42 protein-coding genes, 4 pseudogenes and 1 riboswitch are annotated in these 46,121 nt (G+C 41.9%); of the genes and pseudogenes, 30 read left to right on the top strand and 16 right to left on the bottom strand.

What is annotated here, in order from left to right; all coding sequences use genetic code 11:
- Positions 1 to 202, top strand: a pseudogene (locus HT678_RS03650) (transposase); the annotation flags it as partial.
- Here the strand turns inward: HT678_RS03650 and HT678_RS11455 are convergent.
- A complete protein-coding gene (locus HT678_RS11455; protein WP_078800210.1) occupies positions 186 to 368 on the bottom strand; it encodes a hypothetical protein in 183 nt (60 codons plus the stop codon). The pseudogene HT678_RS03650 and the gene HT678_RS11455 sit on opposite strands and share 17 nt — an antisense overlap.
- Positions 369 to 494: 126 nt before the next feature.
- Between HT678_RS11455 and HT678_RS03645 the strand changes: the two genes are divergently transcribed.
- From HT678_RS03645 to HT678_RS03625, 5 genes are all read left to right on the top strand, one after another.
- A complete protein-coding gene (locus tag HT678_RS03645; RefSeq protein WP_050269502.1) occupies positions 495 to 2,474 on the top strand; it encodes a peptide ABC transporter substrate-binding protein in 1,980 nt (659 codons plus the stop codon).
- A 66-nt stretch (positions 2,475 to 2,540) separates the two neighbouring features.
- The gene (locus HT678_RS03640; protein WP_050207981.1) at positions 2,541 to 4,037 is read left to right on the top strand and encodes an ABC transporter permease; all 1,497 of its coding nucleotides are present in this window, start codon (positions 2,541 to 2,543) and stop codon (positions 4,035 to 4,037) included.
- Complete coding sequence (gene oppC, locus HT678_RS03635; protein ID WP_000103690.1) at positions 4,037 to 4,963, top strand: oligopeptide ABC transporter permease OppC; 927 nt, start codon at positions 4,037 to 4,039, stop codon at positions 4,961 to 4,963. Before HT678_RS03640 ends, oppC begins: the two co-directional genes overlap by 1 nt.
- An 8-nt stretch (positions 4,964 to 4,971) precedes the next feature.
- Positions 4,972 to 6,039 carry an ABC transporter ATP-binding protein gene (locus tag HT678_RS03630; protein ID WP_172924600.1) on the top strand — a complete coding sequence of 356 codons (1,068 nt, stop codon included), beginning with the start codon at positions 4,972 to 4,974 and terminating at the stop codon, positions 6,037 to 6,039.
- Positions 6,040 to 6,049: 10 nt separating this feature from the next.
- A complete protein-coding gene (locus HT678_RS03625; protein ID WP_101514805.1) occupies positions 6,050 to 6,976 on the top strand; it encodes an ATP-binding cassette domain-containing protein in 927 nt (308 codons plus the stop codon).
- 75 nt (positions 6,977 to 7,051) lie between these two features.
- On the opposite strand, the pseudogene HT678_RS03620 reads toward HT678_RS03625, so the two are convergent.
- A pseudogene (locus tag HT678_RS03620) lies at positions 7,052 to 8,328 on the bottom strand (ISL3 family transposase).
- Between the two features lie 694 nt (positions 8,329 to 9,022).
- Here HT678_RS03620 and treC point away from each other — a divergent pair.
- On the top strand, positions 9,023 to 10,648 hold the full coding sequence (gene treC / locus HT678_RS03615) for an alpha,alpha-phosphotrehalase (protein ID WP_166731043.1): 1,626 nt from the start codon (positions 9,023 to 9,025) through the stop codon (positions 10,646 to 10,648).
- Between the two features lie 436 nt (positions 10,649 to 11,084).
- The gene (tig, locus tag HT678_RS03610; protein WP_101514803.1) at positions 11,085 to 12,368 is read left to right on the top strand and encodes a trigger factor; all 1,284 of its coding nucleotides are present in this window, start codon (positions 11,085 to 11,087) and stop codon (positions 12,366 to 12,368) included.
- A gap of 47 nt (positions 12,369 to 12,415) precedes the next feature.
- Here the strand turns inward: tig and HT678_RS03605 are convergent, their stop codons facing one another.
- From HT678_RS03605 to rnhC, 3 genes are all read right to left on the bottom strand, one after another.
- Complete coding sequence (locus HT678_RS03605; protein WP_101514802.1) at positions 12,416 to 14,782, bottom strand: ATP-dependent RecD-like DNA helicase; 2,367 nt, start codon at positions 14,780 to 14,782, stop codon at positions 12,416 to 12,418.
- 242 nt (positions 14,783 to 15,024) lie between these two features.
- On the bottom strand, positions 15,025 to 15,639 hold the full coding sequence (gene lepB / locus HT678_RS03600; protein ID WP_101514801.1) for a signal peptidase I: 615 nt from the start codon (positions 15,637 to 15,639) through the stop codon (positions 15,025 to 15,027).
- A gap of 3 nt (positions 15,640 to 15,642) precedes the next feature.
- Positions 15,643 to 16,524: a ribonuclease HIII gene (gene rnhC / locus HT678_RS03595; RefSeq protein ID WP_172924599.1), complete on the bottom strand. Its 882-nt coding sequence runs from the start codon at positions 16,522 to 16,524 to the stop codon at positions 15,643 to 15,645.
- A gap of 86 nt (positions 16,525 to 16,610) precedes the next feature.
- On the opposite strand from rnhC, the gene zapA reads away from it, so the two are divergent.
- The 6 genes from zapA to HT678_RS03565 all read left to right on the top strand — a co-directional run bounded on the left by zapA (position 16,611) and on the right by HT678_RS03565 (position 23,444).
- Positions 16,611 to 16,913 (top strand): cell division protein ZapA, encoded by a 303-nt coding sequence (zapA, locus tag HT678_RS03590; RefSeq protein WP_031222907.1) that lies wholly within the window; start codon positions 16,611 to 16,613, stop codon positions 16,911 to 16,913.
- Entirely contained in the window at positions 16,910 to 17,458 is a 549-nt protein-coding gene (locus HT678_RS03585) for a CvpA family protein (RefSeq protein ID WP_101514799.1), read from the top strand. The genes zapA and HT678_RS03585 overlap by 4 nt, the downstream gene beginning before the upstream one ends.
- A 103-nt stretch (positions 17,459 to 17,561) precedes the next feature.
- Positions 17,562 to 19,898: an endonuclease MutS2 gene (locus HT678_RS03580; protein ID WP_138699426.1), complete on the top strand. Its 2,337-nt coding sequence runs from the start codon at positions 17,562 to 17,564 to the stop codon at positions 19,896 to 19,898.
- A 163-nt stretch (positions 19,899 to 20,061) separates the two neighbouring features.
- Positions 20,062 to 20,150, top strand: a riboswitch (glycine riboswitch).
- Positions 20,151 to 20,240: 90 nt separating this feature from the next.
- Positions 20,241 to 21,563 carry a sodium:alanine symporter family protein gene (locus HT678_RS03575; RefSeq protein ID WP_000891475.1) on the top strand — a complete coding sequence of 441 codons (1,323 nt, stop codon included), beginning with the start codon at positions 20,241 to 20,243 and terminating at the stop codon, positions 21,561 to 21,563.
- A gap of 322 nt (positions 21,564 to 21,885) precedes the next feature.
- Positions 21,886 to 22,434, top strand: a complete 549-nt coding sequence (locus tag HT678_RS03570) for a carboxymuconolactone decarboxylase family protein (RefSeq protein WP_000206765.1) — start codon at positions 21,886 to 21,888, stop codon at positions 22,432 to 22,434.
- A 110-nt stretch (positions 22,435 to 22,544) separates the two neighbouring features.
- Positions 22,545 to 23,444 (top strand): TDT family transporter, encoded by a 900-nt coding sequence (locus HT678_RS03565; protein WP_101514663.1) that lies wholly within the window; start codon positions 22,545 to 22,547, stop codon positions 23,442 to 23,444.
- Between the two features lie 24 nt (positions 23,445 to 23,468).
- Here HT678_RS03565 and serS read toward each other — a convergent pair whose 3' ends face one another.
- From serS to HT678_RS03550, 3 genes are all read right to left on the bottom strand, one after another.
- Positions 23,469 to 24,743, bottom strand: a complete 1,275-nt coding sequence (gene serS, locus HT678_RS03560) for a serine--tRNA ligase (RefSeq protein WP_172924598.1) — start codon at positions 24,741 to 24,743, stop codon at positions 23,469 to 23,471.
- A 213-nt stretch (positions 24,744 to 24,956) separates the two neighbouring features.
- Positions 24,957 to 25,328 carry a DUF956 family protein gene (locus HT678_RS03555; RefSeq protein WP_000079357.1) on the bottom strand — a complete coding sequence of 124 codons (372 nt, stop codon included), beginning with the start codon at positions 25,326 to 25,328 and terminating at the stop codon, positions 24,957 to 24,959.
- A 2-nt stretch (positions 25,329 to 25,330) separates the two neighbouring features.
- Positions 25,331 to 26,695: an aspartate kinase gene (locus tag HT678_RS03550; RefSeq protein WP_172924597.1), complete on the bottom strand. Its 1,365-nt coding sequence runs from the start codon at positions 26,693 to 26,695 to the stop codon at positions 25,331 to 25,333.
- Between the two features lie 210 nt (positions 26,696 to 26,905).
- Between HT678_RS03550 and HT678_RS03545 the strand changes: the two genes are divergently transcribed.
- From HT678_RS03545 to HT678_RS03485, 13 genes are all read left to right on the top strand, one after another.
- The gene (locus tag HT678_RS03545) at positions 26,906 to 27,691 is read left to right on the top strand and encodes an enoyl-CoA hydratase (RefSeq protein ID WP_172924596.1); all 786 of its coding nucleotides are present in this window, start codon (positions 26,906 to 26,908) and stop codon (positions 27,689 to 27,691) included.
- A gap of 93 nt (positions 27,692 to 27,784) precedes the next feature.
- Positions 27,785 to 28,219, top strand: coding sequence for a MarR family transcriptional regulator (locus HT678_RS03540; RefSeq protein ID WP_000386353.1), 435 nt, complete (start codon positions 27,785 to 27,787; stop codon positions 28,217 to 28,219).
- Complete coding sequence (locus HT678_RS03535; RefSeq protein ID WP_119946911.1) at positions 28,219 to 29,193, top strand: beta-ketoacyl-ACP synthase III; 975 nt, start codon at positions 28,219 to 28,221, stop codon at positions 29,191 to 29,193. The genes HT678_RS03540 and HT678_RS03535 overlap by 1 nt, the downstream gene beginning before the upstream one ends.
- A 58-nt stretch (positions 29,194 to 29,251) precedes the next feature.
- A complete protein-coding gene (locus tag HT678_RS03530; protein WP_000257838.1) occupies positions 29,252 to 29,476 on the top strand; it encodes an acyl carrier protein in 225 nt (74 codons plus the stop codon).
- Positions 29,477 to 29,698: 222 nt separating this feature from the next.
- Positions 29,699 to 30,673: an enoyl-[acyl-carrier-protein] reductase FabK gene (gene fabK / locus HT678_RS03525; RefSeq protein WP_172924595.1), complete on the top strand. Its 975-nt coding sequence runs from the start codon at positions 29,699 to 29,701 to the stop codon at positions 30,671 to 30,673.
- Positions 30,666 to 31,586: an ACP S-malonyltransferase gene (fabD, locus tag HT678_RS03520; RefSeq protein ID WP_023933124.1), complete on the top strand. Its 921-nt coding sequence runs from the start codon at positions 30,666 to 30,668 to the stop codon at positions 31,584 to 31,586. The genes fabK and fabD overlap by 8 nt, the downstream gene beginning before the upstream one ends.
- Positions 31,587 to 31,619: 33 nt before the next feature.
- Positions 31,620 to 32,351 (top strand): 3-oxoacyl-[acyl-carrier-protein] reductase, encoded by a 732-nt coding sequence (gene fabG, locus HT678_RS03515; RefSeq protein ID WP_000763052.1) that lies wholly within the window; start codon positions 31,620 to 31,622, stop codon positions 32,349 to 32,351.
- 21 nt (positions 32,352 to 32,372) lie between these two features.
- Positions 32,373 to 33,608, top strand: a complete 1,236-nt coding sequence (fabF, locus tag HT678_RS03510; RefSeq protein ID WP_000774063.1) for a beta-ketoacyl-ACP synthase II — start codon at positions 32,373 to 32,375, stop codon at positions 33,606 to 33,608.
- A 2-nt stretch (positions 33,609 to 33,610) separates the two neighbouring features.
- Entirely contained in the window at positions 33,611 to 34,096 is a 486-nt protein-coding gene (gene accB, locus HT678_RS03505; RefSeq protein ID WP_001052244.1) for an acetyl-CoA carboxylase biotin carboxyl carrier protein, read from the top strand.
- Positions 34,093 to 34,515 (top strand): 3-hydroxyacyl-ACP dehydratase FabZ, encoded by a 423-nt coding sequence (fabZ, locus tag HT678_RS03500; protein ID WP_000565515.1) that lies wholly within the window; start codon positions 34,093 to 34,095, stop codon positions 34,513 to 34,515. Before accB ends, fabZ begins: the two co-directional genes overlap by 4 nt.
- 11 nt (positions 34,516 to 34,526) lie before the next feature.
- Complete coding sequence (gene accC, locus HT678_RS03495; RefSeq protein ID WP_000488684.1) at positions 34,527 to 35,894, top strand: acetyl-CoA carboxylase biotin carboxylase subunit; 1,368 nt, start codon at positions 34,527 to 34,529, stop codon at positions 35,892 to 35,894.
- A gap of 36 nt (positions 35,895 to 35,930) precedes the next feature.
- Complete coding sequence (accD, locus tag HT678_RS03490) at positions 35,931 to 36,797, top strand: acetyl-CoA carboxylase, carboxyltransferase subunit beta (RefSeq protein WP_001173359.1); 867 nt, start codon at positions 35,931 to 35,933, stop codon at positions 36,795 to 36,797.
- Positions 36,794 to 37,561, top strand: a complete 768-nt coding sequence (locus HT678_RS03485; protein ID WP_001017387.1) for an acetyl-CoA carboxylase carboxyl transferase subunit alpha — start codon at positions 36,794 to 36,796, stop codon at positions 37,559 to 37,561. Before accD ends, HT678_RS03485 begins: the two co-directional genes overlap by 4 nt.
- Before the next feature lie 266 nt (positions 37,562 to 37,827).
- Here HT678_RS03485 and nusB read toward each other — a convergent pair whose 3' ends face one another.
- The 6 genes from nusB to gatC form a co-directional block, all read right to left on the bottom strand.
- Positions 37,828 to 38,253 (bottom strand): transcription antitermination factor NusB, encoded by a 426-nt coding sequence (nusB, locus tag HT678_RS03480; protein WP_000203641.1) that lies wholly within the window; start codon positions 38,251 to 38,253, stop codon positions 37,828 to 37,830.
- The gene (locus tag HT678_RS03475; protein WP_000510576.1) at positions 38,246 to 38,635 is read right to left on the bottom strand and encodes an Asp23/Gls24 family envelope stress response protein; all 390 of its coding nucleotides are present in this window, start codon (positions 38,633 to 38,635) and stop codon (positions 38,246 to 38,248) included. Before HT678_RS03475 ends, nusB begins: the two co-directional genes overlap by 8 nt.
- 21 nt (positions 38,636 to 38,656) lie before the next feature.
- The gene (efp, locus tag HT678_RS03470) at positions 38,657 to 39,217 is read right to left on the bottom strand and encodes an elongation factor P (RefSeq protein ID WP_000568643.1); all 561 of its coding nucleotides are present in this window, start codon (positions 39,215 to 39,217) and stop codon (positions 38,657 to 38,659) included.
- A 130-nt stretch (positions 39,218 to 39,347) separates the two neighbouring features.
- The gene (gatB, locus tag HT678_RS03465) at positions 39,348 to 40,790 is read right to left on the bottom strand and encodes an Asp-tRNA(Asn)/Glu-tRNA(Gln) amidotransferase subunit GatB (RefSeq protein ID WP_001008685.1); all 1,443 of its coding nucleotides are present in this window, start codon (positions 40,788 to 40,790) and stop codon (positions 39,348 to 39,350) included.
- Positions 40,790 to 42,256 carry an Asp-tRNA(Asn)/Glu-tRNA(Gln) amidotransferase subunit GatA gene (gene gatA / locus HT678_RS03460; RefSeq protein WP_000143715.1) on the bottom strand — a complete coding sequence of 489 codons (1,467 nt, stop codon included), beginning with the start codon at positions 42,254 to 42,256 and terminating at the stop codon, positions 40,790 to 40,792. The genes gatB and gatA overlap by 1 nt, the downstream gene beginning before the upstream one ends.
- Positions 42,256 to 42,558 carry an Asp-tRNA(Asn)/Glu-tRNA(Gln) amidotransferase subunit GatC gene (gatC, locus tag HT678_RS03455; RefSeq protein ID WP_000705410.1) on the bottom strand — a complete coding sequence of 101 codons (303 nt, stop codon included), beginning with the start codon at positions 42,556 to 42,558 and terminating at the stop codon, positions 42,256 to 42,258. The genes gatA and gatC overlap by 1 nt, the downstream gene beginning before the upstream one ends.
- 212 nt (positions 42,559 to 42,770) lie before the next feature.
- Here gatC and HT678_RS03450 point away from each other — a divergent pair, with 212 nt between their 5' ends.
- From HT678_RS03450 to HT678_RS11890, 3 genes are all read left to right on the top strand, one after another.
- Positions 42,771 to 44,315 carry a peptide chain release factor 3 gene (locus HT678_RS03450; RefSeq protein WP_001025442.1) on the top strand — a complete coding sequence of 515 codons (1,545 nt, stop codon included), beginning with the start codon at positions 42,771 to 42,773 and terminating at the stop codon, positions 44,313 to 44,315.
- Positions 44,316 to 45,058: 743 nt separating this feature from the next.
- A complete protein-coding gene (locus tag HT678_RS11895) occupies positions 45,059 to 45,157 on the top strand; it encodes a hypothetical protein (protein WP_001810144.1) in 99 nt (32 codons plus the stop codon).
- Between the two features lie 150 nt (positions 45,158 to 45,307).
- Entirely contained in the window at positions 45,308 to 45,544 is a 237-nt protein-coding gene (locus tag HT678_RS11890; RefSeq protein ID WP_255209663.1) for a glycosyltransferase, read from the top strand.
- Positions 45,545 to 45,570: 26 nt separating this feature from the next.
- Here HT678_RS11890 and HT678_RS03435 read toward each other — a convergent pair.
- Positions 45,571 to 45,711 (bottom strand): annotated as a pseudogene (locus tag HT678_RS03435) (helix-turn-helix domain-containing protein); the annotation flags it as partial.
- A 16-nt stretch (positions 45,712 to 45,727) separates the two neighbouring features.
- Positions 45,728 to 46,121, bottom strand: a pseudogene (locus HT678_RS03430) (transposase); the annotation flags it as partial.

Here is a 46,121-nt window from a genome sequence, read left to right as displayed (position 1 = left end):
AAAACTAAATGACTATAAAAAGAAATGCCACGCTATGAAGGCTCAAGCGATTGTCACAAGTCAAGGGAGAATTGTTTCTTTGGATATCGCTGTGAACTATTGTCATGATATGAAGTTGTTCAAAACGAGTCGCAGAAATATCGGACAAGCTGGTAAAATCTTGGCTGACAATGGTTATCAAGGACTCATGAAGCTATATCCTCTTTTGCAGGAAGTCTAATATTGTTATAATTTAATTTGAATTCCAAAATCACATTGTTCCGTCCGTATTTTATTTTACTGTATGTCTTCCTAAGCTCCAAAGTTTCTGCGTCAAATTTCCTATTTTCACTGTAGTCTTTGACACTTCGAACGACAATTTGAATCATATATTCAAAAAAAATGAAAAATTTGTGCCAACAAGCCTAAATATTCTGAAAATTTGTTTGATTTTTAATGGATAATATGATATAATGGTCGTCAATCTATAATTCACATAAACAGAGGAGTAGAAAATGAAAAAAAATCGTGTATTTGCTACAGCAGGTCTTGTTTTATTAGCAGCAGGTGTACTTGCAGCATGCAGTTCTTCAAAATCATCTGATTCATCAGCCCCTAAAGCTTATGGCTATGTTTATACAGCAGACCCAGAAACCTTGGACTACCTGATTTCAAGTAAAAATAGTACAACAGTAGTGACTTCAAATGGGATTGATGGTTTATTCACTAACGATAATTACGGTAATCTTGCTCCTGCAGTTGCAGAGGATTGGGAAGTCTCTAAGGATGGTTTGACCTACACTTATAAGATTCGTAAAGGGGTTAAATGGTTTACCTCTGATGGAGAAGAATATGCAGAGGTGACGGCTAAAGATTTCGTGAACGGCTTAAAACACGCAGCAGATAAAAAATCAGAAGCTATGTATCTAGCTGAAAACTCGGTTAAAGGCTTGGCAGATTATCTATCAGGAACTTCAACAGATTTTTCAACAGTTGGTGTCAAGGCGGTTGATGATTATACGTTACAATACACTTTGAACCAGCCTGAACCGTTCTGGAACTCTAAGTTGACCTATTCTATTTTCTGGCCTCTGAATGAAGAATTCGAAACATCAAAAGGAAGCGATTTTGCTAAACCAACAGATCCGACATCCTTGCTTTATAATGGGCCATTCTTGTTGAAAGGGTTGACTGCAAAATCTTCTGTAGAGTTTGTAAAAAATGAACAATATTGGGACAAAGAAAACGTCCACCTAGATACTATAAATCTGGCTTACTATGATGGCTCAGATCAGGAGTCGCTAGAGCGTAACTTCACTAGTGGAGCTTATAGTTATGCCCGTCTTTTCCCTACCAGCTCCAACTATTCTAAGGTTGCAGAAAAATACAAGGACAATATCTATTATACACAACCAGGCTCTGGGATTGCTGGTCTGGGTGTGAATATTGATCGCCAAAGTTACAACTATACTTCTAAAACTACAGATTCAGAGAAAGCAGCTACTAAGAAGGCATTGCTTAACAAAGATTTCCGTCAAGCCTTGAATTTTGCTCTTGATCGCTCAGCTTACTCAGCTCAAATCAATGGTAAAGATGGAGCAGCTTTAGCAGTTCGTAATCTATTTGTAAAACCAGACTTTGTTTCAGTTGGTGAGAAGACCTTTGGTGATTTAGTCGCTGCTCAACTTCCTGCTTATGGAGATGAGTGGAAAGGTGTGAATTTAGCTGATGGGCAGGATGGTTTATTCAATGCTGACAAGGCCAAGGCAGAGTTTGCGAAAGCTAAGAAAGCTTTAGAAGCAGATGGCGTTCAGTTTCCTATTCATCTGGATGTTCCAGTAGACCAAGCATCAAAAGGCTACATCGCCCGTATTCAGTCCTTTAAACAATCTGTAGAAACAGTTCTTGGTGTTGAAAATGTCGTTGTCGATATTCAACAAATGACAAGTGATGAATTCCTTAATATTACTTACTATGCTGCCAATGCTTCATCTGAGGATTGGGATGTATCGGGAGGAGTTACATGGGGACCAGACTATCAAGACCCATCTACTTACTTGGATATTTTAAAAACAACTAGCAGTGAAACTACAAAAACATATTTAGGATTTGATAATCCAAATAGCCCTTCAGTAGTTCAAGTTGGTTTGAAAGAATACGATAAATTGGTTGATGAAGCTGCCAAAGAGACAAGCGACTTGAATGTCCGTTATGAAAAATATGCAGCGGCTCAAGCATGGTTGACTGATAGTTCTCTCTTTATTCCTGCTATGGCTTCTTCTGGTGCAGCACCGGTGCTTTCACGAGTTGTTCCATTTACTAGAGCTTCTGCGCAAACAGGCTCTAAGGGGTCAGATGTTTACTTCAAATATTTGAAATTGCAAGATAAAGCGGTGACTAAGAAAGAGTATGAAAAAGCTCGTGAAAAATGGTTGAAAGAAAAAGCTGAATCAAATGAGAAAGCTCAAAAAGAATTGGCAAGTCATGTGAAGTAAATAATTTCTAATAGAACTTTCTCTCCATGAGGAGAAGGTTCTTTTGGGATTTTTAAAGGAAATAATATGAAAAAATATATTTTTATGCGTGTTTTGCGGTCATTGGTTTCGATTTTCTTAGTGACGACTTTGACCTACACGATTATCTATACCTTGGTTCCTCGAAAATTGATTTTCAAGCAGGATCCTAACTATAATAAAATTGCGACAACGGCTGATAAACGTGATAACTATGAAAATACTGTGTTTGAGCGTATGGGCTACATTGAGTATTACGATACTAAAGAGTTGCAAGAAAAGGCAAGTAGCATGGATTCTTCTGTAACAGTAGAAGCAAATGCGACCAATAAAGCTATTTATGAAAAGTACATCAATCAATTAGGTCATGGTTGGACCTTGGGAGAATTTACTGAAAGTGGTCAATTCTATGCTAGTCGTGAAATCCCCATTTTTGAACGTGTTTTTCACTTCTATGCTAACTTGATTGACATTGACCATACAAATAAAATCCAAGACCCTGAAAATCCAGACTTGAAACGCTACCTTCGTTTTGAAAATGATCCAGCTATCGGATGGTCATTGGTCGGTTCAGGAACTAAACATAAATATCTCTTATACTTTAACAGTCAGTTCCCATTTGTTCATCAAAACTTTGTGAACTTGAATTTAGGTGACTCTTACCCAACCTATGCTAATACACCAGTTCTTCAGGTTATTACTCAAGGTCAAGGACAAACCAAAACTGCCCAAGTTCAGTTCCCAACAGGTAAGAAAACGTCTTCTGTAAATATTTACTCAAGAACCTACAAGTCACCTAGTCAGGCTGACTCTCGTGAAGTAGCTAGCTATGGGAAAGATGATCCTTATACAGCGACTGAAAGTAATTACCAATATCCATCTATGATTGTCAGCTCTGCTATTACTGGTTTGATTGGTTTGGTGATTTCTTATGCGATTGCAGTGCCACTTGGTTCAGCCATGGCTCGTTTCAAGAACACTTGGATTGATAGCTTCTCAACAGGGGCTTTGACCTTCTTGCTTGCTCTTCCAACCATTGCCTTGGTTTACATCGTTCGATTGATTGGATCATCTATTGGTCTTCCAGATTCGTTCCCTATCTTGGGAGCTGGAGATTGGCGTTCTTACGTTTTACCAGCAGTCATCCTTGGTTTGTTGGGTGCTCCTGGTACAGCTATTTGGATTCGTCGTTACATGATTGACTTGCAATCTCAAGACTTTGTTCGTTTCGCTCGTGCAAAAGGTTTGTCTGAAAAAGAAATTTCAAACAAACACATCTTTAAAAATGCCATGGTTCCGCTGGTTTCAGGAATTCCTGGTGCTATTATTGGGGTTATCGGTGGTGCAACCCTTACTGAAACAGTCTTCGCCTTCCCAGGTATGGGTAAAATGTTGATTGACTCTGTAAAAGCATCTAATAACTCTATGGTCGTTGGTCTTGTCTTCATCTTTACATGTATTTCTATCTTCTCACGTCTTTTGGGAGATATTTGGATGACTATTATTGACCCACGTATTAAATTGACTGAGAAAGGAGGCAAATAATGTCTACAATCGATAAAGAAAAATTTCAGTTTATAAAACGTGACGATTTTGCCTCTGAAACTATTGATGCGCCAGCATATTCTTACTGGAAATCAGTGTTTAGACAATTTATGAAGAAAAAATCAACTGTAGTCATGTTGGGAATCTTGGTAGCCATCATTTTGATGAGTTTCATCTACCCAATGTTTTCTAAGTTTGATTTCAATGATGTCAGCAAGGTAAACGACTTTAGTGCTCGTTATATCAAGCCAAATGCTGAGCATTGGTTCGGTACAGACAGTAACGGTAAATCACTCTTTGACGGTGTCTGGTTTGGAGCTCGTAACTCTATCCTTATTTCTGTGATTGCGACAGTGATTAACTTGGTTATCGGTGTTTTTGTCGGTGGTATTTGGGGAATTTCAAAATCAGTTGACCGTGTCATGATGGAAGTTTATAACGTCATCTCAAACATCCCATCTCTTTTGATTGTCATTGTCTTGACTTACTCAATCGGAGCTGGATTCTGGAATCTGATTTTTGCTATGAGTGTGACGACATGGATTGGGATTGCCTTCATGATCCGTGTGCAAATCTTGCGTTACCGTGATTTGGAATACAACTTGGCGTCACGTACTTTGGGAACACCAACCTTGAAGATTGTTGCCAAAAACATTATGCCACAATTGGTATCTGTTATTGTGACAACGATGACTCAAATGCTTCCAAGCTTTATCTCATACGAAGCCTTCTTGTCTTTCTTCGGTCTAGGATTACCGATTACCGTGCCAAGTTTGGGTCGTTTGATTTCGGATTATTCACAAAACGTAACAACCAATGCTTACTTGTTCTGGATTCCATTGACAACCCTTGTTTTGGTATCCTTGTCCCTTTTCGTAGTTGGTCAAAACTTAGCGGATGCTAGTGATCCACGTACACATAGATAGGAGTAGAAATGACAAAAGAAAAAAATGTAATTTTGACTGCTCGCGATATTGTCGTGGAATTTGACGTTCGTGACAAAGTATTGACAGCCATTCGCGGCGTTTCCCTTGAACTAGTTGAAGGAGAAGTATTAGCCTTGGTAGGTGAGTCAGGATCAGGAAAATCTGTTTTGACAAAGACCTTCACAGGTATGCTCGAAGAAAATGGTCGCATTGCCCAAGGTAGTATTGACTACCATGGTCAGGATTTGACAAATCTATCTTCTCACAAGGATTGGGAACAAATTCGTGGTGCTAAGATTGCGACTATCTTCCAGGATCCAATGACTAGTTTGGACCCCATTAAAACAATTGGTAGCCAGATTACAGAAGTTATTGTAAAACACCAAGGAAAAACAGCCAAGGAAGCAAAAGAATTGGCCATTGACTACATGAATAAAGTTGGAATCCCAGACGCAGATAGACGTTTTGATGAATACCCATTCCAATATTCTGGAGGAATGCGTCAACGTATCGTTATTGCGATTGCCCTTGCCTGCCGACCTGATGTCTTGATCTGTGATGAGCCAACAACTGCCTTGGATGTAACCATTCAAGCTCAGATTATTGATTTGCTAAAATCTTTACAAAACGAGTATCATTTCACAACAATCTTTATCACTCACGACCTTGGTGTGGTAGCAAGTATTGCGGATAAGGTAGCGGTTATGTATGCAGGAGAAATCGTTGAGTATGGAACTGTTGAGGAAGTCTTCTATGACGCTTGCCATCCATATACATGGAGTCTCTTGTCTAGCTTGCCTCAGCTTGCTGATGATAAAGGGGATCTTTACTCAATCCCAGGAACACCTCCGTCACTTTATACTGACTTGAAAGGGGATGCCTTTGCCTTGCGTTCTGACTATGCAATGCAGATTGACTTCGAACAAAAAGCTCCTCAATTCTCAGTATCAGAGACACATTGGGCTAAAACTTGGCTACTTCATGAGGATGCTCCAAAAGTAGAAAAACCAGCTGTGATTGCAAATCTCCATGATAAGATCCGTGAAAAAATGGGATTTGCCCATCTGGCTGACTAGGAGGAAGGAAATGTCTGAAAAATTAGTAGAAATTAAAGATTTAGAAATTTCCTTCGGTGAAGGAAGTAAGAAGTTTGTCGCGGTTAAAAATGCTAACTTCTTTATCAACAAGGGAGAAACGTTCTCGCTTGTTGGTGAGTCAGGTAGTGGGAAAACAACTATTGGTCGTGCTATCATCGGTCTAAATGATACAAGTAATGGAGATATCATTTTTGAGGGTCAAAAGATTAATGGTAAGAAATCGCGTGAACAAGCTGCGGAATTGATTCGTCGAATCCAGATGATTTTCCAAGACCCTGCCGCAAGTTTGAATGAACGTGCGACTGTTGATTATATTATTTCTGAAGGTCTTTACAATCACCGTTTATTTAAGGATGAAGAAGAACGTAAAGAGAAAGTTCAAAATATTATCCGTGAAGTAGGTCTTCTTGCTGAGCATTTGACTCGTTACCCTCATGAGTTTTCAGGTGGTCAACGTCAACGTATCGGTATTGCCCGTGCCTTGGTCATGCAACCAGACTTTGTTATTGCGGATGAACCAATTTCAGCCTTGGACGTTTCTGTGCGTGCCCAAGTCTTGAACTTGCTCAAAAAATTCCAAAAAGAACTTGGCTTGACCTATCTCTTTATCGCCCATGACTTGTCGGTTGTTCGTTTTATTTCAGATCGTATCGCAGTTATTTACAAGGGTGTTATTGTAGAGGTTGCAGAGACAGAAGAATTGTTTAACAATCCAATTCACCCATATACTCAAGCCTTGCTTTCAGCGGTACCAATTCCAGACCCAATCTTGGAACGTAAGAAGGTCTTGAAGGTTTACGACCCAAGTCAACACGACTATGAGACTGATAAACCATCCATGGTTGAAATCCGTCCAGGTCACTATGTTTGGGCCAACCAAGCCGAATTGGCACGTTATCAAAAAGGACTAAACTAGTAATGGTTTTATAATTTCCATGTCAACTTTTATGGAAATTATGGCTCTTTGTCAACTGTAGTGGGTTGAAGTCAGCTAAGCTCGAGAAAGGACAAATTTCGTCCTTTCTTTTTTGATGTTCAGAGCGATAAAAATCCGTTTTTTGAAGTTTTCAAAGTTCCGAAATCCAAAGGCATTTCGTTTGATAAGCTTAATGAGATTATTAGTGGCTTCCAATTTTGCGTTAGAATAGTGTAGTTGAAGGGCATTGACAATCTTTTCTTTATCCTTTAGAAAGGTTTTAAAGACAGTCTGAAAAAGAGGATGAACCTGCTTTAGATTGTCCTCAATAAGTTCGAAAAATTTGTCTGGCTCCTTGTTCTGGAAGTGAAAAAGTAAGAGCTGATAGAGATTGTAGTGGTGTTTCAAGTCTTCTGAATAGCTCAAAAGCTTGTTAAGAATCTCTTTATTGGTTAAGTGCATACGAAAAGTAGGGCGATAAAAACGTTTATCGCTGAGTTTACGACTATCCTGTTGAATGAGTTTCCAGTAGCGTTTAATAGCCTTGTATTCATGGGATTTTCGTTCAAACTGATTCATAATTTGGACACGGACACGACTCATAGCACGGCTAAGATGTTGCACAATGTGAAAGCGATCCAGAACGATTTTAGCGTTTGGAAAAAGTCGCCTAGCTAAGTCATAATAAGGACTAAACATATCCATAGTAATAATTTTCACTCGACATCGGACGACCCTATCATATTTAAGAAAGTGATCTCGAATGACGGCTTGTGTTCTACCCTCAAGAACAGTGATGATATTGAGCTTATCAAAGTCCTGAGCAATGAAACTCATCTCCATCTCCCGATTGAAACAGTCACTCCCCGGACTGTTTCAACGTCCCAAGACATAATCTCAGGCAGATTTCTAACATTACACTCAAAGTGGAAGTCATTGAGCTTTCGAATGACAGTTGAAGTTGAAATGGCCAGCTGATGGGCAATATCGGTCATAGAAGTCTTTTCAATCAACTTTTGCGCAATTTTTTGATTGATAATACGAGGGATTTGGTCATTTTTCTTGACGATAGAAGTTTCAGCGACCATCATTTTAGAACAATAATAGCACTTGAAACGACGCTTTCTAAGGAGAATTCTAGTAGGCATACCAGTCGTTTCAAGATAAGGAATTTTAGAAGGTTTTTGAAAGTCATATTTCTTCATTTGACTTCCGCACTCAGGGCAAGATGGAGCTTCATAGTCCAGTTTGGCGATGAGTTCCTTGTGTGTATCCTTATTGATGATGTCTAGAATCTGGATATTAGGGTCTTTGATATCGAGTAGTTTTGTGATAAAATGTAATTGTTCCATATGATTCTTTCTAATGAGTTATTTTGTCGCTTTTCATTATAGATGATATGGGACTTTTTTTCTACACAAAATAGGCTCCATAATATCTATAGGGGATTTACCCACTACAAATATTATAGAGCCGAAATTATAAACCTTTTTTTGTTGGACTGATTTGAAAATCTTTGAAAGCGTACTGAAAGAATTTTCGAAAAATTTTAAAATATTCTGAAATATTCTTGACAGCTAATGAAAAAGGTGGTAAGATAGGAAACATCAAAAAAGAAAGCAGAAAAAGAAATGAATAAGAGACAAGCTGTAACGATGAATCAAAACTTTTACTTTAGCTACTTTAGATAGTGTTTGTAGACATGTCACCATGGATGCAAACAGTTCAAGCAATTTGTTTGTATCTATGTGGCTAAGATTTTTGATTGTGGTCCATATAGATGAATATCTAAATGGACTAGCTAAGTTGTAACTTGTTAGGTTATTTCAAGTACCCGTTTAGGTATTATCTAGGCGGTTTTTTGTTTTATACTCTTCGAAAATCTCTTCAAACCACGTCAGCTCTATCTGCAACCTCAAAATAGTGTTTTGAGCAACCTGTGGCTAGCTTCCTAGTTTGTTCTTTGATTTTCATTGAGTATAATTGAAATAGCACAAATAGGGACGGAAGACTGCTTCCTCCCTTTTATCAGAAAAGGAGAAACAGATGACACTTGATAAAGGAAAAGTAGCCTATCAAATCTATCCAAAATCTTACAAAGACACCACTGAAAACGGTATTGGGGATTTCCGTGGGATTATCGAAAAAATTCCCTATTTAGCCAAACTAGGTGTGGATATGGTCTGGCTCAATCCATTCTATCCAAGCCCTCAACGGGATAATGGTTACGATATTTCAGATTATATGGCAGTGGATCCTCTTTTTGGTGATATGGCTGATTTTGAGGAAATGGTGTGTGTCGGTAAAGAGCACAAGATTGACTTTATGCTGGACATGGTACTTAATCATTGTTCGACAGAGCATGAATGGTTTCAGAAAGCCCTAGCTGGTGATAAGTATTATCAAGACTTTTTCTTCATCCAAGACCAACCAACAGATTGGCAGTCTAAGTTTGGTGGTTCTGCATGGGCGCCTTTCGGGGATACTGGGAAATACTATCTTCACCTATTTGATGAGACCCAGGCTGACCTTAACTGGCGCAATCCCAATGTCCGTAAGGAGCTTTTCAAGGTTGTTAATTTCTGGCGCGACAAGGGTGTCAAAGGTTTTCGATTTGATGTGATCAATTTGATCGGTAAGGACGAGGTTTCAGTGGACTGTCCTGAAAATGAAGGGAAGCCAGCTTATACAGACAAACCCATCGTTCATAACTATTTGCGTATGATGAACCAAGCCACTTTTGGATCTGACGATAGCTTTATGACAGTTGGGGAAATGTCTTCTACCACCATGGACAACTGTGTCCTCTATTCGTCGCCTGATCGTCAGGAATTATCCATGACCTTTAATTTTCATCACCTCAAGGTGGACTATAAGGATGGACAAAAGTGGACCTTGGCTCCCTTTGATTTTGAAGAGTTGAAGAGTCTTTACCATAGTTGGGGTAAGGAAATGAGTGATAAAGACGGTTGGAGTGCCCTCTTTTGGAACAATCACGATCAACCACGTGCCTTGAACCGTTTTGTCGATATTCAAAACTTCCTCAAGGAAGGAGCCACTATGCTAGCAGCCAGCATTCACCTGTCACGTGGGACACCTTATATCTACATGGGTGAGGAAATCGGGATGATTGACCCAGACTATGATTCTATGGCTGATTACGTGGATGTCGAATCGCTTAATGCCTATCAGATGCTCCTAGAAGAAGGAAAGAGTCAGCAAGAAGCCTTCCAGATTATTCAAGCTAAGTCGCGTGATAATTCACGCATTCCCATGCAGTGGGATGCTTCGGAAAATGCAGGATTTTCAACAGGCACTCCTTGGTTGAAAGCTGGTAAATCCTATAAAGACATCAATGTAGAAAATGAAATCCAGGGTCCGATTTTTACCTTCTATCAAGACTTGATTCGACTGCGTAAGGAAATGCCAATCATTTCAGAAGGAAGTTACAAACCAGCCTTTGAAGATAGCAAACAAGTCTACGCTTTTGAACGCCAGTTTGAGGAACAAAAGTTACTAGTGCTCAATAACTTTTATGCTAAAGAAGTGGAAATCGACTTGCCAGCAGTCTACCAAAATGGACAGATTTTGATTTCAAACTATGAAGATGCAGAAGTGTCTGAGAAAATTCTACTAAAACCCTATCAAACACTGGCTATTTATGTAAATTAAACTTAGCAAGGAGACCTCTTTTTCAGAAAAGCAGGGTTCTTTTTGCTGTCTATTCCATCCTTGAAAGTGTAGAACAAACTGTCAATCGAAAGTGATTATGTCCCAAAAAAAATGGTGAGATTGAGGGCAATTATTTTGCTTTCATTTGACAAGAGGAACCCTTGAAGCAGTTTTGTCAGCTAAACCAAGGCTAATCTTAGCCTTGGCTTGTCAGCCTAACAGCATCAAGCCTCTTATCAAATGAAATCGAGGGCTAGCTATCAGCTAGTTAAAACATCTAATTTTTAGGAGGGCTGGGTGGCTAACTTCATTATAGAACTTTCATTTAGTTAGCAAAAAGGCTTGTTGTCTATAATTGGCTGCATTAGTCTAGATTTTATTTATAGAAAATGTTATAATAGACTGTATTTAAAAAATTTTAAGGAGAAATGACAGAATGTCTGTATCATTTGAAAACAAAGAAACAAACCGTGGTGTCTTGACTTTCACTATCTCTCAAGACCAAATCAAACCAGAATTGGACCGTGTCTTCAAGTCAGTGAAGAAATCTCTTAATGTTCCAGGTTTCCGTAAAGGTCACCTTCCACGTCCTATCTTCGATAAAAAATTTGGTGAAGAATCACTTTACCAAGACGTTATGAACGCTCTTTTGCCAAACGCTTATGAAGCAGCTGTAAAAGAAGCTGGTCTTGAAGTGGTTGCCCAACCAAAAATTGACGTAACTTCAATGGAAAAAGGTCAAGACTGGGTTATCACTGCTGAAGTCGTTACAAAACCTGAAGTAAAATTGGGTGACTACAAAAACCTTGAAGTATCAGTTGATGTAGAAAAAGAAGTAACTGACGCTGATGTTGAAGAGCGTATCGAACGCGAACGCAACAACCTGGCTGAATTGGTTATCAAGGAAGCTGCTGCTGAAAACGGCGATACTGTTGTTATTGACTTTGTTGGTTCTATCGATGGTGTTGAATTTGATGGCGGAAAAGGTGAAAACTTCTCACTTGGACTTGGTTCAGGTCAATTCATCCCTGGTTTTGAAGACCAATTGGTAGGTCACTCAGCTGGCGAAACTGTTGATGTAGTTGTAACATTCCCAGAAGACTACCAAGCAGAAGACCTTGCAGGTAAAGAAGCTAAATTCGTAACAACTATCCACGAAGTAAAAGCTAAAGAAGTTCCAGCTCTTGATGATGAGCTTGCAAAAGACATCGACGAAGAAGTTGAAACACTTGCTGAATTGAAAGAAAAATACCGCAAGGAATTGGCTGCTGCTAAAGAAGAAGCTTACAAAGATGCAGTTGAAGGTGCAGCAATCGATAAAGCTGTAGAAAACGCTGAAATCGTAGAACTTCCAGAAGAAATGATTCACGAAGAAGTTCACCGCTCAGTAAACGAATTCCTTGGAAACTTGCAACGTCAAGGTATCAATCCTGACATGTACTTCCAAATCACTGGAACTACTCAAGAAGACCTTCACAACCAATACCAAGCAGAAGCTGAGTCACGTACTAAGACTAACCTTGTTATCGAAGCAGTTGCCAAAGCTGAAGGATTTGATGCTTCAGAAGAAGAAATCCAAAAAGAAATCGAGCAATTGGCTGCAGACTACAACATGGAAGTGGCACAAGTACAAAGCTTGCTTTCAGCTGATATGTTGAAACACGACATCACAATCAAAAAAGCTGTTGAATTGATTACAAGCACAGCAACAGTTAAATAATCTTAATAAACAAAAAACCCACCTGATTAGGTGGGTTTTCTTATGCACTATTTTCCAAAAATCTCTCTGAGGTCTGCGTCTGTAATCCCAATCATAGCTGGAATACTGGTCCAGTTTTCTTCGGTTAGGATGTAGGATTGTTCAGAGTTACTTGATGTGACTGTTTCAGAGACAACTGGTTGCTTTTCTTCAATATTCTCCAATAAATCACTGAAGCGTTCAATCAGATAGGTCTTTCGGGCAGTTCCGATGTGCTGGGTAGCATAATCAAAGGCCTGCAATTCACCTAGTAAGATAAGCTTGCTTTTGGCGCGTGTAATGGCTGTGTAGATGAGATTGCGCTCCAGCATACGCCTACTAGCACTGGTAATCGGTAGGATGACAACAGGGAACTCACTTCCCTGTGATTTATGGATGCTCATGGCATAGGCCAGGCGAATCTTGTACCATTCGTTACGTGGGTAAGAGACCTCATTGCCATCAAAATCAATGACAATCTCGTCTTGTTTCGACTCGGTGTATTTACCAGGGATCAGATCTATGATAGCTCCCAAATCTCCGTTAAAGACATTGATTTCAGCATCGTTGACCAAATGAATGACCTTGTCTCCCTTGCGATAGTGGCACTGGGGAGCTTCAAAACTAAGTTGGTCTTTTTGTGGTGGATTGAGCAGATCTTGCATGAGTTGGTTGATGGCATCAATCCCTGCCGTCCCTCGGTACATGGGGGCCAGAACCTGAATATCACGAGCAGGGATACCACTTCTGAGAGCAGCGCCTAAGATTTTTTCAATCGTCGCTGGAATATGGCCACTAGCAATTTCAAAGTAGGAACGGTCAGCTTTTTTCTGGGTGAAATCGGCTGGCAAGATGCCCTGTCTAATCTGACTAGCTAGGGTGACGATGGTTGATTCTTCGCTTTGCCGGTAAATTTTTTCCAAGCGAGTCTGAGGAATCAAGGGAATATGAAGGAGGTCCGCTAGAACCTGTCCAGGACTGACAGAAGGTAGCTGATCACTGTCACCCACGATGAGGATTTTACTGTTAGAAGAGATGTTGGAGAAGAGTTGATTGGCCAGCCAAGTATCCACCATGGAAAATTCATCTACGATGATAAAGTCGGCATCCAGATAATCTTCCAGATGACTGGTATCATCGTCCCCTGTCATTCCTAAATGACGGTGTACGGTCGCGCTAGGCAAGCCTGTCAATTCATTCATGCGACGAGCAGCTCGTCCAGTTGGAGCAGCAAGAAGAATAGGTAGGTTGCTTTTTTTCCTGAGGTCAAGTCCTTCTAAAAGGGCGTAAACAGCGATAATCCCATTGATAACAGTTGTCTTACCAGTACCAGGTCCACCTGTCAGGATAAAGACCTTATTCTGGATAGCATCACAGATAGCTTGTTTTTGAATACTATCATACTCAATCTCCAGATCTTCTTCGACAGTAGCGATATGTTTTTGAATGGTTTCTAAATCTTGGCTCTTCTGTTTTCCTTTTTCAAGGATACGAATCAAGTGACTGCGGATACCTTCCTCAGCGAAAAAGAGGCTGTTGTCAAAGATCTTGGTATCAATCTGCTGAACCTTGTCTTCTTCGATCAGGTAGGAGAGCTCTTGGGCAACTTGGCTGGGGTCTAGTTCCACGGGACGGGAAGACTCAAGGAGAGTAAGGGTTTGTTCCAGCAAATCCCGTGCTTCAACATAGGTGTCCCCTGTTTCCATACAGGCCTGAAAAAGACTGTGAACTAGACCGGCGCGGAAGCGTTCAGGAGCCTGACTTTCGATGCCTAGTTCCTCAGCTAGTTGGTCAGCAATGGTAAAGCCCAAACCCTTGATATCCTCAACCAGCTGGTAGGGATAATTTTCAACCACATCAAGGGTTTCTTCCTTGTAAAAGTCTTGAATCTGAAAGGCTAGTTTGTTGGGAATGCCGTAGTTGGCTAGTTTGGACAAAACCATCTCCGTTCCGTAGTTGAGACGGAGAGTGGAGACGAAAGCCTCGCGATTTTTGGCAGAGAGCCCTGAGATGCCTTCTAGCTTTTCTGGGTGTTGCAGAATTTCGTCAATGGTATTGTCGCCATAGGTATCTACGATTTTCTGAGCTGTCTTGAGACCAATCCCCTTGAAATGGCTACTTGAAAAGTACTTGACCAAGCCCTTACTAGTTGGTTTTGCGCGATCATAACGACTGATTTGCAGTTGTTCTCCATACTTGGAGTGCTGGACAATTTGCCCCCAAAAAGTATAGTCTTCGCCCTCAATTACATCAGCCATGGTTCCTGTGACAATGATTTCAAAATCATCAAAATCCTCTGCGTCCGTATCGTCGATTTCTAGGAGGAGGATGCGATAAAAATTGCTGGGATTTTCAAAAATAATCCGTTCAATGGTTCCTGAAAAATAAACTTCCATAAAATTCCTTTGCATGAATAGGTGAGAGTTAATACTCTTCGAAAATCTCTTCAAACCACGTCAGCTCTATCTGCAACCTCAAAACACTGTTTTGAGCAGCCTGCGGCTAGCTTCCTAGTTTGCTCTTTGATTTTCATTGAGTATAACTTTGTTTCTATCTTAATCAAACTGGGTAGTGAATAATCATCTTCTCACGATAGAAGAAGAGGCTGAGATTGCTGATTCTCGGCCTCTTAGGTCTCTTAAAATGTTCCGATACGGGTGATTGGCCAGAAGCGGAATTTAGCTTCCCCTGTGATATCTTTTGCTTTGAAGGTACCTACGTGGCGGCTGTCGCTCGAAACCAAGCGGTCGTCTCCGAGGAGAAGGTATTCTCCTTCTGGAACTGTAAAGCTAAAGTTGGTGTTGTAGTTGACATCAACTGTGAAGGCTTGAGCTTTTTGAGCGATACTTCTAAAGAAAGTTCCTTTATTTCCTTCAAATCCCTTGCCTGAGTAGGTGCTTTGGAGTTTGTCATCCTTGAAGCGTTTGATATAGTTAGCTAGATAAGGTTCATCTGTCTCTTTGTCATTGATGTAAAGTTTATCATTTTCGTAACGGATGGTATCGCCAGGCATTCCGATGACGCGCTTGACGATGTCCTTATTGCCATCTTCCTCATGGGCCACCACGATATCAAAACGGTCAATAGGGAGGTGCTTAACGACAAAGAGAATTTCGCCATCCGCTAGGGTAGGATCCATGGAGTGTCCTTCTACGCGGACATTACTCCAAAAAAAGATACGACTTAAAGCTAGTAATGACAGAATCAGGAGGAATAATCCCCACTCTTTTAGGAAATTTTTAAATGAATTCATAACTTACCTTTCTAAGCGTTTTTTCGCTTTTTCAGTATTTTTAAAGTGCAATTTGGCGCAGAAGTTGAGTCCCTGCATACCATAGGCTTGTAAAATCTGGCTAGCTACCTTATCAGAAGCTGTTCCAGCTCCACTTGGAAGTTGATAACCCAGTTCTCGTCCTAGATTTTCTAGATTTTCCAGAAAGAGATCACGCGCAATGATAGAAGAAACTGCGACAGCCAAGTATTCGCCCTCAGCCTTTTCTTCTAAGCTGATAGGATTGCTGAAACGATTGGCCTCTTGTGCCGAGTACTTGTCATAATTTTTAGCACTGGTAAAGGCATCAATCACAATTTTCTCAGGTTGAACGCCTTTTTGAAGAAGGAGATAGATAGCCTGGTTATGGAGGGCAACCTTAACCGAAACAGCATTGTAGCGGTCTCCGATGACCTCGTTGTACTTGCTTGGTGAGAGAAGCAGTGCCTGGTGCTGGATTTTGTCCTTGAGGATAGGGGCAATCTGACGAATCTTTTGGTCGGTCAGAGTTTTAGAATCCCCCACACCGAGTTTTCGCAAGAAAGCATGCTGGTCAGGTGTGACAAAGGAAGCCACAACTGCAAGTCCACCAAAGTAGGAACCATTTCCAACCTCATCTGTCCCAATCAAAGGGAAATTTTGTCCCCTGTTTTCCTCTACCATTTGATAGCCAAAGAAACGAGCGTATTTCTCGGCTCCCTCACCCTGAAGCAAGACCTTTCCAGAAGTATAGATAGAAACCGTTGCTTGAGGTAGTCGCAAAAAGTAGCGAATATAGGGATTCTTGCTGGGAGCTAGACTGCTTTGATAGTGTTCAAGAAAAGCCTGAATCTTCTTTTCACTTGGTGTGAGTGTTATACTTGCCATAGTTTCTATTGTACCATAAAAGCAGGCAAATTTGTAAAAACTGACAAAATTAGCGAATTTTGGTATAATATCGTGAGGTGAATTTTATGGCAAATCTAAATCGATTCAAATTTACATTCGGGAAAAAATCATTAACCTTGACAAGCGAGCATGATAACCTTTTTATGGAGGAAATCGCCAAGGTTGCGACAGAAAAATACCAAGCAATTAAAGAACAAATGCCTAGTGCAGACGATGAAACCATCGCTCTTTTGTTGGCAGTCAACTGTTTATCAACTCAGCTCAGCCGTGAGATTGAATTTGACGATAAGGAGCAAGAGATAGAAGAACTCCGCCACAAGCTTGTGACTTGCAAGCAAGAACAGAGCAAGATTGAGGACTCCTTATGATTTCGCTCCTTCTTCTATTGGTCTTGGCTTGGGGATTTTATATCGGCTATCGGAGAGGCCTGCTCTTACAGGTTTATTACCTGATTTCAGCACTGGCATCTGCTTTTATGGCTGGTCAGTTTTACAAGGGGCTTGGCGAGCAGTTTCATTTGCTGCTCCCTTATGCAAATCCGCAGGAAGGTCAGGGAACTTTCTTTTTCCCATCGGATCAACTCTTTCAGTTGGATAAGGTCTTTTATGCAGGGATCGGCTTCTTGCTTGTATTTGGGATTGTCTATAGCATCGGTCGTTTGCTTGGTCTCCTCTTACACTTGATTCCTAGTAAAAAATTGGGTGGTAAGTTGTTCCAAGTTTCAGCAGGTATCTTGTCCATGTTGGTGACCTTATTTGTCTTGCAAGTGGCCTTGACCATCTTGGCGACCATCCCCATGGCAGCTATACAAAATCCTCTTGAAAAGAGTATCGTCGCAAAACACATCATCCAGAGCATACCAGTAACAACCAGTTGGCTCAAACAAATCTGGGTGACAAATTTAATCGGATAAAAAGGGCAGGAGTTTTCCTAGCCCTTTGTTTACAGATTTGACTCGAATCTATTAGAATGTAAAAAGCTATCACACCTAGACATTCAAAGATAAGGAAATAAAGATGAATAAGAAAATATTAGAAACATTAGAGTTTAATAAGGTCAAGGCCTTGTTTGAGCCCCATTTGTTGACCGAGCAGGGCTTGGAGCAATTGAGACAGCTGGCTCCGACTGCTAAAGCAGATAAAATCAAACAGGCTTTTGCTGAGATGAAGGAGATGCAGGCTCTTTTCGTAGAGCAACCGCATTTTACTATTCTCGCAACTAAGGAAATTGCAGGAGTCTGCAAGCGGTTGGAGATGGGAGCAGACCTCAATATCGAGGAGTTCCTCCTCTTGAAGCGCGTGCTTCTTTCTAGCAGAGAACTGCAAAGTTTTTATGCCAATCTGGAAAATGTCAGTTTGGAAGAGTTAGCCCTTTGGTTTGAGAAATTACACGATTTTCCGCAATTACAAGGAAATCTCCAAGCCTTTAATGATGCAGGTTTCATTGAAAATTTTGCCAGTGAAGAATTGGCGCGCATCCGTCGAAAAATCCATGATAGCGAGAGTCAGGTACGCGATGTTTTACAAGACTTGCTCAAGCAAAAAGCGCAGATGTTGACGGAAGGAATCGTTGCCAGCAGAAATGGCCGTCAGGTTCTACCTGTCAAAAATACCTACCGCAATAAGATTGCAGGTGTCGTTCATGATATTTCTGCCAGCGGAAACACCGTCTATATCGAACCCCGTGAGGTGGTCAAACTGAGCGAAGAAATTGCCAGTTTGCGAGCAGATGAGCGCTATGAAATGCTTCGCATTCTCCAAGAAATTTCTGAGCGTGTTCGCCCTCATGCGGCTGAGATTGCTAATGACGCTTGGATTATCGGTCATCTGGACTTGATTCGTGCTAAGGTTCGCTTTATCCAAGAAAGGCAAGCAGTCGTTCCTCAGCTATCAGAAAATCAAGAAATTCAACTGCTCCATGTCTGCCATCCTTTGGTCAAAAATGCCGTTGCAAATGATGTCCATTTTGGACAAGATTTAACAGCTATTGTCATTACAGGTCCCAATACAGGTGGGAAGACCATCATGCTTAAAACTCTGGGCTTGACGCAGGTGATGGCTCAGTCTGGTTTGCCGATTTTAGCAGATAAGGGAAGTCGTGTTGGTATTTTTGAAGAAATCTTTGCCGATATTGGCGATGAGCAATCTATTGAGCAGAGCTTGTCTACCTTCTCTAGCCACATGACCAATATCGTGGATATTCTTGGCAAGGTCAATCAACATTCACTCTTACTCTTGGATGAGTTGGGGGCTGGTACAGATCCTCAAGAGGGAGCAGCCCTCGCCATGGCTATTCTGGAAGACCTTCGCCTGCGTCAAGTCAAGACAATGGCGACTACCCACTATCCGGAACTCAAGGCCTATGGTATTGAGACAGCCTTTGTTCAAAATGCCAGCATGGAGTTTGATACTGCAACTCTTCGCCCGACTTATCGCTTTATGCAGGGTGTTCCTGGCCGAAGCAATGCCTTCGAAATTGCCAAACGTCTAGGCCTATCTGAAGTTATCGTAGGGGATGCCAGTCAGCAGGTTGATCAGGACAATGATGTCAATCAGATTATTGAACAACTGGAAGAGCAGACGCTAGAGAGTCGCAAACGTTTGGACAATATCCGTGAGGTGGAGCAAGAAAATCTCAAGATGAATCGTGCTCTCAAAAAACTCTACAACGAGCTCAATCGTGAAAAGGAAACCGAGCTTAACAAGGCGCGTGAACAGGCTGCTGAGATTGTGGACATGGCCCTCAGTGAGAGTGACCAGATTCTCAAAAATCTCCACACTAAATCTCAACTCAAGCCCCACGAAATCATTGAAGCCAAGGCTAAGTTGAAAAAATTGGCCCCTGAAAAAGTAGATTTGTCTAAAAACAAGGTCCTTCAAAAGGCCAAGAAAAAACGAGCTCCAAAGGTGGGAGATGATATCGTAGTTCTCAGTTATGGACAGCGTGGTACCCTGACCAGTCAACTTAAGGATGGCCGTTGGGAAGCCCAAGTTGGCTTGATTAAGATGACCTTGGAAGAGAAAGAGTTTGACCTTGTTCAAGCCCAGCAAGAAAAGCAAGTCAAGAAGAAACAGGTCAATGTCGTGAAACGAACTTCTGGTCGTGGCCCACAAGCCAGACTGGACCTTCGAGGCAAACGTTATGAAGAGGCCATGAATGAGCTAGATGCCTTTATCGACCAAGCCTTGCTTAACAATATGGCTCAAGTTGATATCATCCATGGTATCGGAACAGGTGTCATCCGTGAAGGTGTCACTAAATACCTACAAAGAAACAAACATGTCAAGAGTTTCGGCTATGCCCCGCAAAATGCTGGAGGCAGTGGCGCGACTATTGTCACTTTTAAAGGATAGAAGTATTCTGAGCTTTATACAGTAAAAACTGTTGAATTAAGTTTTACTAATAAACACATTGACAAAAGCCAACATTTTTTGTAAAATAAGAATCAATTAAATACCAACACCGAATGAAGTTTAATAGAAGTGGGGAATCGTTTGATTTTCCATGACTGTAAATGGACGGAACTCTGGAGAGACCGTAAAGGCACCGAAGGGGCAAGGCAGGCAACTGCTCAAACTCTCAGGTAAAAGGACAGAGCTAGGATAGACCGCTTTTTAGCATTTATCTAAGCATTCCAGAGTACATGTATCTTGCATGTGCTCTTTCTTTTGGGGTTGAAAAGATAGGAGAAGGAAATGTTAGAATTGCTTAAATCAATCGATGCTTTTGCTTGGGGACCGCCCCTCTTGATTTTATTGGTCGGAACAGGGATTTACCTAACTATTCGGCTAGGACTCTTGCAGGTTTTGCGTCTGCCCAAGGCCTTTCAGCTTATTTTTATCCAGGATAAGGGACATGGTGATGTATCCAGTTTTGCAGCTCTGTGTACAGCCTTGGCATCAACCGTTGGAACAGGGAATATTATAGGAGTTGCGACGGCTATCAAGGTTGGTGGACCAGGAGCTCTCTTTTGGATGTGGATGGCGGCTTTCTTTGGAATGGCTACCAAGTATGCGGAAGGACTCTTGGCCATCAAATACCGCACCAAGGACGACCATGGTGCAGTAGCGGGAGGTCCCATGCACTATATCCTTCTAGGAATGGGAGAAAAGTGGCGACCACTTGCTGTTTTGTTTGCAGTAGCAGGAGTATTGGTTGCTCTCTTGGGAATCGGAACCTTCACCCAAGTCAACTCGATTACAGAATCTATCCAAAATACAACGGCTATTTCACCAGCCATCACAGCTCTCGTCTTGTCTGTCTTTGTAGCGATTGCTGTCTTTGGTGGACTCAAGTCCATTTCTAAGGTTTCAACTACTGTTGTTCCTTTTATGGCGATCATTTATATCTTAGGAACTCTTACAGTTATTTTCTTTAATATCGGGAAAATTCCTTCTACAATCGCTTTAATCTTGACATCGGCTTTTAGTCCCCTTGCTGCGGTAGGTGGATTTGCTGGTGCTAGCGTTCGGATGGCTATTCAAAATGGTGTGGCGCGTGGTGTGTTCTCAAATGAATCTGGTCTAGGTTCTGCTCCCATTGCAGCGGCTGCGGCTAAGACAAATGAACCAGTAGAGCAAGGTTTGATTTCTATGACAGGAACCTTTATTGATACTCTCATTATCTGTACTCTGACTGGTTTGACCATCTTGGTGACTGGTGTTTGGAGTGGTGACTTAAATGGGGTTGCCTTGACTCAGTCAGCCTTCTCAACAGTCTTTTCACACTTTGGGCCTGCCCTCTTGACCATCTTCCTTGTACTTTTTGCCTTCACAACGATTCTAGGTTGGAACTATTACGGAGAACGCTGTTTCGAGTTCCTCTTTGGTGTTCGTTTTATCTGGCTCTACCGTGTGGTCTTTGTGCTCATGGTCTTGTTGGGAGGATTTATCGAGTTGGATATGGTCTGGATTATCGCAGATATCGTCAACGCCTTGATGGTTCTGCCAAACTTGATTGCCCTCTTAGTCTTGTCGCCAGTCGTTATTGCTGAAACTAAAAAGTATTTTGACAAATAATGAAATCACACATGGCGTGTGATTTTTTTGCCTATAAATGATTTTTATCAAGCTGATATATAATATATATTATGCAAATGATTGGAAGTGTGATAAACTAATACTCAATGAAAATCAAAGAGCAAACTAGGAAGCTAGCCGCAAGCTGTACTTGAGTACGGTAAGGCGACGCTGACGCGGTTTGAATTTGATTTTCGAAGAGTATAATATACAACGAAAATCTTATGAGAGAATAAACCTTTGTCTTAAATAAACTTAGGAATCAGGACTTTATAAGATTTTCCAATAATATTAGTGTCAATAACAAGAAAAGAGGTATCTTATGACAACATTTACAATCCATACAGTAGAATCAGCACCGGCAGAAGTGAAAGAAGTTCTTGAAACAGTAGAAAAAGACAACAATGGCTATATTCCCAACCTAATCGGTCTCTTGGCCAATGCACCGACTGCTTTAGAAGCATACCGAACTGTCGCATCTATCAACCGTCGCAACAGCCTGACACCCGTTGAGCGTGAAGTGGTGCAAATCACGGCAGCCGTGACCAATGGTTGTGCCTTCTGTGTCGCAGGTCACACAGCCTTTTCCATCAAACAAATCCAGATGAATGATGACTTGATTCAAGCTCTTCGCAATCGTACTCCAATTGAAACAGATCCTAAATTGGATACCCTAGCTAAGTTTACTTTGGCAGTTATCAATACCAAGGGTCGTGTAGGAGATGAAGCCTTGTCTGAGTTTTTAGAAGCTGGCTACACCCAACAAAATGCCTTGGATGTGGTTCTTGGTGTCAGCCTAGCAAGCCTCTGTAACTATGCCAACAACCTAGCCAATACCCCAATTAACCCAGAATTGCAACCTTATGCTTAATTCATATCTGAGTAAAAAATGAAGTCTGAAATCAACGGACTTCGTTTTTTATCCCCTCATTTAAGCGCTTTTATGCTATACTGAAACTAACATGATTATTGGAGGTTAGGATGAAAAAACTCCCCTTGGTATTTTCTGGTTGTTTGCTAGGTTTAGCAGGATCTGGAAATCTTATTTTAGATACGTTGCCGGTTCTGTCACATCTTTTTAGTCTGACAGGTTTGATTTTGTGGATTTACTTTCTGCTTCTGCATCTTTTTAATTGGAAAGAAACCAAGCAAGAGTTGACCAAGCCCCCTCTTTTATCAGGAATGGCCACCTTTCCCATGGCTGGGATGATTTTATCGACCTATGTCTTTCGCGTCTTCCCTCATCTTTCTTTGGTTGTGCAAGGACTCTGGTGGTGTTCATTTCTCTTGGATTTGGCCTTGATTGCTGGTTTCACTATCAAGTTTGCTTGTCCGGGTCGGAGGGTTCATGCTACTCCTAGCTGGACGGTGCTTTATGTAGGGATAGCGGTAGCAGCCTTGACTTATCCTCTGGTGGGTATCATTGAAATTGCCTATGTGACCTTGAGTTTTGGTTTTCTTCTTACCTTCTATCTCTATCCCCTTATTTATAGTGATTTAAAGAAGCAACCACTCCCACTAGCCTTGCTTGGGCAAGAAGGTATCTACTGTGCTCCCTTTTCTTTGCTTTTGGCTTCTCTGGTTCGAGTTGGAGGAGCTAGCCTACCGACTTGGGTCTTGATTTTCATGCTTTTGGCTTCCCAATCCTTCTTTTTCTTTGTTTTGACTCGCCTACCCAATATTTTAAAACAAGGTTTTCAACCAGCCTTCTCAGCCCTCACCTTCCCGACTATTATCACAGCTACTTCGCTTAAGATGGCTCAGGGAATCTTGAAACTTCCATTTTTGGATTATTTGGTACTGGCTGAAACTGTTATTTGCCTAATCATTTTGCTCTTTGTATTAGGCGCTTATCTGATTTGGTTACGAAAAAAGGTCTAGCTAGAAATAGCTAAACCTTATTTTTTATGGTTTGATGACCTCAGCTCCACCCATGTATGGACGAAGTGCTTCTGGGATGGTCACGGAACCATCTTCATTTTGGTAGTTTTCAAGAATAGCAGCCACTGTACGTCCAACTGCAAGTCCAGAACCGTTCAAGGTATGGAGCAATTTCACCTTGCCATCTGCTTCATCACGGTAACGGATTTGGGCACGACGGGCTTGGAAATCTTCTGTGTTTGAACAGCTTGAGATTTCACGGTAGGTATTTTGGGCTGGAATCCACACTTCCAAGTCGTAAGTCTTCGCAGATGAGAAGCCCATATCTCCAGTAGAGAGCGCAACGACACGGTATGGAAGGTTAAGTTTTTGAAGAATGTTTTCAGCGTTGGTTGTCATTTTTTCCAATTCTTCGTAAGATTCTTCTGGTTTGGCAAATTTAACCATTTCAACCTTATGGAATTGGTGCAAACGAATCAAGCCACGAGTATCACGACCAGCTGAACCAGCCTCAGAACGGAATGATGGGCTCATAGCAGTGAAATAGATTGGCAGGTCTTTACCGTCAAGGATTTCATCACGGTAGTAGTTTGTCAGAGGAACTTCAGCTGTAGGAATAAGGACGTAATTGCTGTCGCTGAGTTCAAAAGTATCTTCCTTGAATTTTGGATATTGACCAGTCCCAAACATAGAATCGTGGTTAACCATGTAAGGCGTGATGACTTCAGTATAACCTTCTTTGCCATGCTCGTCCAACATAAAGTTGTAGATAGCACGTTCCAAACGAGCACCGAGGCCTTTATAGAAGAGGAAGCGAGCGCCTGTTACCTTGCCACCGCGTTCCCAGTCGAGGATACCAAGGTCTTCACCAAGATCCCAGTGAGCTTTTGGCTCGAAATCGAACTCGCGTGGAGTGCCCCAACGACGAACTTCCACATTGTCATCTTCGTCAGCCCCAATAGGAACGCTGTCAGCAGGGATGTTTGGAAGAGTAGTAGTAAATTCTGTCAATTTAGCATCGATTTCTGCCAATTCAGCATCCAAGGCTTTAACCTCAGCAGATAGAGTTTGCATGGCAGCAATCTTGTCATCTGCATTTTCCTTGTTGCGTTTGGCTTGGGCAATCTCAGCAGAAACTGTGTTGCGTTCAGCCTTGAGAGTTTCAACCTTGACCAAGATGTCACGACGTTTAGCATCGATTTCTTTCATCTCGTTTAAGACAGCAGCATCTACACCACGTGTAGCAAATTTTTCTGCGACAGCATCAAAGTCTGTACGAATACGTTTGATATCTAACATAAGAACTCCTTTATGAAAAAAGCACACCTGACAAAGCGTTGGAGTGGCAGGGCCACGGTTCCATCCAACTTCACAGGTGTGCACTTGATTGTGTATGTAATTGTTACTAACGGTAGAATTTCACCTATCCCTCCTATCTGCTCGCAGCACCCGCAGACTTTCTGAAAGAAGAAGATAACCTACTTATCCGTTGCTATGATTATACTAAAGTTTCTACTTTTTTGCAAATAGATTTTTAAATTTTTGACCAATGGTCTGAATTAAGGTAGGAAGTTTGACGACCTTGTCATTGCCTAGTTTTTCGCGAGCAATTTTAAGAATGGCACCTGAATCTTTTGAAGCAAAGAGGAATTTTCCTTTGTCTGTAAAGACTTCGAAGTGGCGACTGATTTTTCGTCCAGTGACATTGGCTCCAATCTGATTGATATGGCTCCAAGGAATCTGGATAAATTGTTCGACATTGACGTCTGGGTAAAATTCTAAGGCCTGATCTCCGACAAGGAATTTCCCAACTTTTCCAGCGATAGAGAGGTAGGAAGTGCCTGTCGTGCTGAGAAGCACTGTTTTATTAAGTGATTGGGCCATGATTAGTCTTCCTTACTTTCACCGAAAAAGGCATTGTAGAGGGCTTTGATTGCTGCTTTCTCTTGGTCTTTATTGACAACAAACATGATAGAAACTTCACTAGAACCTTGAGACATCATCTGGATGTTGATTTTGTTTTCAGATAGAGCGCGTGTCGCAGTAGCGGTGACACCGATATGGCTCTTCATCTTTTCTCCAACAATCATAATGATTGAAAGGTCGTGCTCGATTTCTGCATGGTCTACTTCAGCCTTTTGAACTAACTGACGCAGGATTTCTTCTTCCTTGATAGGAGTTAGTTCGCGAGAACGGAGGATGATTGAAAGATCGTCGATACCTGTCGGCATGTGTTCCCAACCGATGTTAAGGTCTTCAAGGATTTGCAGAATCTTACGACCAAATCCAACCTCGCGATTCATAAGGTATTTAGACATGTTGATGCTGACAAAGCCTGAGTCACCAGCAATTCCCACAACTGGAAATTCATCACTACTGTGTTTTAGAACGATACGAGTACCTGGATGGTCAGGGTTGTTGGTATTCTTGATAACTAGAGGAATTTTTCCACGGTAGGCAGGAAGAAGGGCTTCGTCGTGAAGGACTGAGAATCCTGCATAGGCCAACTCACGCATTTCACGGTAGGTCAACTCAGGAATCGAGTGTGGTTGGTGGATAATGCCTGGGTGGGCTGCAAAGATACCATCAACGTCCGTAAAGTTTTCATAGAGGTCTGCCTTAACACCGGCAGCAATGATAGAACCTGTAATGTCTGATCCTCCACGTGAGAAGGTACAGATTTGATTTTCCTTGGTAACCCCAAAGAAACCAGGAATGACAAGGACTTCATTTGCATTTGCCAATTCCTCAATCTTGTCATAACTTGATGGAATAATGCGAGCGTGACCAGGCTCACTTGTGACCACAATCCCAGCTTCTCGAGGGTGCACATAGCGTGCATCGATACCGTTTTGATTAAAGTAGGCTGCGATCAATTTAGCATTGTTATTTTCACCGGCTGCTAGGAAAGTGTCGTAGAGAAATTCATTTTCTTCGATAGGAAGAGTGGCCAAGGCGCGAATGCTTTTTGAAATTTTTTCTAGCACAGCTGGTTTCAGTCCTAATTCACTAACCATAGCAGCATAGCGGTCGATAATCCAGTTTTGGCTCTTGCTAATATCGCTACCAGCAACATAGTCGCGATAGTATTTAATCAAGGCATCCGTAACCTTAGTATCTTCAGCATTGCGTTTACCAGGGGCAGAAACGACTACAAAACGACGCTCTGGATCGCTTTTAACGATGTTTAAAACTTTTTCTAATTGACCAGCAGAGGCAAGAGAACTACCTCCAAATTTAACAACTTTCATAAGAACTCCTAAAGTAAGTATTTTATACGATTATAGCAGAAAGAAAGCCTTTTTTCAATGAAGAAAATAAGATGCTTTATAGGATAAAGCGAGCCTTTCCAATCGGCTGAGACACTTTCAGTCGATTTTTTCTTGCTTTCTGCTCCTAAAAAAGATATACTTTGAACATAAAATAATTTAAACTGCTTATACAAATAAAAAGGAGCCCTGATGGAACACATTATTTATCAGCTTGAAGAGGACTTGGCAATCCTTACCTTGAACCGTCCTGAGGTCGCAAATGGTTTTCATATTCCTATGTGTGAGGAGATTTTAGAAGCCCTGACTTTGGCAGAAGAAAATCCGGCTGTGCATTTTATCTTGATCAATGCCAATGGCAAAGTCTTCTCAGTTGGGGGAGATTTAGTAGAGATGAAGCGGGCAGTGGATGAGGATGATATTCCATCATTGACAAAAATCGCAGAGTTGGTCAATACGATTTCCTATAAAATCAAACAAATAGCCAAACCTGTTTTAATGGAAGTTGACGGTGCTGTTGCAGGTGCCGCAGCGAATATGGCTGTTGCGGCAGATTTCTGTTTGGCGACGGATAAGGCTAAGTTTATTCAAGCCTTTGTTGGCGTTGGCTTGGCTCCAGATGCAGGGGGAATTCATCTCTTGAGCCGTAGTATTGGTGTGACGCGTGCTGCTCAATTAGCCATGACAGGTGAGGCTTTGACCGCAGAAAAAGCCCTAGAATGGGGGCTAGTTTACCGCGTTTCTGAAGCTGATAAACTTGAAAAGACGAGAGAACAGCTTCTTAAAAAATTAAGACGTGGTTCAAGTAATTCCTATGCTGCCATTAAGAAGTTGGTTTGGGAGAGCCAATTTAAAGACTGGCAGGATTACGCTGCTTTAGAACTGAAGCTACAGGAATCCTTAGCTCAAACAGAGGATTTCAAAGAAGGAGTGCGAGCTCATTCGGAGAGAAGACGGCCTAAATTTACAGGAAAATAAAAAAATACTTGCATCATTCTTTGAACTTTGATATAATTCTCTTGTCAAATGTTTTGATTGTAAAAGTTTTTTTGAGAAGGAGGGAAAGAAAGATTGGACTACCAACGAATTAATGAATATTTAACATCTATATTTAACAATGTCCTTGTCATTGAGGAAGTGAGCTTGAGAGGTAGTCGTTTCAAGGATATCTCCATCAAAGAAATGCATACGATTGATGTGATTGGGAAATTCCCAGACGTGACACCAAGTCAAGTGTCAAAAGAGTTGATGGTGACTCTTGGGACAGTTACGACTAGTTTGAATAATCTCGAACGCAAGGGTTACATTGAACGCATTCGCTCAGAGCAGGATCGTCGTGTGGTGCATCTACATTTGACAAAGAAAGGGCGCTTGGTTCATAGGCTGCATAAACGCTTCCACAAGGCCATGGTTGAAAAAATCATTGATGGTATGAGTAAGGAAGAAATTGATGTTATGAGCAAAGGTTTGACTAATCTTTACCAATTTTTGGAGGATTTGAAATAATGGCTTTTGCAAAAATAAGCCAGGTTGCTCATTATGTGCCAGAGCAAGTGGTTACAAATCACGACTTGGCTCAGATTATGGATACCAATGATGAGTGGATTTCAAGTCGGACGGGAATACGACAAAGGCATATTTCAAGAACAGAATCTACCAGTGATTTGGCTACAGAGGTTGCTAAGAAACTGATGACAAAAGCAGGAATCACAGGGGAGGAGTTGGATTTTATCATCCTAGCTACCATTACTCCAGATTCGATGATGCCCTCTACAGCTGCTCGTGTTCAAGCTAATATTGGTGCAAAAAAAGCTTTTGCTTTTGACCTAACAGCTGCTTGCAGTGGATTTGTATTTGCTCTTTCAACTGCTGAAAAGTTTATCGCTTCCGGTCGCTTTCAAAAAGGCTTGGTGATTGGTAGTGAAACCCTCTCTAAGGCAGTCGATTGGTCGGACCGATCAACAGCTGTTTTGTTTGGAGATGGTGCTGGTGGCGTCTTGTTAGAAGCTAGCGAGCAAGAGCATTTCTTGGCTGAGAGTCTCAATAGCGATGGAAGTCGCAGCGAGTGTCTGACCTATGGACATTCAGGTCTACATTCTCCATTTTCAGATCAAGAAAATGCAGATTCATTTTTGAAGATGGATGGGCGCGCGGTCTTTGATTTTGCTATTCGGGATGTAGCCAAGTCTATCAAGCAGACTATTGAAGAATCTCCTATAGAGGCGACAGACTTGGATTATCTGCTATTGCATCAGGCTAATATCCGTATTTTGGATAAGATGGCTAGAAAAATTGGTGTTGACCGAGCCAAACTTCCAGCCAATATGATGGAATATGGCAATACCAGTGCAGCCAGTATCCCGATTTTACTTTCAGAGTGTGTAGAACAAGGCCTCATCCGTTTAGATGGTAGTCAGACTGTTCTGCTATCAGGCTTCGGTGGAGGCTTGACCTGGGGCACGCTCATTCTTACAATTTAGGTAATCATGTGGTGAACACATTGTTATAAAAAACTATTTATTTTAAAGGAGTCCTATCATGGCAGTATTTGAAAAAGTACAAGAAATTATCGTTGAAGAACTTGGAAAAGATGCATCAGAAGTAACACTTGAATCAACTTTTGATGATTTGGACGCTGATTCATTGGACTTGTTCCAAGTAATCTCAGAAATCGAAGATGCTTTTGATATCCAAATCGAAGCAGAAGATGACTTGAAAACAGTTGGTGACTTGGTTGCCTACGTTGAAGAGCAAACAAAATAATACTCAATGAAAATCAAAGAGCAAACTAGGAAGCTAGCCGCAGGCTGTACTTGAGTACGGCAAGGTGACGCTGACGTGGTTTGAATTTGATTTTCGAAGAGTATAAGCAGAATATAGATAGAAGGAGTAGGGAAACCCGCTCCCTCTTGTTTAGGCAATAGTTTGATTGTCAAATTATGACAGTATCGAACTATTACGTAAGCAAGAAACGATGGAGGCACTATGAAAACGCGTATTACAGAATTATTGAATATTGAGTATCCTATTTTCCAAGGAGGAATGGCCTGGGTTGCTGATGGTGATTTGGCAGGGGCTGTTTCCAAGGCTGGGGGACTAGGCATTATCGGTGGGGGGAATGCCCCTAAAGAAGTTGTCAAGGCCAATATTGATAAAATCAAATCATTGACTGATAAACCTTTTGGTGTCAACATCATGCTCTTGTCTCCCTTTGTGGAAGATATTGTAGACCTTGTTATCGAGGAAGGTGTTAAGGTAGTGACAACAGGGGCAGGAAATCCTGGCAAATACATGGAACGCTTCCATGAAGCAGGGATAATCGTTATTCCTGTCGTTCCTAGTGTTGCTTTAGCTAAACGCATGGAAAAAATCGGTGCAGACGCTGTTATTGCAGAAGGAATGGAAGCTGGGGGACATATCGGTAAATTAACAACCATGACCTTGGTGCGTCAAGTGGCGGCAGCTGTATCTATTCCTGTTATTGCTGCAGGAGGAATTGCGGATGGTGAAGGTGCTGCGGCTGGCTTTATGCTAGGTGCAGAGGCTGTACAGGTGGGGACACGGTTTGTAGTTGCAAAAGAGTCGAATGCCCATCCAAACTACAAGGAGAAAATTTTAAAAGCAAGGGATATTGATACTACGATTTCAGCTCAGCACTTTGGTCATGCTGTTCGTGCTATTAAAAATCAGTTGACTAGAGATTTTGAACTGGCTGAAAAAGATGCCTTTAAGCAGGAAGATCCTGATTTAGAAATCTTTGAACAAATGGGAGCAGGCGCCCTAGCCAAAGCAGTTGTTCACGGTGATGTGGATGGTGGCTCTGTCATGGCAGGTCAAATCGCAGGGCTTGTTTCTAAAGAAGAAACAGCTGAAGAAATCCTAAAAGATTTGTATTACGGAGCAGCTAAGAAAATTCAAGAAGAAGCCTCTCGCTGGGCAGGAGTTGTAAGAAATGACTAAAACAGCCTTTTTATTTGCTGGTCAAGGTGCCCAGTATCTAGGGGTGGGACGGGATCTCTATGATCACTACCCTATTGTCAAAGAAACGATTGATCGAGCGAGTCAGGTGCTCGGTTATGATTTGCGTTATCTCATCGATAGGGAAGAAGACAAACTCAATCAGACCCGCTATACGCAACCAGCCATTCTAGCGACTTCGGTTGCTATCTACCGTTTATTGCAAGAAAAGGGCTATCAGCCTGATATGGTTGCTGGTTTATCTCTTGGAGAATACTCTGCCTTGGTGGCAAGCGGCGCCTTGGATTTTGAAGATGCGGTTGCCTTGGTAGCTAAGCGTGGAGCCTATATGGAAGAAGCGGCTCCTGCTGACTCTGGCAAGATGGTAGCAGTTCTCAATACGCCAGTAGAGGTCATTGAAGAAGCCTGTCAAAAAGCTTCTGAACTTGGAGTGGTTACTCCAGCCAACTATAACACACCTGCACAAATCGTCATTGCTGGAGAAGTGGTTGCAGTTGATCGAGCGGTTGAACTTTTGCAAGAAGCAGGTGCCAAACGCTTGATTCCTCTCAAGGTGTCAGGTCCCTTTCACACCGCTCTCCTTGAACCTGCTAGCCAGAAACTAGCTGAAACTCTAGCTCAGGTAAGTTTTTCAGATTTTACTTGTCCCCTAGTCGGCAATACAGAAGCTGCTGTGATGCAAAAAGAGGACATTGCTCAGCTCTTGACGCGTCAGGTCAAGGAACCCGTTCGTTTCTATGAAAGTATTGGGGTCATGCAAGAAGCAGGCATAAGCAACTTTATCGAGATTGGACCGGGGAAAGTCTTGTCAGGTTTTGTTAAAAAAATTGATCAAACTGCTCACTTAGCTCATGTGGAAGATCAAGCGAGTTTAGTAGCACTTTTAGAAAAATAGACTAAAATAAGTAGAAGTTTTGAAAGGAAAAAAATGAAACTAGAACATAAAAATATCTTTATTACAGGTTCGAGTCGTGGAATTGGTCTTGCCATCGCCCACAAGTTTGCTCAAGCAGGAGCCAACATTGTCTTAAACAGTCGTGGGGCAATCTCAGAAGAATTGCTCGCTGAGTTTTCAAACTATGGTATCAAGGTGGTTCCCATTTCAGGAGATGTATCAGATTTTGCAGACGCTAAGCGTATGATTGATCAAGCTATTGCAGAACTGGGTTCAGTAGATGTTTTGGTCAACAATGCAGGGATCACCCAAGATACTCTTATGCTCAAGATGACAGAAGCAGATTTTGAAAAAGTGCTCAAGGTCAATCTGACTGGTGCCTTTAATATGACACAATCAGTCTTGAAACCGATGATGAAAGCCAGAGAAGGTGCTATCATTAATATGTCTAGTGTTGTTGGTTTGATGGGGAATATTGGTCAAGCTAACTATGCTGCTTCTAAGGCTGGCTTGATTGGCTTTACCAAGTCTGTGGCACGCGAAGTCGCTAGTCGGAATATACGAGTCAATGTGATTGCTCCAGGAATGATTGAGTCTGATATGACCGCTATCTTATCAGATAAGATTAAGGAAGCTACACTAGCTCAGATTCCGATGAAAGAATTTGGGCAGGCAGAGCAGGTTGCAGATTTGACAGTATTTTTAGCAGGCCAAGATTATCTAACTGGTCAAGTGATTGCCATTGATGGTGGCTTAAGTATGTAGCGAAAGCTAGAGGTGAAAAGAATGAAACTAAATCGAGTAGTGGTAACAGGTTATGGAGTAACATCTCCAATCGGAAATACACCAGAAGAATTTTGGAATAGTTTAGCAACTGGGAAAATCGGCATTGGTGGCATTACAAAATTTGATCATAGTGACTTTGATGTGCATAATGCGGCAGAAATCCAAGATTTTCCGTTCGATAAATACTTTGTAAAAAAAGATACCAACCGTTTTGATAACTATTCTTTATATGCCTTGTATGCAGCCCAAGAGGCTGTAAACCATGCCAATCTTGATGTAGAGGCTCTTAATAGGGATCGTTTTGGTGTTATCGTTGCATCTGGTATTGGTGGAATCAAGGAAATTGAAGATCAGGTACTTCGTCTTCATGAAAAAGGACCCAAACGTGTCAAACCAATGACTCTTCCAAAGGCTTTACCAAATATGGCTTCTGGGAATGTAGCCATGCGTTTTGGTGCAAACGGTGTTTGTAAATCTATCAATACTGCCTGCTCTTCATCAAATGATGCGATTGGGGATGCCTTCCGCTCCATTAAGTTTGGTTTCCAAGATGTGATGTTGGTGGGAGGAACAGAAGCTTCTATCACACCTTTTGCCATCGCTGGTTTCCAAGCCTTAACAGCTCTCTCTACTACAGAGGATCCAACTCGTGCTTCGATCCCATTTGATAAGGATCGCAATGGGTTTGTTATGGGTGAAGGTTCAGGGATGTTGGTTCTAGAAAGTCTTGAACACGCTGAAAAACGTGGAGCTACTATCCTGGCTGAAGTGGTTGGTTACGGAAATACTTGTGATGCCTACCACATGACTTCTCCACATCCAGAAGGTCAGGGAGCTATCAAGGCCATCAAACTAGCCTTGGAAGAAGCTGAGATTTCTCCAGAGCAAGTAGCCTATGTCAATGCTCACGGAACGTCAACTCCTGCCAATGAAAAAGGAGAAAGTGGTGCTATCGTAGCTGTTCTTGGTAAGGAAGTACCTGTATCATCAACCAAGTCTTTTACAGGACATTTGCTGGGGGCTGCGGGTGCAGTAGAAGCTATCGTCACCATCGAAGCTATGCGTCATAACTTTGTACCAATGACAGCTGGGACAAGTGAAGTATCAGATTATATCGAAGCTAATGTCGTTTATGGACAAGGCTTGGAGAAAGAAATTCCATACGCTATTTCAAATACTTTTGGTTTTGGAGGCCACAATGCAGTTCTTGCTTTCAAACGTTGGGAGAATAGATAAGTATGAATTTAAACGATATTAAAGACTTGATGACTCAATTTGACCAGTCAAGTTTGAGAGAATTTTCTTATAAAAATGGGACGGATGAGTTGCAGTTTAGCAAGAATGAAGCGAGACCTGTGCCTGAAGTTGCAACTCAAGTCGCTCCAGCACCCGTTCTAGCAACACCGAGTCCAGTAGCTCCTACATCTGCTCCAGCAGAGACTGTAGCAGAAGAAGTTCCAGCTCCAGCTGAAGCAAGTGTGGCTACTGAGGGAAATCTTGTAGAGAGTCCACTTGTTGGAGTGGTTTACTTGGCTGCTGGACCAGATAAACCTGCCTTCGTTACAGTTGGTGATAGTGTCAAAAAAGGTCAAACATTGGTAATTATCGAAGCCATGAAAGTCATGAATGAAATCCCAGCTCCTAAGGATGGTGTGGTAACGGAAATTCTCGTCTCTAACGAAGAAATGGTTGAGTTTGGTAAAGGATTGGTACGTATCAAATGATCGATATTCAAGGAATCAAAGAAGCCCTTCCCCACCGTTATCCTATGCTTCTAGTGGACCGTGTCTTGGAAGTGAGCGAGGATACCATTGTTGCTATCAAAAATGTGACCATCAACGAGCCTTTCTTTAACGGTCATTTTCCTCAATACCCAGTTATGCCAGGTGTTCTGATTATGGAAGCCTTGGCGCAAACTGCTGGTGTGTTGGAGTTATCAAAACCTGAAAATAAAGGAAAACTGGTCTTTTACGCTGGTATGGATAAGGTCAAATTCAAGAAGCAAGTTGTACCAGGCGACCAATTGGTTATGACAGCGACTTTTGTAAAACGTCGTGGCACCATAGCCGTGGTTGAAGCAAAGGCTGAAGTGGATGGCAAGCTTGCAGCTAGTGGTACTCTTACCTTTGCAATTGGGAACTAAGGAGGTTCTCCATGTTTCGAAAAATTTTAATTGCCAATCGTGGTGAAATTGCGGTTCGTATTATCCGTGCGGCGCGTGAATTGGGGATTGCGACCGTAGCAGTCTATTCAACTGCTGATAAGGAAGCCCTTCATACGCTTTTGGCAGATGAAGCGGTTTGTATCGGTCCTGGTAAGGCAACTGAGTCTTATCTCAATATTAATGCGGTTCTATCAGCTGCAGTCTTGACTGAGGCAGAAGCCATTCACCCCGGTTTTGGGTTTCTCAGTGAAAATTCCAAATTTGCAACTATGTGTGAAGAAGTGGGCATCAAATTTATCGGTCCATCTGGTCATGTTATGGATATGATGGGGGACAAAATCAATGCGCGTGCTCAGATGATTAAGGCTGGTGTGCCTGTTATTCCAGGTTCAGGTGGAGAAGTGCATAACTCTGAGGAGGCCTTGATTGTTGCTGAAAAAATTGGCTATCCTGTTATGCTCAAGGCTTCAGCAGGTGGTGGTGGTAAAGGGATTCGTAAGGTTGAAAAACCAGAAGACCTTGTTTCAGCCTTTGAAACTGCCTCTAGTGAAGCCAAGGCCAATTATGGCAATGGTGCCATGTACATAGAACGGGTTATCTATCCAGCTCGTCACATCGAGGTTCAAATTCTAGGAGATGAACACGGAAATGTAATCCACTTGGGGGAACGGGATTGTTCTCTACAACGGAACAACCAAAAGGTTTTGGAAGAAAGTCCTTCGATTGCAATCGGGAAAACGCTGCGTCATGAAATCGGTTCTGCTGCTGTTCGAGCGGCGGAGTCTGTTGGCTATGAAAATGCAGGGACCATTGAGTTTCTTCTTGATGAAGCCAGTGGCAATTTCTATTTCATGGAAATGAATACTCGTGTACAAGTAGAACATCCAGTAACAGAATTTGTTTCAGGTGTGGATATCGTTAAGGAACAGATTCGCATTGCGGCAGGTCAACCTCTGTCTGTTAAGCAAGAAGATATTGTCCTACGCGGTCATGCCATCGAGTGTCGTATCAATGCAGAAAATCCAGCCTTTAACTTTGCTCCAAGTCCAGGTAAGATTACTAATCTCTATCTACCAAGTGGTGGAGTTGGCTTGCGCGTGGATTCAGCAGTTTATCCAGGTTATACCATTCCGCCTTATTATGATAGTATGATTGCCAAAATCATCGTACACGGTGAAAACCGTTTTGATGCCTTGATGAAAATGCAACGTGCCCTCTATGAATTAGAGATTGAAGGGGTGCAGACCAATGCAGATTTCCAGCTTGACCTCATTTCAGATCGCAATGTCATTGCTGGAGATTACGATACTTCCTTCTTAATGGAAACCTTCTTACCCAAATATCAAGAAAAAGAATAAAATGACTTCAAGAGTTTAAACCGAAAAGGGGAATCAATGGCTCTATTTAGTAAAAAAGATAAGTATATTCGAATCAATCCCAATCGTTCGGTTAGGGAAAAACCTCAAGCTAAGCCAGAGGTTCCAGATGAATTATTTTCCCAGTGTCCAGGCTGTAAGCATACCATCTATCAGAAGGATCTGGGAAGTGAGCGTATCTGTCCACATTGTAGCTACACCTTTCGTATTTCTGCCCAAGAACGCTTGGCTTTGACGATTGATATGGGAACCTTCAAGGAATTGTTTACAGGGATTGAAAGCAAGGATCCCTTGCATTTCCCTGGTTATCAAAAGAAACTAGCAACTATGCGTGAAAAAACAGGTCTGGATGAAGCCGTTGTGACAGGAACAGCTCTTATAAAAGGTCAGACTGTGGCTCTTGGGATTATGGATTCCAACTTTATCATGGCTTCTATGGGTACGGTTGTAGGTGAAAAAATCACTCGTTTGTTTGAGTATGCGACTGTCGAAAAATTGCCAGTTGTCCTCTTCACAGCCTCTGGTGGAGCCCGTATGCAGGAAGGAATCATGAGTCTCATGCAGATGGCCAAGATCTCTGCAGCAGTTAAACGGCATTCAAATGCTGGTCTCTTTTACTTGACCATTTTGACAGATCCAACGACAGGTGGTGTGACAGCTTCTTTCGCTATGGAAGGTGATATCATTCTGGCTGAACCACAGAGCTTGGTCGGTTTTGCTGGGCGTCGTGTCATTGAAAATACGGTTCGTGAAAGCTTGCCTGAGGATTTCCAAAAGGCAGAATTCCTATTGGAACATGGCTTTGTGGATGCTATCGTTAAAAGAAGAGACTTGCCAGATACCATTGCTAGCCTAGTCAGATTGCATGGAGGGAGTTCTAGATGAATATTGCAAAAATAGTCAGAGAAGCGCGTGAGCAGAGTCGCTTGACAAGCTTGGACTTTGCGACAGGCATTTTTGATGAATTTATCCAATTACACGGTGACCGTTCTTTTCGTGACGATGGTGCAGTTGTTGGTGGTATCGGCTGGCTTGGAGACCAAGCTGTAACAATGGTTGGTATCCAAAAAGGCAAGAGTTTACAAGATAATCTCAAGCGGAATTTTGGTCAACCGCATCCAGAAGGCTACCGCAAGGCCCTACGGTTGATGAAACAGGCTGAAAAGTTTGGCCGTCCAGTTGTGACCTTTATCAATACAGCAGGTGCCTATCCTGGTGTCGGTGCGGAAGAACGCGGTCAAGGAGAAGCTATCGCTCGCAATCTCATGGAAATGAGTGATCTGAGAGTTCCTATTATCGCTATCATTATCGGTGAAGGTGGTTCAGGTGGGGCTTTGGCTCTAGCAGTCGCAGACCGTGTTTGGATGCTGGAAAATTCTATTTATGCTATTCTCAGTCCAGAAGGCTTTGCTTCCATTCTATGGAAGGATGGCAGTCGTGCCATGGAAGCAGCAGAACTGATGAAAATCACTTCACACGAACTGTTAGAAATGGACGTAGTAGACAAGGTGATTTCTGAAGCAGGACTTTCTAGCAAAGAACTGATTAAGAATGTTAAAAAAGAACTCCAAGCTGAGCTAGCTCTACTTTCACAAAAACCGTTAGAAGCGTTGTTGGAAGAGCGCTATCAACGGTTTAGAAAATACTAATACTCTTCGAAAATCAAATTCAAACCACGTCAGCTTCGCCTTGCCGTATATATGTTACTGACTTCGTCAGTTCTATCCACAACCTCAAAACCGTGTTTTGAGCAGCCTACGGCTAGCTTCCTAGTTTGCTCTTTGATTTTCATTGAGTATAATTCTTTAGAATACGCAAAAACTAGAACTGACTGCCAGTTCTAGTTTTTATGTGGTTCTTACTCTGTGCAGAGGGGAAAGTCAAAAGGTGCCTGGAAGACCAAACACCTTTTTGATTATTCATTTTCTTCAGTTACAAATTGACTAAGCAATCCATTGATAAAACGGGCTGATTTTTGATCTGAAAAATTCTTGGCAAGTTCAATGGCTTCATTGACTGCTACCAGCTGAGGTGTATCAAATGATGTGATTTCAAAGATACCCAAGCGTAGTAAGTTTTTTTCGACCAAAGTCAAACGTTCAACTGTCCAGCCTGACTTGAGGTGCTGGTTGATTTGTTTATCCAACTCTTCTTTTTGAGCTTGGATACCAGAAACCAAGTTTAGAAGAAAGGCTGGGATTTGCACATCTGCATCTTCACGGTCATGTGTGTAGGCAAAGCGACAAGCCGTTTCCATATCTGTACCGAATTCAAGGCTCATAAGAGCTTGAAAAGCGCATTTACGAAGTTCGCGTCTAGATTCTAATAATGGACTAGTCATTGAGGAAGTCCTCGTTAAATAGATCTTTCAACTCAGGTTTTGGTGTTTTATCTGGAACGATTCCTGTAACATGGATATTGACAGCAGAAAGTTCCACATCAGCCATATCATGGACAGCATCTTTGACCGCTTTTTGAATAGCAAGAGCCACTTTTGGTACTTTCACACCGTACTCAAGGTAGAGGTAGATGTCAGCAGTTAGTTCTTCATTGCTTTCTTTTAAGTAGACACCACGACCAAGAGAGAGTTTTGATAGGGTGTCAGATACGGATTTATTTGAAAATGAGTGGACACCCTCAACTTTAGCAGTTGCGATGGCAATAATTTTTTCAAGTACACGTGGAGCGATAACGATTTCGCCAAATTGTTCTTCAATTCCCATAGAATGACCTCTTTCTAGAGATTAGGCACGAGAAACGTAAGTTCCTTCTGCAGTGTTGATGATCAATTTTTGTCCAGCTTCGATGAAGTCAGGAACGTTGACAACAAGTCCAGTTTCCATAGTTGCTGGTTTACCAGAACCTGTAACAGTAGCACCTTTGATAGATGGTTGTGTTTCAGCAACTGTCAATTCAACAGTAGTTGGTACAGTTACACCGATTACTTCAGTTCCGTAGAATTGGATTTTCACATCAGAGTTTTCAAGGATGTAAAGCAACTCATTTTCAACATTTACGACTGGTATTTCGTATTGGTCGTAAGTTTCAGTGTTCATGAAGTAGGCAGTTTCATCCATTTTGTACAAGTATTGAGCTGGAACAGTTTCGATAATAGCTTGTTCGAATTTTTCTTCTGGACGGTAGCTTGTATCAAATGTAGAACCAGTACGGACATCACGCAATTTCATACGCATGATTGTGTTCCCTTTACCTGGTTTGTGGTGGCTAGCTTCCAAAACGCGGATCAATTTTCCGTCTGCAGTTTCAAATGTCATACCAGCTTTCAATTTGCTTGCTTCAATCATGTTTTTACCTCTTTAATAAATATTATTACTCTTCATTTTACCATAAAATCTTCTGGAAATAAAGCCAAAATAGTTATTGGGAGATGGTAGGGGAGAAAAAACCAACCTCAAGGCTGGTTTCTTTTACATATTAATCTTCTTTCAACTTCGCCAATTCCTGTGCAAGTAGTTTAAGGGCAACTTGTGGGTTGGCTTGGCCTTTGGTTGCCTTCATAAGGAATCCTGTAAAGGCCTTGTCGGCGTTACGTTTGCCTGACTTGAAGTCGGCAACAGCAGCTTCGTTATCGGCAAAGACTTGGTGGATGATTGGGATCAAGATAGCTGGATCTGAAATTTGAACCATACCTGCTTTTTCCACGTATTCACGCGCGCCACCGCCATTTTTAGCTAGATGGACAAAGACTTTCTTGGCAATCTTAGATGAAATAGTACCGTCTTCGATGATGGCAATCATTTCAACCAAGTTTTCTGGTGTCAATTCGATTTGTTCCAGTGTTTTACCTTCAGCATTCAAGAACTGAGCGACTTCCCCTTGGAGCCAGTTAGAGACTTGTTTGGCATCACCACCTAGGGCAACAGCTTTTTCAAAGAAGTCAGAAGTGACTTTATTAGCAGTCAACTGACTAGCATCGTAGTCTGATAAACCAAGGTCAGATACATAACGCGCACGACGTTCTTTTGGAAACTCTGGCAACTCAGTCCGCATTTCCTCAATCCACTCGTCAGAAATTTCAAAGAGGGGTAGGTCTGGTTCTGGGAAGTAGCGGTAGTCAGCAGCCCCTTCCTTGACACGCATGAGGATGGTTGCTTTATTCGCTTCATCGTAACGGCGTGTTTCTTGGCGGATTTGACCACCTGAGCGAAGAATTTCAGCCTGGCGTTGGACTTCGTATTCAAGACCTTTACGAACGTTTGAGAAGGAGTTGAGGTTCTTCAATTCAGTCTTGGTACCGAATTTCTCTTGACCATAAGGACGAAGGGAGATGTTGGCATCCACACGCATCGAACCTTCCTCCATCTTAACGTCAGAAATGCCAGCGTACTGGATAACTTCCTTGAGGGCTGTCAGATAAGCATAGGCTTCTTCAGGAGAACGCATATCTGCCTCAGATACAATCTCAATCAAGGGAACCCCTTGGCGGTTGAGGTCAACATAAGAGTAGCCATCTGTACCATGGGTGTTTTTACCAGCGTCTTCCTCTAGGTGGGCACGTTCGATACCGATTTTCTTGGTCGTACCGTCTTCTAGTTCGACTTCAATCCAGCCATTATATCCGATTGGTTCATCAAATTGAGAAATTTGGTAGGCTTTGGGGTTATCAGGATAGAAGTAGCTCTTGCGGTCAAAGTGCATCTTTTTGTGGATGTCCATGTTGAGGGCAAGAGCAGCCTTGATTCCGGCATCGACAACCCCTTTATTGAGAACTGGCAGAACTCCTGGGAAAGACCAGTCAATCACGTTAGTGTTGGCATTTTGATCATTTCCGAAGTGGGCAGAAGTAGGTGAGAAGATTTTTGAATTGGTGTTGAGCTCTACGTGGACTTCAAGTCCGATGACTGTTTCAAAGTTCATTAGTTGTCACCTCCAAAAATCTCGGGTTGTTGTTTGTGGTAGTCTGTTGTTGCTTCAAAAGCAGCAGCAGCTTGGTAAATGGTTTCCTCAGAGTACTTGGGACCAATCAATTGGAGTCCGACAGGTAGACCTTGAGAGAATCCAGCAGGAATCGAAATTCCAGGAAGTCCTGCCAAGTTTACAGGTATGGTCAATAGGTCGGCTAAGTACATGGCAACTGGGTCATGGTTGAGAGAATTCAAGTCATAGGCAACACTTGGAGCAGTTGGACCCAAAATCAAATCATAATCCGCGAAGACTTTTTCGAAATCTTGAATGATAAGTGTACGGACCTGTCCAGCCTTCTTGTAGTAGGCATCGTAGTAACCTGATGAAAGACTGAAAGTACCCAGCATGATACGGCGCTTCACTTCTTCACCAAAACCTTGGCTACGGCTGTTTACATAGATTTCATCAAGATTAGTCGCATCTTCTGCGCGGTAGCCGTAACGGATACCGTCAAAACGTTGCAAGTTTGATGAAGCTTCTGATGAAGCGATGATGTAATAAACGGCAACACCGTATTTAGAGTGAGGAAGGCTGACTTCTTCGACGATAGCACCCAATTTTTCAAAGTGTTTGGCCGCGTTTAAGATTGTTTCCTTAACCTCTGGATCAATTCCTTCGCCTAGGTATTCCTTAGGCAAAGCAATTTTCATGCCCTTGATGTCTTGGCCGATTTTTGAAGTAAAGTCGGCGATGCGGACAGGAGCAGAAGTAGAGTCTTTAGCATCTTCGCTGGCAATAGCGTTGAGCAAGAGGGCATTTTCCTTAACAGTTGGTGCGAAAGGTCCGATTTGGTCTAATGAGCTACCGAAGGCAATGAGACCGAAACGAGAAACTGTTCCGTAGGTTGGTTTGAGACCAACGATCCCGTTGAAGGCAGCAGGTTGGCGGATGGAACCACCCGTATCAGAACCAAGTGACAAGGGGACTTGTCCTGAGGCTACAGCTGCAGCTGAACCACTTGATGAACCACCAGGAACCTTGCTGTGGTCCCAAGCATTTTTAGTTGCTCCGTAGTGAGAAGTCTCACCAGAACCACCCATGGCAAATTCGTCCATGTTAGTTTTTCCTACGACAATCATGCCCTTGGCTTTTGCATTAGCAACCGCAGTTGCATCAAAGATCGGCTCGTAGTTGTAGAGCATTTTTGAGGCAGCGGTTGTGAGAATACCGTCTGTAGAGATGTTATCCTTTACTGCAAGCGGAATTCCTGAAAGGACATTATCAGTGTCAATTCCAGCTTCATCAATGGCTTTAGCTTGAACAAGAGCTTGCTCTTCAGCGATGGTAACAAAAGCGTTGATAGCTGTCTCGCGAGACTTGATATCTTCAAGCGTAGCTTGTGTTAATTCTGTTGCAGAAATTTCCTTAGAGACAAGGAGATTGTGCAAGTCTTCAATGGTTTTATTGTTGAAAGTCATTAGGCATCTCCTCCATCGTCTAGGATAGCTGGTACCTTGATATAGTAGTTGTCTTTTTCAGGTACGTTTTTAAACAAGCGATCACGGTCTGTTCCTTCTTCAGCCACATCAGGGCGGAGTACGGTCTTGCGGTCAGCCATGGTCGTAGTAGGTGCGACACCAGTTGTGTCAACTTCGTCCAGCAATTCAACCATGTCAACAATTTTAGACAAGGTCGTTGCAAAGGCAGCAGTTTCTTCTTCAGAGAATTTTAATTTTGAAAGATTGGCAACGTGTGTTACCTCTTCTTGCGTAATTTTCATCTTACATCCTTTCGTGAAATGATGATTTTTAGTCTGTTCTATTTTACCATATTTTCCTATAAATAAGGGAGGGGGAAGTGAAAAGAAATAGAAATTGAAAAAAATGCTAAAATCCGATATAATGGAGTGTTGAAAGGAATGGTAAAATCCAATGTAAAAATCATTCTTAGCTATTGAAACAAGAAAAATAGAGAATCAAAGAAAGAGAACTTATGAATATTCAAGAAGAAATTAAGAAACGTCGTACCTTTGCCATCATCTCTCACCCAGACGCGGGGAAAACAACCATCACTGAGCAGTTGCTCTACTTTGGGGGCGAGATTCGTGAGGCTGGTACCGTAAAAGGAAAGAAAACAGGGACTTTTGCCAAGTCTGACTGGATGGATATCGAGAAGCAACGTGGGATTTCGGTTACTTCATCTGTGATGCAGTTTGACTACGATGGCAAGCGCGTGAATATCCTTGACACACCAGGGCATGAGGATTTCTCAGAAGATACCTATCGTACCTTGATGGCGGTGGATGCTGCGGTCATGGTCGTGGACTCTGCCAAGGGTATCGAGGCGCAGACAAAGAAATTGTTTGAAGTTGTCAAACACCGTGGTATTCCAGTCTTTACCTTTATGAACAAGCTAGACCGTGACGGTCGTGAGCCACTGGACCTCTTGCAAGAATTGGAAGAAGTCTTGGGTATTGCGAGCTATCCGATGAACTGGCCAATCGGGATGGGGAAAGCTTTTGAAGGGCTCTATGACCTCTATAACCAACGCTTGGAGCTCTATAAGGGGGATGAGCGTTTTGCCAGTTTAGAAGATGGGGACAAGCTTTTTAGCAGCAATCCTTTCTACGAGCAGGTAAAAGATGATATTGAACTTTTAAATGAAGCTGGAAATGAGTTTTCAGAGGAAGCTATCCTTGCTGGAGAATTGACACCTGTCTTCTTCGGTTCGGCTTTGACAAATTTTGGTGTGCAGACCTTCCTTGAGACTTTCCTTAAGTTTGCTCCAGAACCACATGGACACAAGAAAACAGATGGCGAAATTGTGGATCCTTACGACAAGGATTTTTCAGGATTTGTCTTTAAAATCCAAGCCAATATGGACCCTCGTCACCGTGACCGCATTGCCTTTGTCCGTATCGTATCTGGTGAATTTGAGCGCGGTATGAGTGTTAACCTGCCTCGTACTGGTAAGGGGGCTAAACTGTCGAATGTGACTCAGTTTATGGCGGAAAGTCGTGAGAATGTAACCAATGCCGTGGCAGGTGATATCATCGGGGTTTACGATACTGGTACTTATCAGGTTGGGGATACTTTGACAGTTGGTAAAAACAAGTTTGAATTTGAACCACTGCCAACCTTTACTCCTGAAATTTTCATGAAAGTATCTGCTAAGAACGTTATGAAACAAAAATCTTTCCACAAGGGAATCGAGCAATTGGTGCAAGAAGGAGCTATTCAGCTTTATAAGAATTACCAAACAGGCGAGTACATGCTGGGAGCTGTTGGTCAACTTCAGTTTGAAGTCTTTAAGCACCGTATGGAAGGCGAGTACAATGCAGAAGTGGTCATGAGCCCAATGGGTAAAAAGACCGTTCGTTGGATTAAACCTGAGGACTTGGATGAACGCATGTCATCAAGCCGCAATATCTTGGCTAAAGACCGTTTCGACCAATCAGTCTTTCTCTTTGAAAATGACTTTGCTCTCCGTTGGTTTGCGGACAAGTATCCAGATGTAGAGTTGGAAGAGAAGATGTGACTCAGTACCAACAATTGGAACTAAAGTTCCTAATTGTTGGACGCTAGTCGCTATTTGGCGAACTAGCTAATTGCCTCACTAACTGAGTTTTACAAATGGAATTGATTTGTAAAACTCAGTGTCGTAGTTCAGTAAATTTATTTGATTGTGTAACAATCTAAGTAACTAACGAGTCTGGGACAAAAGTCTAACCTTAAATATAAAAAGCGAACAAAACAAGTTATCTGACACTCAGAATTCTGTTTTGTTTGCTTTTTTGTCTAATCTATCGATTTTAAAAACTTATAATAAAGAATTCATAAAATCAAAATCTTTTTGTCCCAGACTCTAGGCGCTCCACTAGTAAAGTTTTACGAATAATATCGATTCGTAAAACTTTACGTCGTAACTGGTAGTGAGCGGTCTAGCTAACTGCCTCACTAACTACGTTTGGCAAATAGAATCGATTGGTCAAACTACGTGTCGTAGTATAACAATCGGCTTACCTAAACGCTTCACTAGGAAAAATCCACGAATAATATTGATTCGTGGATTTTTCCGTTGTAGCAGAAAGTAGGTAGCCTAGCTAACTGCCTTACTAACTACGTTTGGCAAATGAAATCGATTTGTAAAACTCCGTGTCGTAATGTAAAAATTGTAAACCGTAATGGGACTTCATCTAAAATCTCCACTGGTATGGTTTTACGAACGAATAGGCGAAAATAATGGTTACGTAGAAGGAATAAAAAGAAATGAGATAAAGAGTGAAAGAAGAGAAAAAAGCGATTGTCTTAGGTGCAGATAATGCTTATATGGATAAAGTTGAAACAACAATAAAATCTCTTTGTGTTCATCTATTATAATCTTAAGTTTTATGTTTTTAATGATGACCTTCCGCGAGAATGGTTCCAATTGATGGAAAAAAGACTAGAGACTTTGAATAGTGAGATTGTGAATGTTTAGATTGACAGTAGTATTCTGAAAGGTTATCGTCTCCCCTTTGAGGGACTTTCATATGCGGCTTTTTTAGGTATTTTATTCCAAAGTATGTAAGCGAGTCTCGTGTACTGTATTTGGATTTAGATATTGTTGTAAGAAAATCGATAGATGAGCTGTGGGATTTGGACTTGACGGATATACCCTTAGCTGCAGTTAGAGATGATTTTTATACACATAATTTTAATTCTGGTGTTCTGTTAATCAACAATGGTATGTGGAGAGCAGAAAATGTCACGCAAGACCTGATTTAAGACACAAATAAAAAATCTTCCAATTCTCTGTTTCCGTGTCTGAAGGTTTCTTTTCCTTTCTGTTGATAGACTAGTAGCAGACGATTGATTTGTCTTTCAGAAAGATTAAGTTCGACACAGGCTTGTTTCTTTGTTTTCTTTCCTTGGGCAATAGCTGTTATAGTCATTTAGTTTTAAAAAGCGTTCCAAACATTCAAAAATAGTTGGGACTTCCCTTAATAAATCTGTTACTTTCTTTTTCAAGATAGCCCAAGCTTACTCAATAGGATTCAAATCTGGTGAATAAGGCGGTAGAGGTAAGAAAAAGTGTTTATCTTGGATGCAGAGTTCATCCAAAATGTTCTTGGGATCAAAACTAGCATTGTCCATGATAATAACATGAGGTGTCTTCAAAGCAGGCAGGAGTTGCGTTTTGAACCACTCCACAAAGAAATCGCTTGTCCTGCTGTTCTTGTAAATCATGGGAGCTATAAACTCTCTGCCTACTTGACCTGCAACAATAGAAGTTCGCTCAAAACGACGACCGCTCATCTTTTCATAGACTTTCTCCCCTCCAGCAGTACCTGCATAACGACGA

It is taken from the genome of Streptococcus sp. 3167, from assembly GCF_013277175.1.
Taxonomy (GTDB): Bacteria; Bacillota; Bacilli; order Lactobacillales; family Streptococcaceae; genus Streptococcus; species Streptococcus pseudopneumoniae.
Note: the sequence above shows the minus strand (reverse complement) of the source record. Positions and strands in the feature narration are given on the sequence as shown.

Bases quoted from the DNA above. Each gene is read 5' to 3' on its own strand.
- HT678_RS11455 (WP_078800210.1), bottom strand. From the start codon at position 368: ATGATTCAAATTGTCGTTCGAAGTGTCAAAGACTACAGTGAAAATAGG.
- HT678_RS03645 (WP_050269502.1), top strand. From the start codon at position 495: ATGAAAAAAAATCGTGTATTTGCTACAGCAGGTCTTGTTTTATTAGCA.
- HT678_RS03640 (WP_050207981.1), top strand. From the start codon at position 2,541: ATGAAAAAATATATTTTTATGCGTGTTTTGCGGTCATTGGTTTCGATT.
- oppC (WP_000103690.1), top strand. From the start codon at position 4,037: ATGTCTACAATCGATAAAGAAAAATTTCAGTTTATAAAACGTGACGAT.
- HT678_RS03630 (WP_172924600.1), top strand. From the start codon at position 4,972: ATGACAAAAGAAAAAAATGTAATTTTGACTGCTCGCGATATTGTCGTG.
- HT678_RS03625 (WP_101514805.1), top strand. From the start codon at position 6,050: ATGTCTGAAAAATTAGTAGAAATTAAAGATTTAGAAATTTCCTTCGGT.
- treC (WP_166731043.1), top strand. From the start codon at position 9,023: ATGACACTTGATAAAGGAAAAGTAGCCTATCAAATCTATCCAAAATCT.
- tig (WP_101514803.1), top strand. From the start codon at position 11,085: ATGTCTGTATCATTTGAAAACAAAGAAACAAACCGTGGTGTCTTGACT.
- HT678_RS03605 (WP_101514802.1), bottom strand. From the start codon at position 14,782: ATGGAAGTTTATTTTTCAGGAACCATTGAACGGATTATTTTTGAAAAT.
- lepB (WP_101514801.1), bottom strand. From the start codon at position 15,639: ATGAATTCATTTAAAAATTTCCTAAAAGAGTGGGGATTATTCCTCCTG.
- rnhC (WP_172924599.1), bottom strand. From the start codon at position 16,524: ATGGCAAGTATAACACTCACACCAAGTGAAAAGAAGATTCAGGCTTTT.
- zapA (WP_031222907.1), top strand. From the start codon at position 16,611: ATGGCAAATCTAAATCGATTCAAATTTACATTCGGGAAAAAATCATTA.
- HT678_RS03585 (WP_101514799.1), top strand. From the start codon at position 16,910: ATGATTTCGCTCCTTCTTCTATTGGTCTTGGCTTGGGGATTTTATATC.
- HT678_RS03580 (WP_138699426.1), top strand. From the start codon at position 17,562: ATGAATAAGAAAATATTAGAAACATTAGAGTTTAATAAGGTCAAGGCC.
- HT678_RS03575 (WP_000891475.1), top strand. From the start codon at position 20,241: ATGTTAGAATTGCTTAAATCAATCGATGCTTTTGCTTGGGGACCGCCC.
- HT678_RS03570 (WP_000206765.1), top strand. From the start codon at position 21,886: ATGACAACATTTACAATCCATACAGTAGAATCAGCACCGGCAGAAGTG.
- HT678_RS03565 (WP_101514663.1), top strand. From the start codon at position 22,545: ATGAAAAAACTCCCCTTGGTATTTTCTGGTTGTTTGCTAGGTTTAGCA.
- serS (WP_172924598.1), bottom strand. From the start codon at position 24,743: ATGTTAGATATCAAACGTATTCGTACAGACTTTGATGCTGTCGCAGAA.
- HT678_RS03555 (WP_000079357.1), bottom strand. From the start codon at position 25,328: ATGGCCCAATCACTTAATAAAACAGTGCTTCTCAGCACGACAGGCACT.
- HT678_RS03550 (WP_172924597.1), bottom strand. From the start codon at position 26,695: ATGAAAGTTGTTAAATTTGGAGGTAGTTCTCTTGCCTCTGCTGGTCAA.
- HT678_RS03545 (WP_172924596.1), top strand. From the start codon at position 26,906: ATGGAACACATTATTTATCAGCTTGAAGAGGACTTGGCAATCCTTACC.
- HT678_RS03535 (WP_119946911.1), top strand. From the start codon at position 28,219: ATGGCTTTTGCAAAAATAAGCCAGGTTGCTCATTATGTGCCAGAGCAA.
- HT678_RS03530 (WP_000257838.1), top strand. From the start codon at position 29,252: ATGGCAGTATTTGAAAAAGTACAAGAAATTATCGTTGAAGAACTTGGA.
- fabK (WP_172924595.1), top strand. From the start codon at position 29,699: ATGAAAACGCGTATTACAGAATTATTGAATATTGAGTATCCTATTTTC.
- fabD (WP_023933124.1), top strand. From the start codon at position 30,666: ATGACTAAAACAGCCTTTTTATTTGCTGGTCAAGGTGCCCAGTATCTA.
- fabG (WP_000763052.1), top strand. From the start codon at position 31,620: ATGAAACTAGAACATAAAAATATCTTTATTACAGGTTCGAGTCGTGGA.
- fabF (WP_000774063.1), top strand. From the start codon at position 32,373: ATGAAACTAAATCGAGTAGTGGTAACAGGTTATGGAGTAACATCTCCA.
- accB (WP_001052244.1), top strand. From the start codon at position 33,611: ATGAATTTAAACGATATTAAAGACTTGATGACTCAATTTGACCAGTCA.
- fabZ (WP_000565515.1), top strand. From the start codon at position 34,093: ATGATCGATATTCAAGGAATCAAAGAAGCCCTTCCCCACCGTTATCCT.
- accC (WP_000488684.1), top strand. From the start codon at position 34,527: ATGTTTCGAAAAATTTTAATTGCCAATCGTGGTGAAATTGCGGTTCGT.
- accD (WP_001173359.1), top strand. From the start codon at position 35,931: ATGGCTCTATTTAGTAAAAAAGATAAGTATATTCGAATCAATCCCAAT.
- HT678_RS03485 (WP_001017387.1), top strand. From the start codon at position 36,794: ATGAATATTGCAAAAATAGTCAGAGAAGCGCGTGAGCAGAGTCGCTTG.
- nusB (WP_000203641.1), bottom strand. From the start codon at position 38,253: ATGACTAGTCCATTATTAGAATCTAGACGCGAACTTCGTAAATGCGCT.
- HT678_RS03475 (WP_000510576.1), bottom strand. From the start codon at position 38,635: ATGGGAATTGAAGAACAATTTGGCGAAATCGTTATCGCTCCACGTGTA.
- efp (WP_000568643.1), bottom strand. From the start codon at position 39,217: ATGATTGAAGCAAGCAAATTGAAAGCTGGTATGACATTTGAAACTGCA.
- gatB (WP_001008685.1), bottom strand. From the start codon at position 40,790: ATGAACTTTGAAACAGTCATCGGACTTGAAGTCCACGTAGAGCTCAAC.
- gatA (WP_000143715.1), bottom strand. From the start codon at position 42,256: ATGACTTTCAACAATAAAACCATTGAAGACTTGCACAATCTCCTTGTC.
- gatC (WP_000705410.1), bottom strand. From the start codon at position 42,558: ATGAAAATTACGCAAGAAGAGGTAACACACGTTGCCAATCTTTCAAAA.
- HT678_RS03450 (WP_001025442.1), top strand. From the start codon at position 42,771: ATGAATATTCAAGAAGAAATTAAGAAACGTCGTACCTTTGCCATCATC.